The organism is Enterovibrio qingdaonensis, assembly GCF_028683135.1.
GTDB lineage: Bacteria > Pseudomonadota > Gammaproteobacteria > Enterobacterales > Vibrionaceae > Enterovibrio > Enterovibrio qingdaonensis.
The window spans coordinates 170,556-228,226 of sequence record NZ_JAJUBB010000007.1; the positions used below are offsets into that span (position 1 = coordinate 170,556).

Genomic DNA, 57,671 nt, shown 5'->3' on the forward strand with positions numbered 1-57,671 from the left:
CAGCAGTAGCGAATTTACGCACATCGCGCAGTCGTGCAGAAAGCGTGGCTCAAACACTGGAAGGTTTCGGCATAGAAAGAACGAAGCTGGAAGTTAGAGCGCACGGCGAAAGGTACCCGGTAGCCAGTAATAAAACCGAAGAGGGACGAGACCAAAATCGCCGCGTCACGTTAAGGCTGGTCATGGACACTGAACGCGTGACGACTCAACCAGAAAATTCGAATAAAAACAAAACAACCAACGAAACGACAAAGGTTCAAAAATGAAGAAAATGGACATTCTGTTGGTAGAACCAAATGAAAACGTAGCGTTATCAGTGATTGATGTGCTGAAAGATGCGGGTTATCGCGTAAAGCATGCTCGCACAGGGCGAAGTGCTTTACTTGGCGAGCCCGCTGCGATTTCGTTGGTCAGCTCCAACTTACCGGACATGAGTGTTCGTGATTGGGTTGCGTGCCATCAAAGGCAACAAACAAAAGGCGTCGCCATCGCGATTGTCGAACAAGATGAAGGCGTGCTGGCAGCAGACACCATGAAAGCGGGAGCCACAGATTACCTGCTTAAACCTTTTGAGCCATCACAGTTGCTGAACCTTTTGCAACGTGTCGAAGCACTTGGTCGCCCAATGGCAAACATTGTTGCGGAATCTTGGCGCAGCAAACAAGTCCTACAGCTTGCGCATCGCGCAGCATGCACCAGTGCAAGCGTATTAATCACTGGCGAGTCAGGCACCGGAAAAGAGGTACTGGCACGCTATGTTCATGAACACTCCTCTCGCAAGCAAGGTCCATTTGTTGCAGTCAACTGCGCAGCCATCCCAGAATCAATGCTTGAAGCGGTCCTATTTGGTCACGTAAAAGGTGCCTTCACCGGTGCATTGCAGTCTCAAACCGGCAAGTTTGAAGAAGCCAATGGTGGCACCATTTTGTTGGATGAAATTGGCGAGATGTCGCCCGCTGTTCAAGCGAAACTGCTGCGAGTACTGCAAGAGAGAGAAGTTGAAAGGGTCGGCAGTCATAAAGCGATTCAACTCGACATTCGCGTGATTGCAGCGACCAACAAAGATCTTCGCTTGGAAGTGCAAAGAGGTACGTTCCGAGAAGACCTTTACTACCGCCTGGATGTCCTTCCATTGCATTGGCCACCGTTAAGGGAACGCCAAGAAGATATTCTTCCGATCAGCCGATTCTTCATTGAAAAGTACCAAGATGGCAGCAAATGTCACCTTGCACCTGATGCGTTGGCAGCTCTTAGCCAATATGCGTGGCCGGGTAATATCCGCGAGTTGGAAAACGTTGTTCAGCGTGCGTTGGTCATGCGCCATGGCGACTACATCACAGCGCAAGATCTGATGTTGCCAGAAGGTGTTAACGCATGTGCGCCTGTCCTTCATCGCACTGATCACCTCGGACATGTCGAAGCGAAAAAACATGCAGAATTTCAGTTTATTTTGGACAAACTTCGCCAATTTGGTGGCAACCGAACCAAAACGGCAGACGCGCTTGGCGTCACGACGAGAGCACTTCGCTACAAACTTGCGGCGATGCGTGAACAAGGAATAGATCTACAGTCGGCACTCGGTTCGGCTGCCTAAACGAGGTAAAACATGGCTAATAATTCAATCACCAATGCGATGAATGCCGAACAACTCATGTTGTCAAAGATGGACATGATGAGGCAGCACATCCAACCCGAATTCGTGGTGTCTGCCAACCCTCTGGACAGAGTAGAAATGAGCAACAACACGCCGCTTTCTTTTTCGCAGGCAGTGACCAATGTGTTGGATGCGGTGAATGCCCATCAATCGGATGCCAGTGCAAAAATGACGGCGGTCGAGCTAGGACAAAGTGACGATTTGGTCGGTGCGATGGTCGCGAGCCAAAAGGCAAGCTTGTCGTTTAATGCATTAATGCAGGTGCGCAACAAAGTTGTGAGTTCCATTGACGAAATCATGAAGATGCCGGTGTAACACATGTCTGAAATTTCCACGCAATTAGCAACCTCCTCGACATCGGTTCCTTCGTCTTCACAGTTTGCGGGTGCCAAATCAGACAGCGAGTGGGTTAAGAAAGCAAAACGTCTATGGTCGAGCAGTCAGCGCAATCTGGTGCTTTCTGCGGTCATGGCTGCCATCGTTGCCGCGATCATTGTTGTCGCGCTTTGGAGTTCATCTCAAACCTTTCGTCCGCTCTATAGCCAACAAGAACGTTTTGATATTGGCGATATCGTTTCCGTGTTGGAAACGGAAGGGATTAGCTACCGCTTACAAGAACAAAATGGGCAAGTGTTAGTGCCTGAAGGGGAAGTGGCCCGCATTCGCATGCTACTTGCTTCAAAAGGCGTGAAAGCCCAATTGCCAACGGGGTTAGATTCACTGAAAGAAGACAGCTCTTTGGGGACGAGCCAGTTTATGGAAACGGCACGTTATCGACATGGGTTAGAAGGTGAGTTAGTCCGCACTATCATTTCGCTTAATGCCGTGGCGAATGCGCGCGTTCACTTGGCCATTCCTCGTCAGACCTTGTTTGTACGTCAAAATGCGGAAAGCCCGTCGGCTTCTGTCATGCTGGAAATCAAACCGGGCGAAGATCTGAAACCTGAGCAAGTTGAAGCCATCATCAACCTTGTGGTTGGCAGCGTCACAGGCATGAAAGCGGAATTTGTGTCAGTGATCGACCAGTTTGGCCGTCTGCTTAGTGCCGATGTGAACTCGGCGGAAGCGGGTAAGGTCAATGCGAAGTATCTCGAATACCAAAAGAGCGTGGAAAAGCAGGTCATTCAGCGTGCGTCTGATATGTTAACGCCGATTGTCGGCCCTGCGAATTTCCGTGTGCAGGTCGCCGCCGCCATGAACTTCAGTCAGGTTGAAGAGACGCAAGAGATCTTGGATACCACGCCTGTCGTTCGCAACGAACATACCATTCAAAACAACTCTATCGACCAAATTGCACTAGGTATGCCAGGGTCGTTGAGCAATCAACCCCCTGTAACGGGTGAAGATCCTGCTGAAGACAGTACTAACACCAACGCCCGTTCTGAAATTAATCGTCAGTACGCCGTGGGTAGCAGCATTCGTCGCACACAATACCAACAGGGACAAATCGATAAACTGAGCGTCTCTGTGTTGTTGAACTCTGCGGTTGCACCGAATGGGACTGCGTGGACTGACGAGGAACGTACTCAAATCTCAACCATGCTCTCTGACGCAGTTGGCATTTCAGCCACGCGAGGAGACAGCATTAGCCTGATGAGCTTTAACTTTACGCCAATTGAAATTGACGCACCGCCAGCCTTGCCTTGGTGGCAAGACACGGCAATTCAACAGCCAATGCGTTATGTGATTGGCGGCATGTTGGGTATGGCAATGATCTTCTTTGTGTTGCGACCGCTCATCATGCACTTGACGGGCTCTGACCGTCGCAGCAAAGAGCTGGAGTTTGCTGATGCACCCGAAGACATCACCTACGAAAACCTTCAGACACGCGAAGAGCGCGAACGCGAAGAATCAATCAATCGTCGCCTTTCAGAGAAGGGGATTGCGGTCAGTTCTGGGTTGGATGTGGGCAATGAAATGCTGCCACCTCCAGGCTCACCGCTTGAGATCCAGCTTAAACACCTTCAGTTGATTGCCAATGAAGAACCGGCGCGCGTCGCTGAAATACTGAAACAATGGGTAAATGTGAATGAACACAGCACAGTCAAAGCAGAAACAACAGCTTAATCACGTCGAGCGCACGGCGTTAGTCCTGCTTGGCATGGGTGAAGACGCGGCAGCCAAAGTGTTGCAGCATTTCAGTCGAGAGGAAACACAACGTGTTACCCGTGCGATGGCGCATTTGTCCGGCATTCAAAGTGACAGCGCGAAGGTAATTATTCAGCAGTTCTTTGAAGACTTTCGTCTGCACAGTGGTATTCGTGGTGCCTCGAAAGAATACTTATCGAACACATTGAGAAAAGCCCTCGGCAATGATTTGGCGAAAGGCTTGCTCAATAACCTGTACGGCGATGAAATTCGCAATAACATGCAGCGACTGCAATGGGTTGAATCAGAAGTGCTCGCGCGTTTCATTGCCAACGAACACCCTCAGATGCAGGCGATCTTCCTTGGTTATTTACCGGCAGACAGTTCGTCAGCGGTATTAAAACACCTGCCCGTTGATTATCACGATGAGCTGCTTTATCGCATTGCACGCTTACAAGATATCGATCATCAGGTTGTTCACGATCTGAATGACCTGATTGAACGCTGCATTGCACAGGTATCAATGACGCAAGCGGCACCATTGTCAGGCATTAAGCAGGTTGCAGACATTATCAATCGCTTTGAAGGTGATCGCGCAACCTTGATGGAAATGCTGAAACTGCATGATGAATCCGTGGCGAATGAAATTGAACAGAACATGTTCGACTTTATGGTGCTGGGGCGTCAAAGCGAAGAAACGCTGGACAAAATGGTGCAGCAAGTTCCTATCGAGCTTTGGAGTATTGCGCTTAAAGGTGCCGAAATTACGCTGCAACAGTCCATCAAACGCTCCATGCCACAACGTATGGCAAAAGCTCTGGAAGACGATATGCAGGCGAGAGGCCCAGTTCCTCTCAGCCGCGTAGAAACCGCACGCCAAGAAATCATGGACGTTGTTCGTGGTTTGAGCGAAGCCGGTGAAATTGAGCTGATGCTGTATCAAGAAGTCACCGTGGAGTAAGTCATGTCGGGAAAATTCATGAAAGTGCCACCGAGTGGCTATCGGCTGCATCGGTTTCCGCCGCTGGCAAAACCACTGGCTTCCGTGTCCTCTGATATCGGCTTGGACCACAATTGGCAAGACACACAAGCGGATATTCAACAGCAACTAGAAGCAGGCTTTCAACAAGGGCTTGAGCAAGGCCATCAAGAAGGCTTTCGCCAAGGTGTGGAGCAGGGGAAGCAGCACGGGTTCAGTGAAGGGCAGAACGAGGGTTTTCAAAAAGGACTTTCAGCGGGCGAACACGTGGGTAAACAGGCGTTTTTCGATGCGGTCACGCCCGTTAACGCGCTGTTTCAACGATTGACGGATTGGCAAACAGAGCGCGAGCAGCAGCAGCGTCATATGATTTGTGAATTAGTCCAGAAGGTTGCACAGCAAGTTATTCGCGCGGAACTGACGCTCATGCCACAGCAAATTCTGACGCTGGTGGATGAGACCTTGGAATCCATACCGGGCAAGTCAGAGAAAGTGATCGTACACCTGAACCCTCAAGATCTGGAGCGTATTACCAATATTAATCGCGAGTTGCCTGCCAACTGGAAACTCGTGCCGAACGCTGAATTGCCCGTGGGCGGCGTGCACCTTGTCACCGAAGATGCGGAAGCGGATGCAAGTTGTGATTCCCGCTTGCAAGCCTGCATGGACAATGTGAAACAACACCTGCTTGATGAAGTCAGCCCTGCGCCGACTGACGCCGAGATCCTTGAGGTGTTGAGTGAGTAACGTGTTTGCTCATGAGCTGCTTTCTGAGCGAATGAGCGAGGCAATTGCTTCGCTCGATTCCGTGCCTATTGCGCGCGTCACTGGGCGTCTTATCAAAGTGAATGGTTTGATGCTGCAAGCTGTCGGTTGCCGATTCAAACTGGAACAACGTTGTTTGGTCGAAACCGCAGAAGGGGACATGATTGAAGCGCAGGTTGTGGGCTTTGAACACAATGTGGCGTTCTTGATGCCAATTCGTCGATTGGGCGGATTATTCGCAGGTGCGAAGGTTGTGCCACTTGACGGTGACAGTACCGTTGAAATCAGTGCGCAATGGTTAGGGCGCGTGTTAAACGGCCAAGGCGATGCGATTGACGATGGGCCAGCCATTAAAGGCGGCGATCGTGTTTCGTTAGAACCTAAGCCCATTAACCCATTGAAGCGACGCTCGGTAGATACGCCATTGGATGTCGGTGTTCGTGCGATTAACGGCCTGCTAACCATTGGCAAAGGGCAGCGTATAGGCTTGATGGCAGGCAGTGGTGTCGGTAAAAGTGTGCTGATGGGGATGATCACCCAAAACACGGAAGCGGATGTGATTGTCGTTGGCCTTATTGGCGAGCGGGGACGTGAAGTCCGCGAATTTGTCGAACGCAACCTGACGCCGGAAGCGCGCAAAAAAGCCATTGTTATCGCAGCACCTGCCGATGAATCCCCATTAATGCGATTGCGTGCAACACTGTTGTGTCACCGTGTCGCGGAGTATTTTCGCGATCAGGGCAAAGACGTTCTGATGCTCATGGACTCGTTAACACGCTATGCCATGGCGCAACGAGAAATTGCCTTGTCATTGGGCGAGCCGCCAGCGTCTCGGGGTTATCCGCCTTCGGTATTTAGCTTGTTACCTCAGCTTCTGGAAAGGGCGGGTAACGGTGAAAACCCAGAAGGCAGTTTGACCGCAATTTACACCGTATTAGCCGAAGGCGACGATCAACAAGATCCGGTGGTGGATTCAGCCCGCGCGATATTGGACGGACACGTTGTCTTATCTCGTCAGTTAGCCGAGCAAGGGCATTATCCTGCCATTGATATCAACGCTTCAATCAGTCGCTGTATGGCTGCGTGCACACAAGGCTCGCATTCCACCATCGCGAATCAGTTTCGTGCGATGGTGTCTAACTATCTGCAAGTGAAAGAGCTTCTGCCCTTGGGCGGGTATCAACCGGGGCAAGACCCAGAATTGGACAGAGCGGTGTCTTTGTATCCGCAGTTGAAAAACTACCTAGTGCAAGGTGTCGATGAACGGTCGGACTACGTAAATAGCCTCACGGCACTGGCGCAGCTTTTTCAATCGCCAATGTAAGGATTGAGCATGGATGCAAAAATCAAAGCCTGTGGAAAGCTTCAGCGTGTGGAACAAAAACGCAGGGACTCGGTTGGCGTAAAGCTCGAAAGCATGCGTCAGCAGCATGCCTATATTCAATTGAAGCTGGGGCAATTGGGCGAACTGAAGAATCAAGCGTCCAGTGCGGCGACCAGCGCGCCAACGCTCAACAGTGCGTCGTTAATGAACCTGACCCACGTCGATTTGATGCTGCAAAAAATGCTTAACCATTGCGAACAAGAGCAAGCCGTTCTTCAGGCGCAATGTAATTCAGTTAAGAAAGAGCTAGAGCATCGTCACTCACGCGTTCTCGGGTTAGAAAAAGCCATGGAGCGTTGGACGCAACGCAAAAATTACGAAAAAGCAAAGCGAGAGCAGCGATTACTCGAAGAGTTAATCAATGCGAGAGTAAAGCGGCGGCGGTAGGCGAGTGTTGGTGCTTTTTATTCAACACCACAGAAACTAAAAAGGCGTTAGCAACGCGAATTTGCTAACGCCTTAAATAGAGCCGAGCGTGTCTACGTTTGGTAGTTCTAAGCGGTATGGTGCTTAATCAATATCGCAATCAGTACAGCTTTGCAGTGTTACTTCATGCTCAAAAACAGCAACGGCACTGCCATCAGCCAATAGCTCTGCAATTTCTTCTGCCACTTCTTTCTCATCTTCCGCTTTCACTTGAACCGCTAGGTCTTCTTCTGAGTAACCGTAGAAGTTCAGCAACAAGTAATCACGCGCTTCGTCTTTCGTGCACGTCACGTTCACCAAAATATCGGATTCAGCGTTGCCTTGCGCGATGATCGCCGCCATTTGCGCCGCGACATCATCTTTCATCGCAGCAGTTAACCAACCAAGATCCGTGCTTACTGTGGTGTTTTTGCAGCTAAAACAAGGAACTTGGTGAAAGTAATATTGAAAATCAGACATAGGTAAATCTTTCTTCAGGGATTTTGTAGCGAGATTATGCGCGTTTTCTAGAAAAATACTATCTCGATAGGTGCTGGAGGATGGGGTCTGTGGATGATTGTGCAGAGCGAGGAATGCTCTAAGGCACTATCTCAAATCGCATGCATTGTCATGGCCTCCTACTGAGAAAGCCATGCCATTTGCAACGTTGTTACCTTTCAGGTAGTGCATCGTGCGTGCTTTGGTATTGTAAGTAAGCGCTTTAAGCGTGCGTGTCACTTTCGAAAAACCTGAACCCAGTGTTTCCATCAAACACCGTTTAGAACTAATACTATCGCTCGAAAGCTGTCGCATCGCCGCTTTACTTTCCTCTTCACTCAGAGAATCCCAATCAACTTTCATTTCGTTTTGAAGTGATTTCGCGTGCTGTGTTAGTGCTTGTTTCACCGTTTCATCAACATCCGTACCAGAAATGATCAAGTCGATATCATCACGTACCCCATTCCCATCACCATCAGTGCCCTCTAAGCTTTCCGTTCTATCCAGTTGAGGCGCATGATTTGAATAAGAGACTTCCAACGATTGTTTGACGCTTTCTGCCAAGGTCACGGTTTCTGTCGGAGCTGAGGTACGTGGGTCGTTGGTGACGGGGTTGTCGCTGTCACATCCTGATAGGATCAAAAGCAGCAAGGGGTATAATGAAATCCGTTTCATTTGAAAATCTATTTAGCGAGCCAAAGAATTAACACCTGAACAGCGTCTATTTCTCGTTTCCTTCGTGTTCAGGTATATAGCTAATGTAAATTTTTTTATGGTGGCTTTGGCTTATTAGTGATATTCGGTTGTTAGGAAAACCAGACGCCATGTGCACTCAATAGGGCGAGGGTCAGCCTAGGTCTAGCTGACTCGATTATGGACATCTCTCAGATAGAGTATTCGAGGCACCGGAGCTGCGTAAGCTTCATGGTAAACCTGCTGACAGGCCTGATTAACTATTCATTCCAATTCAAAAAGCCGAATATCAATAATACTCGGCTTGAGAAGGGGGGCGGTTATTCAGATTCGAGTTTAGTTAAAAATATCTGCAGGATCTGGCAACTCTACCGCGCCGATATCTACCTCGATACCCACAATACGAGGATGTCCACGCTGGTCTGTTAACGGATTATTGGCAGCACCTCCAACACCATGATCAACTAACGGGCTACCTGGTATTGGCATATGAGTGGGAATGGGGCCACTTCCATTGTAATTCAGCGGGGCTAACTGAGAAGGGCCAACCAGCGTTGCATTGCACGTTCCATCGTCAATATGTACACCGCCGTTGAGCGTGACATTACTCGTGCCATCCAAATCGCAATGACCTCCTGCTAAGACCGTATTTCTCAATACACTACCCGTAGAATTAAACGAAAATAGCGAGCCGCCATCATTCTCCGCAAAGGTACTGTTGTCTATTTTTACCGCAGAGCTGTTATTGGCATAAAACGCTCCGCCACCAATGCCAGAATGATTTCCCGAGAGCGTGCTATTGCTCAATTCAACAATGCTCATGTCAGATTTGACTGCGCCACCATGAATATTTGCACTGTTGGCAGAGAGTGTTGTGTCAATGGCTACGATGTGAGCATTGTATTTGGCAACGATTGCACCACCGACATTGGCGCTATTTTCTGAAAAGAAACTTCTGGTTAGATTGACGATATTTGGGAATGCTGGATGGCCCCAGGCACTCATCACGCCCCCACTTGATGCGTGGTTGCCTGAGGCCATGATCGAGTTCAGATTCACCGTACCTGAATAAAAGAAAAAGGCGCCACCTTCAACACCAGCTTGGTTGTTTGAAAAGGCGCTGTTTATCGCATCGAAAGTGACATTACCTTCGGTGTAAACCGCCGCAGCATAAACCCAGGCATGGTTATTCGAAAATTCACTTCGAGCCACATTGAGTGATGAAAATTGAGATGAGCCCGCTTGAATGCGAATAGCACCTCCGGTGTGAGCAACATTACCTTCAAACACACTGTCGATCACTTTGGCTTCGACACCAGGGCCAGCAAAAATTGCACCGCCATAACCGACTGTGGTGTTGTTTGAAAAATGGCTGTTTCGAATGTTGATTGCGGTAGGTGATGACCAGCCAAAGGCGGCAATTGCACCACCAAAAGCAGTACTTACTGTGGATGCACTGTTGCCTGAAAAGGTACAGTCAGCAATCTCTATCTGAGCACCTTGATGGGCATAGATAGCGCCGCCATAGTTGGCTGCATTGTTTGAAATGAGGCAGCTTGACAGGTGGACGATGGAAGAGGATTCAGCATAAACGGCTCCTCCACTTCCCTGGGCAATATTGTTGAGGAGTTTACTATCAGTGGCGGTGACAACGGCCCCGGATAGGGCGGCAATGGCCCCTCCGCTTGCCCCGAAGATACTGGAAGTTGTGCCATACCCCTGTACCAACTCCAGATTTGACAGATTCAGTCTGACCCCATCTACAACAAAAATCGAATAGGCATCATCTCCACTGACAGTGAGCGTATTACCACCTGTGGGACCAGTGATGGTTAGGTCATCTGTTATCAGTGGTAAATCTGCGCTTAACAGTATTGTGCTGTTAGATAAATTACTGGCAAAGAGAATTTCGTCGCCTCCAATGGTCCCAGCGGTGCAGCCGCCAGAAGTGCCGCCAGTGTTCGCTGCGATAATAGCATCTGCCAAGCTGCATAAAGTACTGCCGCTGCCTCCATTCGTTGAATTAACAACAATGATGGCAGCCTGAACGTTTAAAGACATTATTGCCGTGAAAATTAAGATTACCTTCAAAAGTGTGTGCATAACTTCATCTCCAGTGGTTATGAAATAAGGAAGCTAACTTTCGGTTACCCAGTGATTAGAAGTCGTAATTAACCATGATGTTTGCGTTGTGGTTTTCAGGCTATTAATCAGTCTGGTGAATACTATTAAACCAAAGGAAGTCGCTCACAGGAGGGCAGACTGATGATCAATTGTGGCGATAAAAGGGCAATGATGTATGAAGGCATGGGTTTATAGCATCACGCTAAACCATTTTTGGGCGGTTTTGAGATGCTGGCGCAGATTTGGACATTTCCGTTTTACGATTTCTGGTAAATGTCGGGCTTTCGGATAATTATTTCTAGGGCAAAAGAGAAAAACATGACTCCAGAATTTTCCTTATCTCATACCAATAGTTAGACATATTACCAGTACAACTGATAACTTGGGCTATCAGACAATGGTGGATGCTCAGGTTTATGCACCTGAATTGTCAAAGGAATCGGGAAATCGACCCCAACAACAGCAAGTTCCCCTTGTTTTAGATTAGGCAAAAACTCGATCATCGACTTATCCACTTCTCCGCACGCTCGTTCTACAAGTTCACGGTCATTACTGTTAGTTAAGCGATGGACAAGTAAAGTACCCATTTGGCTTATCACACCTTCGGTAATATCCCTAGGTCGTTGAGTAGTAAGGCAAATATTCAGGCCATACTTACGCCCTTCTTTCGCAATGATTTCAAAAGCATCAAGACGAGTTGCATACTCTTCAAATCCTACCTTCTTACCAAGAAAGTTATGGGCTTCATCGACTACAGCAAGTAAAGGTCGTTTAATAAATCGTTCACTTCTCGCATAAGAAAGTAACTTACGTCCAATCACATTAGCTAGTATCTCCCTTGCATTAAACTCGTAACTAGTAGCACTTAAACACAAACGGAGGACACGACTTCGTGAAGTGAGAAATTCATCTAAAACTTCCCCAAGTGAGTCTCCTTGAGATTCTTCAAACACTACTTCGAACGATGGTGACTTGAGCACAGACTGAATTCTTGTAAAAAGAGAAGAACAATAGCCTAAATCGTTTGTTGGATTCCCCCAAGTGAATAGCCACCGACTTGATAGACACACTTGAGTTAGACAGAATAACTAACAGAGAGGTGTTTATGAGCGGTAAGAGATTTCCAGAAGAATTCAAAATTGAAGCGGTAAAGCAGGTCACCGAAAAAGGTCACAGTGTTGCTGATGTTGCCAGTCGTTTAGGAACAACAACACACAGCCTTTATGCGTGGATAAAACGCTATGGCCCTGATGCCCATCATCAAGCTAAGTCGGATGAAAGCGACGAGATCCGTCGCCTCAAAAAAGAGCTAAAACGCGTCACAGAAGAACGCGACATATTAAAAAAAGCCGCGGTGTACTTCGCAAGCCAGTCCGACTGAGGTACGCCTTTATCCGCGCTCACCAAGCGATTTGGCCTATCAGATTGATGTGTCACGTCCTCGGCATTCATCCCAGTGGTTATTACGCCTGGGTTCAAAACCCTGATTGCCAACAGGAGCAGCGGCGGAAATATCTCCTCGGACGTATTAAACAGTTCTGGCTTGAGTCTGGTGGTGTCTATGGCTACCGGAAAATTTACAGTGACTTGCGAGATGACGGAGAGTCCTGCGGAATTAATCTCGTTCATCGTTTGATGAAACGGGAGGGTTTGCAGTCTCAACGAGGATATAGAAAGCCTCGTCCTCGAGGAGGTACTGAAAATATTGTCGCTGCCAACAAGTTGGCACGGGAGTTTAATCCTACGGCACCGAATCAATCGTGGGTAACAGACATTACTTACATCAAAACACATGAAGGCTGGTTGTATCTGGCTGTGGTCATCGATTTGTTCTCAAGACGCGTGATTGGGTGGTCGATGAAGAGTCGGATAACCAAAGAGTTGGTGTTAGATGCGTTGCTGATGGCGATTTGGCGTCGTTCCCCGAAAGAGAAAGTACTTGTACATTCTGATCAGGGCAGTCAGTACACCAGTCATGATTGGGATAAATTCCTGACTCAGCATGGCTTGGAGTCAAGTATGAGCCGCAGAGGCAACTGTCATGACAATGCTGTTGCTGAAAGCTTCTTTCAGTTATTGAAACGAGAACGTATCAAGCGAAAAATCTACTCAACGAGAGAAGAAGCACGTATGGATATCTTTGAATATATTGAGATGTTCTACAACGTAATACGTCGGCACGGTTCCAACGATCAAATGTCACCTGTAGAGTATGAAAAGCAGTACGAAGAAGGGCTCAAAAGTGTCTACTGAGTCGGTGGCTATTCAGTATGCGCCCCCAATACAGTAGACATTAGTTAGGTAAGAGAAAGCAGGTCAAATCGCCCACTATGATTTGAGTATGATAAACGTACCATAGTCGTCGTTAGGTGCTTAACGACCACCCTTGCGTATATTCAATGCCATGTTGGGCTCTGGGCGATAGCGGCTCTCTAACAGGTATGACTCATACTCGGATATACCGTTATGTAGGATTTTCATTTCCAGCCGACTACCGTACTCGTTGAAAGCGTGTTGGAGTTTATCGTTATCATGAGACCCTTCACGCAGCGCTCTAAAATGTTGGTTACGTCTATTGAAATAACTTGTACTGACACCTACATACCCTTGAGTTAAATCCCATCCATCAAGAGCTATGTGATAAACACATGATGATCCCTTGCTAGTCGTCTTAAATGGGGTTTCTAGGGCTGACTTAATATCAAGGTAAGCCTGAAGAGAAAGATTTTGAAAACCCATTGGTCTAGCTTTTCTCTCTTCGAATAACTCTAAGCGCTTTTCCTCAAGAAAGCCTGATAAATCAGCCTTTCTGCTAAATAGTGATGGATTTAAGAGCACAAACAATTTGTCGAAGATATAAAAGGTTGATATCCAAAAAACAATACATAACACCCAAGAAAAACGAACATAAACTGGGTCAAATGAGTAACTACCTAGCGACATTAAAACTGATATCACCATCGAACCAACGATGAACTTAGGCAGCATTTTCTCAATGAATTTGGGGATAACAAACCCTCTGGCGATTCGCGCCTCTAACTCACTAAGCTCTTCTGATTCCACTCTAAATTGTTTATAAACATCAGACCCTAGACCAGCTTGGATCGTATTTCTCTTTGATTGTGTCGGTTTGTAGTAACGCTTTCGATATCTGGGCATGACTGGTGTGCTCAACTAGTTTTATTTGTGGTATGGCCTTAACTTACTAGACATTACAAAGATAAGAAAAAGTAGGTCAAATCATCACACTGTGATTTGTGAGTCTAAGCGCCGCTGGAACGGAAAGGGGCAAAAGTGAGTTAGCCCAACCCTCAAGCTCTAATAGCCACCAAATCCACGTCACACCGGAAAACACCCTTCAACTGGTCAAAAAAACACCCATTACGGTAGGGCATACAGCAGTTAGCTGTTCGCAAACTGAATAAACCGCATTTGTAGTGATTTATCTCTCAATAGTCATGTTCAATCGAGGCAAGCAGTGAAATAATACGCCCGCTTATCCACCCTCTACTCATTTTTCGCTGGTGCCACATGTTGTCCGAAAGACGCGCGTCTTTAATCTTGCTTGTTGTTACTGTTTTCGCTGCTTGGGGTTGGATTTTCTCCAAAGAGGCGATTCAGGGGTTGCCGCCATTCGGCTTTGTCGGACTTCGGTTTTTAGCGGCGTCTCTGTGCTTGTTGCCGTTTTGCTTTTCCAAGCTAAAGCAGGTTGATAGGGGCGATTTAGTGCGTGCATCTGGTGTGGGCAGTTTGCTGTCGTGTGCCTTGCTGTTCTGGATTTACGCCATGTCAGTCAGCACCTCACTAGGTGAAGGCGCATTCATCATGAGCTTGTCTATGCTCATAGTGCCGTTAATCGCCTGGGTGCTGTTTAAACAAAAACCGCAGCGTATTTTCTGGGTGTCCATGCCGGTGGCTGTGTCTGGCTTGGCCATGCTTTCTTTAGGGGGAGTGGGGTGGCAGTTATCAGCAAGCCAAATTTGGTTCCTTTTAGCCGCTTTGTTTCTTGCACTTCACTTTAATGTGAACAGCCGATACGCCAAGCGTATTCCCGCACTTGTTCTTACGTGTGTCCAGCTTTTCTCAACCGGTGTTATCGCCTCCATTGCGTCGTTACTCACAGAAACATGGCCAGAGAGCGTTCCAACGTCAATCTGGATTTGGTTTGGGTTAAGCGTGCTTGTTGCGACGAGCCTGCGTTACCTTATGCAAACGCTGGGACAAAAAGGTGCCAGCCCAGCGAATGCGGCCATCATTATGATCTTGGAACCGGTTTGGACCGTGGTGCTGAGTGTGGTGTGGTATCACGAAGCCATGCCTGCCCATAAAATCATGGGGTGTGGATTGATTCTCGCCTCGCTGCTGATTTATCGCGGGGCTCAACCCTTGCGCATTTGGTTGAGAAGAAAACCGAAACAGTTGTGAGAAAAAAGCAGAGCACATCGCTCTGCTTTTTTATTGGGCGAGGGTTTGTTTCTCACTGGCTTGTACCAGCAAGCAAAACGAAATCATCGCCATTCCTAACCAACCGAATGGCGATATCAGCTCGCCAACAATGACGACGGCCAATATTGCTGCCACAACGGGCTCAAACAAGGTAAGCAGAGTCGCTTTACTCGTGTTAACAAACGACAAACCAAAGCCAAAACAGACGTAACCGAGAAACATGGGAATAAGTGCCATGTAGGAAACGACAAGTGCGTTGGTCACGGTTGAAAAGAGGTGTTGTCCGGTAAAATACAGGCTGGGTAGCAGCAATAGTGCACCCAACAGAAAAATGCTTCCCATCGCCGATTTGGCGTTCACATCGTGCTGAATGAGTTGTTTCGCGACCCAGGCATAAAGGGTGTACGCCAACGCCGCAACGAGCCCAAGTGATATCCCCAACAATAACGACGCGTTTTGCACGGTATCCTTACCGTGTGATGTTTCGGACACTGCGAGCAAGGCTATTCCTATCGTGCCAACGATGGCACTCAATACCCAACGTGTTGTTAGCGCGGGAGCATTCCCAAATGTTTTTTCGATGATAACCGCAAAAAACGGGGCACTGGCGATGGAGATGACGGTTCCGACAGCAACACCGGCCAATCGCATTGAGGTATAGAACGCCAATGGGTAGATGGCGAGTGAAAAGGCACCAATGGCTAAAAGGACGGGGCGTTGCGTCAGTTTTCTCCAATCATTTCTGATATGGCGACGAAAAAACAGCCCTAACAACAGGCCTGCGACACCCATTGAAAATGCACCAATGGCGAGGGGGCTGATATTGGGGGCAAAACTTGCGACCGTGCCTGTTGTTCCCCAAAGCACTGAGGCAAATAAGATTGCGATACTGCCTTGACGCATAGCATCCAGAGAATGAAAAAAGGCTTTCATTGCGTGATGTCCGTTTAATAGTGATTAGGAACTATGTTAGATAAACGGTGCGATAGATTTGTGCTGAAAAGACGCAGTTTTAGCTTGAAAAGACTGAATGTGAATCAGCAGGGGTGAAGTACGGGTGCGCCTGTCTCTGGGAAACAGACGCACGACGTGAACATTATTTCAGGTATTTCACATGCGCTTCCATTTCTTCGCCGATTTGTTTGCGCATGTTCATTAAGCGGATGGCGGACTGCTCCAACGCGATATCTTCATCCGTATCGGGAATCCACTTCGGCACGGGCGCGGGGTGTCCTTCTTCATCAACCGCGACCATGATGACGATACAGTGCGTCGTGAGGCGGTTTTTCAAGACTTTTGGGTCACTGGCTTGCACGTCAATGGCGATGTGCATGGAGGTTTTACCTGTGTAAATCACCTTTGCGCTGACTTCGACAAGGTTACCAACATGGATAGGGGCAACAAAGCGAATGCCACCTGCATACGCGGTAATACAGTATTTACCACTCCACGCGGCTGCACAGGCATAGGCTGCAAGGTCAATCCATTTCATTGCAGCACCGCCGTGTACTTTTCCGCCAAAGTTCACGTCGCCGGGTTCGGCGAGAAAGCGAAGTGTAATGTCTCTTTTACCCTGACTCATGATGATGAAACCTCCTTATCATCCATTACTGCCAACAAACATTGGGCGTATAGGTATTTGATAACAACCGACGCCGATTAACGCAAACAAAAACAGACATTTCTTTATTGAAATCGTTGTTTTAAGACTTTGATTTCCATCGGCTAGGTGAAAGGCCAACGGTCATTGAAAAGCGACGACTGAACGCAGAAAGGTCGAGATACCCCACACGCTCCGCAACGATTTGGATAGGCAAATCTGTGTGCGTGAGCAGTGCTTTTGCTTTTTCTATTCGCTGTTGAACGATGTACTGATGCACGGTTTCTCCAACCGTTTCTTTAAAGCGTTTTTTAAATTGCGTGGGACTTAGACACGCGATATCTGCCAACTGTTTTATCGTGAGAGGCGACTCGATGTGCTCAAGGATGTGCGCCTGTGCGCGGCGGATGCGGCTGTCGATAATGACACTGATTTCTTGTTGTTCGAGCAGCAGATAGAAGAGGGAAAACAACGCCATTTCCAATTTACTGTCGACCTGAAACTCTAACTGTTTCTCTGCGAAATATACGAAGCTCAGCAAAGGTGGTGATATGGCGAACAACACAAATTCAGACTGGGAAATGTGAGGGGGAAGGGTGTCCAAGTCGACCACGATAAACCGAGCGGCATCGTCAGCACGGAAATGGTGCTCTGTACCTGCTTTTATAACGACACATTCGCCCACCGATACCGCGTCAGAAAAGCTATCCAGTGCGATGTGAATTGAACCTTGAATAGGAAGTACCAACTGATGAAAGCCATGAGTGTGGTTTTGAGTCTGCTTTGTGTACGCGCGAATGCTTAGCGTATTTGTCATGTCGGTACATCCAAATCCTTTTTTACAGTATTACCCGAACAATGGAATAGAGACAGTTCAACGGAACGGTTACTCCGGCAATCTCCCAGAATCTAAGGTTTGTGAAAGTATTGGCTCACAAAATAATCGGTATGGTGTACTGCTTTTGGAATAATCACTATAAGTTGTAGGGATACTGGCGAAGGTGGTGCTACCTCGAAACCAACCACCAAAGTGATGTCAGGGCATTGTCTACCTAAGTAGCTTTTAGATCGTTAAGGATAAAATCAGGAGTACTTCATGCAGAACACGTTTGAGCATGCGCTACCAGACGCAAAGGGATATTTTGGCGAGTACGGTGGAAGCTTCATTCCACCTGAGTTAGAGACCATTATGGGCGAAATCGCCGCGGCCTATGACGAATGTAAAAACGATCCCGGTTACTTGGAAGAGCTCGCGAGGCTGTACAAACATTTTGTGGGCCGCCCAAGCCCCATTTTTTATGCCGAAAACTTGTCGTCCAAGTACGGCGTAGATATTTATTTAAAGCGTGAAGACCTTAACCATACGGGTGCACACAAGATTAACCACTGCCTAGGTGAGGCCCTACTTGCGAAGAAAATGGGCAAGAAAAAGCTCATCGCTGAAACAGGGGCGGGTCAGCACGGTGTTGCTTTGGCTACTGCCGCTGCTTTGGTTGGTCTGGAGTGTGACATTTACATGGGTGAAGTGGACATTCGCAAAGAGCATCCAAACGTGGTGCGTATGCGCATTCTTGGCGCGAATGTTATCCCTGCTACGCACGGCCGAAAAACGTTGAAAGAAGCGGTCGATGCCGCCTTCGAAGCCTACATGAAAGATCCAATCACGCAAATCTACGCGATTGGTTCAGTCGTGGGGCCGCATCCGTTTCCAATGATGGTTCGTGACTTCCAATCCATCATTGGCAATGAAGCGAAAGTTCAATTCAGAGAAATGACGGGCGGATTACCGGATAACTTGGTTGCTTGCGTTGGCGGTGGCTCGAATGCAATGGGGCTCTTTACGGCATTTTTGGATGAAGATGACGTTAAAATCCATGGTGCTGAGCCAGCAGGTCGTTCACTCAACCTAGAAGGTGAGCACGCCGCAACACTGACGCTGGGTGAGCCGGGTATTATGCATGGGTTTAAGTCTTACATGTTGAAAGACAAAGAAGGCGAACCCCAAGAGGTCTACTCGGTGGCAAGTGGCTTGGATTACCCATCAGTTGGCCCTCAGCACAGCTACCTGAAAGATGAAGGGCGAGTGAATTACGGCACGATCGGTGATGATGAAGCGATTGATGCTTTCTTTGAATTATCGCGACTGGAAGGAATTATTCCTGCGATTGAATCAGCACACGCCGTAGCGTATGCATTGAAATTGGCAAAGCAGGGGGAGAAAGGTTCTATCTTGATCAACCTGTCTGGCCGTGGCGACAAAGACATTGATTTTGTCGTTGAACAGTACGGTGCCAAATACGGCATTGAATCCTTGGTTTAACGGAAAAATTGTCCCCCTCGTTAAGTGAGGGGGACAATCGCGAGTGTGCTGTCTCAACGGTCTGTTTATTGAGGGGCTTGATCGGACGACTCTTGACGAATGGTTATCTCTCTTTGTGGGAAAGGGATGCTGATGCCTTTTTCTTCAAACTGGATTTTCACTTCTTTTGTTACATCCCACATCACATCCCAGTAGTGCTCAGTTCTTACCCACGGACGTACGATGAAGTCCACGGAAGAATCGCTTAACTTTTCCAGCTTTATGATTGGCTCTGGAGAGCGAAGAATATCAGGATGCTTGGTAACAACATCTTTAAGCGTTTCTTCAACCAAGGAAATCGAATCACCGTAGCCGGCACTGAATATCATATCGATACGACGTATTTTTTCATGCGTCATGTTCTTAATGACATTACTCCATATTTTTTGGTTCGGAATAATGATGATTTGATTGTCGAAGGTTCGAATTGTCGCGTTAACTAGGCTCATGTGGCTCACTTTGCCTTCTACGCCACCTGCCATGACGTAGTCACTGACATCGAAAGGTCGATAAATTAATAGCATGATACCTGAGGCGAAATTGGCGAGCACATCTTGAAGCGCAAAACCAATAATGATACTGGCGATACCGAAGCCAGTGAGAATTGGCATGACATTAAAACCAAGTTGAGATATGGCAAAAATAACACCTAATATTATGACTACTCTTCCTGCTAATTGGGTTAGGAAGTCTTGCATTAACTTCGGCATATCAAGCGTATTCGACGTCACGATGCGGTTTGAGAAGTATCTTGCCGATTTGTAAAGTTGAAAGGTGACCAATGAAATAATCGTGAGCATGATGAGCTGAATGATAAGATAAGGCAGTTTCTTCGAAATTAAAGTCAGTGCTTTTTCCTTCCAAAGCGTCATTAATTTGAATATTGCTTCACGTTCAAGGATGCCGCTATCGATGACGCCTGTCGTTTCAAAATGTAAAACTTGATAGCCAGAGGTGTCTATATTGTATTCTTTTGCCAATGTGATCATGTTCAGTAGGCTAGCGGCATTAAACTCAAGGCGTTTTTCATTGGTAAGGCTGTCTATTTCTGCAACAGAACGATCTTTCCCTTGGGAAGCAGTTTCGAAATAGTGGTTTAGTGTCTGACTCTTTTTTAGGTAATCAATGGTCTCTTCTATCTGTATTAATCGGTCGGATATTTTTTCTTTAAACCATGATTTTTCTTCGTCTACATTAATGTCGATAGCCTCTAACCATAATATATTTTTAAGTTCCTCCTTATACAAAAGATCAAGTTGTTCAATGAAGTCACGATATTCTCCAAGTAGCTTCAGTTTTTCTCGACTATCAGAGTCGTAAATGGCTTGTGCAATCTCATTGAGGGTTAAAGGAATTTCTGAAAATCCAAACGCCGCATCTTCCCTTTGAATGGCAATGGTTTCAACGATAATCATGTCACTTAGAATGCGATGTTTTATGGCGTGAGATATAAGCTCTCGTAACTCCGTGTTTACTTCTCGCATTCGCACATAATTCTTTAAAAATGCCTCACCTTCAATGCTTTCAGACTTTTCGCTTAACGCTTCCATTACGTCGTACTTTTCTCTGATTGCCTCCAGCAATACTTCAGTTTCCCCAATACTTGGCTCTGTGTTTTCAGGGTTTGCCATGATAGTTGGTGCCACACTAAAGAGGAGGAAAAAAATAATCGACGGTATGATGTTTGAGCGTGACATATTTCCTTCCTTTTCTAGGCAGCGTGCAGTGAAATACAGTCACGTGAATTGATTCAATCAGCGTTATAATTCGAGTGACGTGTTACTTTTAATTTCACACTGATTGTTATTAATTTCTTTATTGAATGTGATTTTTCTCATAACTGATATTCATGTTGTTTTTTGCTTACGATCCGACTAACGCGAATTGAACGTTTTGCCCAGATCATATGTGCAAGGCTTTCAAGCTAAGCACTGATATAGGGTCTGGGCTCGTGTGAGGGCAATTAGTTTTTGGTTAGAACGATATTCCGAACACGATAAGAAACACCGGCCTGCGAAGCATCCCACTCAGCGAGTGTGGCAAACGGCTTATTCACTTTGGTGATATCCAGTTTACCTGTATTAAGTTCAGAGATGGGGACAGAAATACTGTGCCATTGACCTGTTTCAATAGGACCGAGAGGGTAATCGTTTCCTGAGCCTGTGGGAGATTCCATCTTAACGACGAGGGTTTCACACTGCGTTTCCCCATAGGTTGCAGGTTTTCCATAACACTCGATGAAGACCTCGAATGTGAGATGGCCTGCGGCAAACTCGGTTAAGTTCTGTGTGATACCTTGCATCAGAACGACACCTTTGTAGTCTTCGGGACTTGCTTTGTTATACGACACGCGGAATTCATGCGTTTTATCTTGGTCGGCTGGTGCTGTGAGTTCCAAATGATCGTGCAAAGGTTGCCAGTTGGAGGTTTGTGCCTGCCATGCCACAAGATTGGGTTGCATAAGCTCCCACAAGTTGATGTTGTCTCCTTCCAACGGAGGAAGAGGGGAAACGAGCAATGCATCATGAGGTATCGCGTCGACGGCATCATCCAAGCCGCGCGGAACAAAACGGATTTCACCAAGGTTAAACGTTACTGGTTCATCACAATGGATCAGAAATGCGGTATCCAACAGGGAGAAGTTCATCCCTTCATCCGCAAAGTATTGCAACGGGATTTTAATGGTCGTCCACTGAGTGTCGTCCTCGCCAGTCGGTGCGGGAAGAATCTTATGAATGGGGATTTGTCCCAAGCATGGCCAGCCACAGTGCATTGCTAGCATCATGCTTGTTGGTGCTGGCGACTTCAAATCGATGTCAAACTGCAATGTCGCATCGGCATTGAGAAAGTCATACCTGTCTGCAGCGGCTTCATCAGGGGTTTGCAGATAGACTTGAGCGGGAGCATCACCACTGAACTCGATACGAATCGCATCTTGCTGGTGGAGGTGATCAATGGGTGTGGTTTGAATACCTTCTATCAATGTAGGCGTGCCATTTGAGACGGCGACTCCCTCCCAATGGTTTGCTTCGCTGGAAATGCGAGGAACAAACTCCCCTGATGCCAAACGCCCATATATTTCTAAGTTGATTGCAGCAATGCCATTGTCTGGCGCGTTCATGCCGCATCCATATGGTCGTGGATCCAACGGCAAATTGTCTAAATCAAACACTGAGCTTGAGGCTTCCTCTCCATAAGAGAGTCCGTATCCATACGGAAAAAGAGGCGAGTGGTCGCCGTCAACATCTTGCTCGGTCTCCGGTGTTTGGTAATTGGGAATATTGGGTGCTTTCCGGTTGATTGCAGTCGCACATTTTGTTTTTGGCCACGAAAAGGAGAGTCGCCCTTTAAAATCCAGCGGATTGTGATTAAACAGGACATCGGTAATGCCCAATCCTTCAGTGCCGGGGAGCCAGCCAGCAACAAACGCATCGGATAGGTTTATCTCTTCGTTGACGTACAAGGGTCTGCCTGAAAAGAAAACGGTGATGATGGGGAAGCCACGTTGATTCAACGATTGAATCAGGTGCAGGTCATCGGCGTAAGATGGCTTTAACGTGGCATACTCCAAGGTTTTTGTTGGGCTGATGTCACCAAACATTTCCGCATACGGGTCTTCACCGATAACCACAATTGCGATGGCATCCTTTGGGGCGTCGTTGCTATCTGTATAGACGTTCTGCTCGCCAACAACCTCCTGAACGGCCATTAACATTGTGGTCGCACACGGGAAGTCCTGCTCTAGGGTATTCTCGGTGCCTTGCCATGTGAGCGACCAGCCTCCCGTTTGTTTTTGAATATCGTGTGCGGCACTGCCAACAACGAGGTATTTTTGGTTTGTTGATAGCGGGAGAATGTCATTGTTGTTCTTAAGAAGGACAAGGGACTCACTGACGGCTTGTCGCGCTAAGGAACGGTGAGCTTGAGAGCCTAATATCTCTTGTTTTCCGGCAAGTCGGCGTTGGGAGGGCATGGGTTTGTGCCACAAATTAGCGCGCATTTTTACGCGTAGGATGCGCGTTACCGCGTCGTCGATTCGAGACATCGGAATGAGACCATCGTTGACTTGATGGATGACATTTCGATAAAACGCCTGCCAATCTTTTCGCGCGGTGACCATAAATATGTCATTGCCTGCCAACACCGCTTGTGGGCTGTTGCCTGCGGTGCTGCCGTTGATTTCACTGTGGCCGTTCCAGTCAGTGACGACGAGTCCGTCAAACCCCATTTTGTCCTTTAGTACATCATTCACAATGTACTTGCTGCCGTGAAGTTTCTTGTTATAAACCTCGGTGTTCATGACGTCGTAGTTAGCATCATCATGCCAGGAGTTAAACGACGTCATGACGACTTGCGCCCCTGCATCTAACCCTGAAAAATAGCCAGTCGCATGAATATTACGAAGGTAGTCTTCCGTATAGTGGTTCTGTCCACGGTCGATGCCTTGTTTTGTGCCCCCGTCACCCAACCAATGCTTAACATTGGAAATGACATGGGTGTCGGACTTTAGTCCTTGTTCGTCACCTTGGAGGCCTTCGACCATTTGGGAAGCGTATTGGTAGATGATTTCAGGGTCTTCGGAATACCCTTCGTAGACGCGTCCCCAGCGATAATCACGAGGTGCCGCAACCGTGGGAGCAAATGTCCAATCCAAACCCGTTGCCGCGACTTCCTGCGCGGTCGCTTGACCGATTTTTTTGATCAATGCGGGATTGTTGGCCGCGCCAAGTCCGATATTGTGCGGGAATACGGTAGCGCCAAATACATTGTTGTGGCCGTGAACGGCATCTGTCGCCCACATGATGGGAACTCGAAAGCCACGCCCTTGATAGGCGTTTTCTAGTGCAAGAAAGTATTTGTCGGCTTCTTCTGCCCACTCTTGCGCCGAGGCATATTTATTGCCGTTTGGCCAAGCACCCCCGCCATTGAGAATAGAACCCAGTTTGTATTTCTCGGCTTCTTCCGGCGTAACACTGCGTAAGTCAGGTTGAACCATCTGGCCAACTTTCTCTTCCAGCGTCATCTTGCTCAAAATGCGTTGTACTTCCCTTTCAATGTTTATGTCTTTGGGAATGGCACTGTTGATCAGTGGCCAATCAGGAAAGTAAGGCACGCTGCATTCGCGAACGTCGCTGATGAGTGATGGTTGAGATGTCTTACCTGACACAATGCTATTCCTTAACGTATCCCCGTCCTATTTCGGGAGCAGGGTGATGCGGCACAAAATGAAAGCGCTTTCTTTTAGAGTAAAGCACAAGAAGCAACGCGCAATAATAACGCAGGTTGTGATGTGTAAAGATTCTCAGATGCGCGAATTTCTATCTTCACCATTGGATTCGAGCGTTGAGCTGGGGTAGGGAGTGCGGAAGTCGTTAGGAATAAAAAAGCCCAGCGACGCTGGGCTTTAGGGCTGATATCGATGCGTATCAGTTGTACGCGCGTGCGAATGCGCCGCTGCAGCTAACTGAGTAGTCACCGACATAAGCCGGGATAAAGACGGATTGGCCTTTCTCCAACGTGACATTTTCACCATTACTGTGCGCGACGGTTAGCGGTGCATCAATCGCAATCAAAATTTCAGCACTGTCTGTTGTCAGTGCTTGGTTTTCTGTGCCGGTATATACGCTGAACTTGAAATCAGGCACAGGGATAGGGTAGTGCTGAGCGGTACCCTCCGTGTTTGGTTGCAGACGGATTGTATCCTTCGCCATTGGTACGCAACGCGTGCACGCTGTGAGCTCAGGAACATCCATGTGCTTTGGCGTCAGACCTGCGCGCAACACGTTGTCTGAGTTTGCCATGATCTCTAGCCCCGTACCTTTGATATAGGCGTGCGGTGTACATGCATCCAAGAACATCGCTTCCCCTGGAACCAGAGTAATGGTGTTCAGAATGAGCGGAGAGAACAGGCCAATATCACCTGGGTATTGGGTAGAAAGGTCTAACAGCAATGCACAGAAAGCGTCTTCTTTATTCGCGTCAGCAAACGCAATAAGTTGTTCAAGGCACGTTGCTTTAGCTTCGCCATCTAATGACAGCATGGCTTCAAAAAACGCGCTTAGTCCCGCTTCGTTCTGGTTTGCTTCAAGTGCACTGATCAGATCGCTGAGTTCAGCAATGTTTAGCTGGCGGAAAAGATCCAAAATTTCGCTGTAGTCACGGAAACCATTCATGGCGGTGTATGACGTCAGTGCGTAGACAAGCTCAGGCTTGTGGTTCGGGTCTTTGTAATTACGAAAACCTGCAGAAAGCGGGATGCCTGCGGCTTCTTCTTTCGCGAAGCCTTCTTCAGCTTGTGCTTTGCTTGGGTGAACTTGCACAGACAGTGCTTTTTCAGCAGAAAGCACTTTGAACAGGTAAGGCAATTCACCGAACTGTTTCGCCGTATCTGCACCCAGCATCTTCGCCATGTCGGTGGCGATGAAATCTGATAGCAGGGTTTCTTTGCCGTCAACGGTCACTTTTGAGCAACCATTTGGGTGCGCACCCATCCAGATTTCAGCTTGCGGTTTATTCTCAGGGTTAGCGATATTGAAAAGGATGTTCAGAGCGTCATGGCTACCCCATGCATAGTCCTGAATAATATTGTTTAGTGGGTAAAAGTGAGTCGTCATTATTCTTCTTCGTTCTTTTTTTAGTGTTTCAAAACTGGCTGTGAGTGTATCAGAACCGTTTCATTAAATTTGGATCTAAAACAGGAAAACGCCCCCTTAAGAATAAGGGAGCGAATTCAGGGGGAATCGATTAAGCGGTTGCTACAGAAGCATTTTCTTTCTGAGCTTTTGCTTGACGCATTTTCTTCAGAGAAACGGCTACTAACGCGGTCACTACTGCACCTGCCGCCATACACGCCAGAGCCAGAACTGGTTTGTTCATCGCACCCAGCAGAGCAACAACCGGACCACCGTGTGCCACGCTGTTCGTGATGCCGAATGAGAAGGCCATGACCGCAGCAACCATTGAACCCAGTACGTTCGCAGGAATCACTGACATTGGGTCTTGCGCAGCGAATGGGATAGCACCTTCAGAGATACCTACCAAGCCCATTGCACCTGATGCTTTACCTGCTTCGATTTCAGATTCTTCGAAGATGTTGAACTTACGGCCGATAACGGTTGCCAGAGACATACCCAGCGGCGCGACAGGGATTGCACATGCCATGGCACCCATAAACTGTGTTTGACCGCTTGCAATCATGCCGACAGAGAACAGGAAGGCCACTTTGTTGAATGGACCGCCCATATCGAAGCCAGCCATACCACCCAGAACAATACCCAGAATGATAACGTTACCTGAGCTCATGTTGGTCAACATGGTGTTCAGGCCTTCCATCAGTCCTGCGATAGGCGCACCGATAACGAAGATGAACAGACCAGCGATGAACAACGAACCCGTGATTGGCGCAATCATGATTGGCACAAGCGGCTGAATAAACTTGTGATAGTTACGGGTAGCAACCCATTTCACAAAGTAACCAACCAGCAGACCTGCAACGATAGCACCGATGAAGCCAGTACCTGCGTCTGCACCGTAGAACGAACCGTTGTTGGCAATCCAGCCACCAATCAGACCCGGAGCTAGGCCCGGACGGTCAGCAATGGCGTAGGCGATGTAACCTGCCAGAATTGGAATCATCAGCGTAAAGGCAACCACACCGACATCCAGCACTTTGTTCCACAGGCTACCCGGAGGAATCGCCATGCCAGCTTCTGTTGGTTGACCACCAATTGCCAGTGCCAGTGCGATCAGAAGACCACCGGTAACAACAAACGGGATCATGTGAGATACGCCGTTCATCAGGTAACGATAGAGGTCAGAACGCGCTTGCGATACTTTGCTTTCGCCGCTGTCTGCGGTGCTTTCGTCAGCGTTTGCCACGTACTCAGGGGCTTGCAAAGCTTGATTGATCAGGCCTTTTGCATCTTTGATTGGGGCTTTAACGCCAGTTTTAATTAAACGCTTACCTGCAAAACGCGCCATATCTACTTGCTTGTCACAAGACACGATAATCGCTTCTGCGCGTGCAATCTCTTCAGCGGTTGGGCTGTTTTTCACGCCGATAGAACCGTTGGTTTCTACCTTCATTTCATAACCCAGTGCGGCAGCACCTTTTTCCAGTGCTTCTGCTGCCAAGTAGGTGTGAGCAACGCCCGCTGGGCAGCCCGTTACGCCAATCAGCAAGCCTTTGTTTGCTTCTGGTGTTTCGAGCTCGTCTTTTTTCTCTAGCAGAAGTGCCAATGCGTCTTGCGCGGTCGCTGCTTGCATGAACTGTTCGATAAAGCCATCTTCAATCAGTTTTGAAGACAGTTCAGCCAGCACTTCAATATGGTGGTTTGCACCGCCGTCCGGCGAAGCAATCATGAAAAAGAGTTTTGATGGTAGGCCGTCTTCTGCACCGTATTCGATACCTTCGCGACTGATACCAATCGCAACAGCAGGTTCGATAACCGCAGCACTTTTCGCGTGCGGTAGCGCAACGCCATCTTCAAAGCCGGTATTGCCTAGCTCTTCGCGAGCATGAATATCGGCAAGAAACTGTGCTTTATCGTTAATGCGACCTTGCGCATGCAGAAGTTCGATCATCTCTACAAAGATATCGTCTTTTGTCTTAGCGCTCAGGTTCAGGCAAATCAGATTTTCATTGATTAGCGACGTAATCATGATTGCTACCCCTAGTTATGTGTAGTTGTTACGGCATTTGTCTATGGGGTAATTTTCCGCTTTTCCCCTATGTTTCAGATAGAGGAGAGAAGAGGCTTTTACTGGATATTTGTAACACTAAAACTCTAATGTGATCTTATTCTCATTTCACAAAGGAGATTTCCCTTGTTGTTAAATACGCAAATTAACTTATATAACAATGAGATGTGTATGTTCTGTTCGAAGTCTGAATGACGGATAAATCTAGTGGGATTTTCTATCGCTGGAAATTAGTAACGCGAGTTGGCCTTTTCTATACTCGGATTAGGTGATTCGAATCACGCATTTTAGGCTACATGATGATTAGAGCTGGCTCGCATTGATATGCAACGGGATAATGCAAACGGATTTATCAACACGTTAGAGGAAAAATGGGCCAGGTTTTTCATCTCCTTTTAGATAACCTGCTTTCTGAGAGTGAGCAGGTTAGTCGTATCGTTTTTGCGCGGGATCAGGTCACGCCTCCGCAATTTAGCTATCAAGTGAACTTTCCCCGTGTTGAGCTGGTTTTAAGTGGAGAGTATCCCAACTTGCTGGAGAGCGAAGACAAATCGATAAACGAAGTGGTGCTCACTCAAGGCGACGTGCTGTATGTTCCACCAAACAGTTGGAATAAACCGAATTGGGATACAGATTGCTCCGTACTGAGCTTGTTGTTTGGTAAGCGTCAACTGGGATTCAGTCTAGTCGGCAAAGCGAAGAATCAGCCGGGCTTTTATGATGTGCAAAAACACAGCATTCAAACCCGAACAGGTCACTCCATCGATCATATGTTGAATGCGTTAAACATGTTGGCAAAAGAGCCAGTGCAAGCCCCGATGGACGGCTACTTGCTGAAAGCGTTGATGAGCTATTGTCAGACGATGCTCACCGCGCCTGTTGCCAGTACGCGTAATCGGGTTGAGGATCTTTATCAGGGGATCTGTATTTATATTCAGGAGAACTTTCACCGTCCTATTACCCGTGAGTCGATTGCTGCCAGATTTAATATTACGCCAAACCATCTATCTCGATTGTTCCGACAGCAAGGGCACATGCGCATGGCGGATTACATTACTTGGGTAAGGGTAGACCGTGCCAAGTTTATGCTAAAACGGTATGACTTCAGGTTAGGTGAAGTCGCGACGCGCTGCGGCTTTCAGGACGTGAACTATTTCTATCGCGTGTTTAAAGCGAAAACAGGGATGACGCCTTCAGAATACCGTGGTCTTGATTAACCAAACGGTACGTTGAGTGCATGGAGAATGATGGTTTCAATAATATCGATATCGTTGTTTTCTGTGAGATATTCGCAGAACGTGTCATCGAGCAATTGCTGAGAGAAGCATGAAAACGCGACGATTTGTTCGCGAATCGGCGGAGTAGGGAGCACTAAACCGACAATTCGTGTCACGTCCCCTCGGCTTGATGCCCAATCTAACGGTTCAGAAGATGTTGCGACAAGAATGTGCGCTTGGGTGATACCCGCAAGCATCACGTGAGGCAGCGCAATGCCATGGCCCATGCATGTTGAAGAGACACTTTCGCGTTTGTACATGGCATTGAATATATCTTCTTGCGACAGTGATTCAGTCTTAGACACTTGCAACGCAAATTCACCGAGCAATGCATGTTTGTCTAATTGGGTATTGGTGAGTCGATGACGTTGGACGGCGAAAGGGAGTGATACATACGTAGTCGGAGAAAATGAGACCGTACGCTTTCCCCCTGATATAAGGGTTGCATGCTCATCGATAAAATTGGTGAGTACCATGGATGCTAATTCTGCATCAGAACCTTCGATAAGAAGTTGGCATAAATCGCCGGGCAGAGCACTTAAACTCATGATCCGCATTGGATGCTCAACACTGGCTTGTTTGCGCTGAGACAGATTGCAGAGAATGGTGACAGAGCGAAAATAGCCTGCGAGGGTTTTGAGCTTTGCCAAACGCCATGCGGCTAACCCGTCTTCACCAATCAGGAAAGTGACCCGCCGGGTGATCATAACGTTTTACAACGCGCCAGCACGCTAACAGGGTCAGTGAGTACTTCTTCGATAGTGACGCAGTGAATTTTACTTCCCGTAAAACGGGCACGATCTTCAATTTCTATGTCTGACGCAATCAATACCACATCAGCACGCGCGATATCCATCACGCTCAGTGGGTTTTCAATGCCCATTGCACCTTGGGTTTCAACGTTAATTTGAATACCTGATTGTTGAGCCGCTTTTTTGAGTTCAGCAGCAGCCATGTAAGTGTGGGCAATACCTGTTGGGCAGGCGGTTACAGCAACAATTTTCATTTTTCTTTCTTCTAATAATTTAGCCAGTTGACGCGGCAGAAGGGCGCGCATTTTGCGTCAAGTTGGCATCAACGTCCGTGATTTAGCCCACGTTGTTGGCATTATTGGTCGACGCATTGCCGTAAGGGCAGTGTCTACAGCCATTTCCGCAGCATTTTCCGCGCTTTAGTAAGTACCATGCTGACAGCACCATGTAGCCATTTTCTTTGGTGTAATCGATATTCTCAATCAATTGCGTGTTGGCAGCGTAGGGCTTGGCGAGACGGACTAAGTCTTCTGTGGTGTATTCTTGGTAAATATCATCGAGCTTACTGTTTACACGCTTTGCAAGGCAGGTCGGGCAGAGACACGCCAAATTATCACTTGCGGGTACCGATAAAACGGGCGGGTAACTCATACACCAACAGGTGCCAGAATCAGCAGTGCAGGCGACGTCAGTATTGCACTCAGGGCATGTTTTCATTCTTAAGTCGAACTTCTCGTGACGGGTTTATCTCGTCATATATTACCGAACAACTCTTGTTGGTTTAACCGTTTTTGATGATGCGTTTTTTCCTGTAGAAACAATGTGAACATTGCGGGCATTAACATATCGGTAACAAAATGTTTCTGTAAGCTCACTTTCGAGACAATGCATATTAGGGATTCAGGATATATATAGATTCCCAAACACGCTGATGGCCTCTATATGCGTGCATCATCAGAGTGTGAAGGGATAAAAAACGTCGTGAAGATATTCTGGCACTAGCTTGCACGCTTCCCATGAACTCAGGTACTAAAATCAAATTTTCAGTCGTCAAATCAAGCGGATTTGACGGCTAAAAAACTTTTTCTTTTAGTCCGGCTTTAAGCCAAATGGTGGAACGGTACAACTCGTCGATAACTTCATGATGTACTAGAAAAATAGTCATGGAGGCGATATGCAAAATTCTGCATCAAATGATGGAAAATTAAGCCTGACGGCCAAAGTCATAATTGGCCTAGTTGCAGGTATTATTCTTGGACTGGCAATAAACATACTTGGACTCAACCCTGCTGGTGGGTTCATTGATACATACGTTACAAACGGCTTATTCCACGTGGTGGGTAAAATGTTTGTGAATGCGTTAAAAATGCTGGTGGTTCCACTGGTACTGTTTTCTCTGATTTGCGGTGTATGCGGAATTGGGGACATCAAAGCGTTGGGGCGTGTAGGCTCCAAATCTTTTGGCCTCTATTTGCTGACGACAGCCGTTGCGATTGCATTCGCGATCACCATTGCCTCTCTAAGCGGCATTGGTACGGGCATGCAAATGGCCGCCGATACGGCGTTTTCTGGTCGTGAAGCTCCGCCACTTTCGCAAGTGCTCATCGACATCATTCCAAACAACCCAATTAATGCGTTGTCAGAAGGTGAAATGCTTCAAATCATCTTCTTTGCGATTTTGATGGGTGTTTGTATTTTGATGGTAGGTAAACCTGCCAAGAAAGTGGTTGAGCTGATTGAAGTGCTCAACGAAATCATGATGAAAATGGTCACTGTTATCATGGAAATCGCACCTTACGCGGTGTTCTGTTTGATAGCGAAAGCCATGGCTAACTTGGGTTTGGCACTGTTTGCTCAGCTTATCGGCTACGTTGTCGTACTGATCGCGGTGCTGCTACTGCACCTGTTCATCGTTATTCCGACCGTGCTGAAAGTATTTTCGGGTCTGAATATTCGTTTGTTCCTGAAAAAAGTGCGCAACATGCAGGTGTTCGCCTTCAGTACAGCAAGTTCTAATGCGACGATTCCCGTTACCCTGCGTACTGTGACAGAGCGTTTGGGCGTAAGGAATTCTGTCGGCTCCTTTACCGTGCCTTTTGGTGCCACCATCAACATGGATGGTACGGCAATCATGCAGGGTGTCGCGACGGTATTTATCGCTAACATCTACGGTATTGATCTGGGCGTGGCGGGCTTCCTCACTGTGATCATGATGGCGGTACTTGCTTCCATTGGTACGGCTGGTGTGCCTGGCGTAGGCTTGATCATGCTGTCGATGGTATTCGCGCAAGTCGGTTTACCACTCGAAGGCATTGGTTTGATCTTGGGTGTTGACCGTTTGCTGGATATGGTCCGCACCGCGGTGAATGTAACCGGTGATGCCGCGGTGAGCTGTATCGTTGCGAAAAGCGAAGGCAAGCTGGACGAATCAATTTTCAACGATCCGAAAGCTGGCGTGATCAGCGGGGTTGAAATCGACCATGATGCAGAGAAAGAACTGGCGGATGCAGCGAAAAGCTAACGGCAGTTTCACGTTATGAAAAAGAGCACCCTCGGGTGCTCTTTTTTTTGCGTTCTATTTACTGACCAGTGCTGCGCCACGCGCAATCCAGACTGCAAGTAACGCGATAGCCGCGCAATTAATCGCAAGTATTTCGATGCTGGAGTGGGATAGCTGTGCGATGCCAAAGGCATTTGCAGCAACCATTACCACAACGGCCAGTGTCATAAAGCCACATTTTGTTCCCATCGGTTTGTCAGCATTTAATGCTCGGGTGTTTCTCTCTAACATCAGCGCAAAAACAAACGAGAAGACCATACAATACAGGAACAAGGGTTGGATTTGCGTAGCGGCAAATGGTACAACCAAAAGTCCCACAAATGACCATGTCAGCGGGTGTAGTAACAGTGGTTTCTCCTTGAAGTTGCGGCGACTTAGAGCGTTAACGATAAACACCGTCAGCACACCAATCACGGCACCTGCAATCACGTCTGTCACGTAGTGCACGCCAAGGTAAACACGGCTTAACGCGACAAGTAATGCTGGAACTAGCCAAATGCTTAATCGGTCATGGCCTGCCTGTTTTACCCAATGGTAAATCAAACCCCACACAGCAAAAGCTGTTGCGGTATGCCCACTTGGAAACGCAAACCCTGAAGCGTTAGCGAGCTGAAGATCAGGGAAAATATAGAAGGGGCGCGGCACCCCAAAATAGAGTTTCCCAAAGCTGACAATCACGGTGGCTAATATGGTTACCAGCAGCGTTTTGCTAGCCCGTTTAACACCACCTGTCGCGATGGCTATAGGGATCAATAGAAAGAACAGCGCGCCACTGCCCATACTTGAAGCCCAAGTGATCAGCGTGCCTATAAAGTCACTGAGTGGTGCAGGCAGAGAGTGGATTGCCGATTGTATCGTTCGGTTAATATCGGCATTCCAAACCGAGAAATCGTGAGCGAGATGAGAAAAGTCGGTACGCTCGTCAATTTCACTGCTATTAGCCTTTTTAAGCAGCTCAGGAAACATTTTGACTTGGTCAGGAAATCGCGCGTCTTCGAGATTAATGCTCTCGGGTTTCACAAGGAATACGTTTCGAACCTCCCGTCCAAAATGTTCAGCGTGCCATGCGGCAACTGTGCCGTTACCAGACTCAGCGGTATGCACAGGGATAGGGGACAAGGCGACACAATTGTACAAAACAGAATTCCGTAACCTTGCCAATTCGCCAACGGCTTTAACCTTTATGCCTGTCTCTTCGAGGGTTTCGCGAACCGCCGCATCGGCGGGATTATCGCTGTCTACATATCCGCCGGGAATAGCGATACGATTATTTAAAATATCGCGTGTGACCAGTACGCGTCCCGATGCATCAGACACCAAGCATGCCGCCCCTTTGATGGGAGATGATTGCTCATTAGCAAGTGTCGGATCTGAAAAAGCCAGTAGGATCCAAACGAACAAAAGTAGTTGTTTCATAGCCGAATTGAGAAAGCGGGTGTTGAAGTCATTGTATCTGAAGCTGTGCAGCAGAAAATAGGATTGTATGCGCAAAGGAATAAAAAGTGCGCAAACTGTAATAATTGTATTTAAAAGTTGGGGAAATACGTTTAAAAACAACGAATGCAAACATGGTTTGTATTGTTTTTAGGCGTTTGAGTGAATTTTCTTAGAAAAAGGGTTTACAGGTACGCATTCACTCAGTAATATTCGCCGCAACCACGGAGAGATGGCTGAGTGGTTGAAAGCACCGGTCTTGAAAACCGGCGTGCGTTTATAGCGCACCTAGGGTTCAAATCCCTATCTCTCCGCCAAATTAGATTAAGCCCGCTCAATGAGCGGGCTTTTTCGTATCTGGAGTAAACCTTTGAGATAGGGATGCAGAATCCTAGGCTCTAGGGTTTCAGCCGAGCGAAGCGAGACAACGTTGCTCGGCGAAGCCGAAAAAGCAACGGCCCGAAGGGAAGGGCGCGAAGCGGCCGCATAAATCCCTATCTCTCCGCCAAATTAGAAAAGGCCGCTGAATTATCAGCGGCCTTTTTGCATTTTTAACCCTCGATGAGATAGGGGTGCAGAGCCCTAGTCAGGGTTCAGCCGAGCGAACCTAACCCCCTATACCCTATACCCAATAGCCTTACAGATAGCGTGCCTTTCTTGAGATATCAAAATCAACGGAAGGTTGCTCCGTTCAAAGTGGAATACACTTGAAGCTCGGCTCAACAGAGTATGTAACGCTTCAATATGCGTGTACTGAAATCCGCAGGAAATACACCCAAACGAAATACGCCAAAATCGGCGGAAGCTAACGGTGTGCGCATTAGCCATTCGGTTTCATCTCAGAGAAGCTGGCCTGCGTATCGAACTTTACCTGTTCAAAACTCAGTCTTTACTTCGTCACTTCGCGTTCAACCTTCAAATCATCCGCTCGACCATGAGGCGGATGAATTTTCCGCCACAGTGGTCGGCCGCTCTCCTTTGTTATCAGGGCATATTCGACGGCCACTTGTTGCACCAACGTGTGTATCGCAAACAATTCGTGAAGCAGGTAAGCCCCTCGATGACACCTCTCGTCGCTTTTTCGAAGCGAGAATGCAGCGAGATTTAAGTGAAGTTCGTATACACACAGGACATTTGGCAGATCTTTCGACGCGCTCACTCAGTGCTGCGGCTTACACCATTGGCAACCATATTGTTTTTCGCGACGGGTTGTTGAGTCCGCTGACAGTGAAGGGCAGAGGATTGCTTGCGCACGAACTTGCGCATGTCGCTCAACAAGCGGACGGTCGAACGGCAAATATTCAATGCCAAGATTTACCTGAACAAGTTATTCCAGGCTCTACCCATCTCAGTCGTGTTGCTCAGGCATACAGAAGGGACAATACGCATGTTGGAGCTCAGATCAATTTGGTGGCCGTTGAATACTCAACGGGAGATGGTCCTCGTCAAACTCGGGTTTTTGAGAACAGGTCGGGTGTTGCCCATACTGAAGTTATGATGGACGAGTTCTTTAGGCGGCAAGGACGCAATGTTCAAATTCATGAAATCTATTCTGAGCGCCAGCCTTGCGGACCATCAGAACAAGATTGCGAAGCAAGAGTTCACCGGATTGTCAGACGAAGAGGTCGCAGAGGATCGAACGGTGAGCCAGAAACGCGCACCACCTATGGATACCAGTATCAAGAAGCGGTGAGACAAGGCGGTACGCGTGCTCGTCGCTCACGAGAGCGTATTTCAGAGTCTGCGGAACGAACGCGCACAACAGGGAATTTGGAGTGGGATTTCCCGCGCCGAGAACCGCCTGCACACCATGAGCGAAGCGAAGGTGGAGCAGTGACGCGACGATCAAGAAGATTCAGAGCTCGCTCCTCATCAAACAGAGGAACGCAACGTGGCTTCACTGAAAGTTCAAACACAACGGACTACCTAGACGGGGATGTTTCTCGTCAGGATCCATCCGCCCGCCGCACGCGCAGTAGAGGAGGGACTCCGACCCTGCGAACAAGAAGACTTAGGATTCCTATCTCTTCAATCAGGCACTCGCGACGGGGTTCTCCTCCTTCGGGAGCCGCTGGGGGGGTAATTTCACTGATAGCAGCATTTCTCGCCGGCTGGGTCGAGAGTGCCGTCGATGGGCATCGACTGTCGAGTACGATCGAAGCTCGGCTACCAGCGAGACTCAACCGTGCTATTGAGTCAAATGAAAGCTTATATGAACGCATTCGGATGGCGTCGGCAACAATGCAAGATGGGCACGCGTACGTTGAAATGCATGCTATCGTTGAGGCCGAATATTCGTCAGAAAGCTATGTTGTTTGGCAGGATATCGAAGAGACGCCACCAATGCTCGATGAGGTGCGTGTTACGGGTTTTTCCGAGACGCCTACCCCCTTTGTTGATTTGCCTTTGAGCCGCACTGAACCTCAGTTCAATGTCTTCGAAGAGCGAAGCATAATGCGTTTTTCGATGCCACTGGAATTCGAACAGTCTCAATCACAACCACAGGGGGATGGCGACAACGATACCCTCAGACAGCAGCTCTCCGCTCTGGGAATGCCCATACCTGATTTGCCGCAGACGCCTTTACCTAGAGGAATGGAACAAGGCTCTTTGGAGAGTGCCGCTGATCAAGTTCAACGCATCGTAAATCAGGCAATGTCGGATTTTCGACGACAGGGAGATATTCACCCAAACACCTATATTCGCATCCGTGATGCTTGGCCTGCGCCATACAATGCAAATGATGAGCGCACAATCCGGCAGTTCCAGCATTTGTTATTGGAACGCAATATTATTCTTCCTCTTACCTCAACGATCATCGGGATTATTCAGGCTCGATGATTTTGCTGGCTCAAACCTTTGCGTTTGCTTTCGATGATGAGAATTCGTTCAAATATGCCAAGTGAATATTGTAATTGCGATTAAAATGTTTTGAGTTGTCGGCGTGTGGATAGGCTGAAATGGATGAGATTAAAATAGACACCCTTGTACCCGCGTATGCGTTAGAAAAGGTCGCTCCTCTTGGTCGTGTTGGCGTGATTGCATTGGCGACAGACTTCAATATCGAACATGACCTAAAAGCGTTGTACCCTGATGATGTTCGCGCGTTCACCAGTCGGGTCAGAAATGTTAACCCGCTTACGGTTGAGAATTTGCGAAGTATGGCTCCTGGGATCAGTGCGGCGGCAGACTGCATTTTGCCGAACACCGATTTGGACGTGATTATTTATGCTTGCACGTCAGGCACTGTCGCAATTGGCAGTGAGCGGGTGACCGAGTTAGTTCACAAGACACGCCCAGGTGTAGCAGTGACTAACCCTGTAATTGCCGCGCAACGTGCCTTCGAAGAACTGGGGGCGAGAAAACTCTCTATATTGACGCCGTATACGAAAGCTGTGAACCGAGAAATAGGTGCGACGTTTTCCGCTTTGGGTTACGAGGTGTTGAACATCGCCGGATTTGGCTTTGAAGACGATACCGCCATGACGTACATATCACCGGAGGATATTGCACAAGCGGCGATATCTAACTGCGATCCCGATGCAGATTTACTCTTTATTTCATGCACTGCACTGCGGGCGACGAGTGTGTTGGCTCGGATAGAGTTAGCTCTGGATAAGCCTGTCGTAACAAGCAATCAGGCACTCGTGTGGCATTCACTGCGTCTACTGAAGTACCCCAAACCTATTCGCGGCTTTGGCGTGTTACTTGAGCAATTTCTTGTGAAGTAGCTTCATTTAATCCCGTCAGTGAACCTCATTTAGTGTGAGTTTTATCCCGCTCACGATTAATCATATTTAAAAAATGACACATGAAAACGCTAACAAGGTAACTCTTAAAGTCACCTTGTGAAGGAACTCGCATGCTCGGATTTTAATATTGTAAATCTACTGAATTGGTGAGTTTATTTTATTTTTCACAATGGGTTAGATATAAAATCGTCAGGGTGTGACATGAGGTAAAACCAATTAAAGAGGATTTTCCTTACTTGAGTTGTCACAAATAATAAATAAGAAGATATTGCTCCACTTTTTTGCTGTCGATCGTCACGAAAGAAAACTGCCGAGCATGCCATTACCGTTTCACGGTAAGGCTCGGGAGGTTTGTTAACAACAATGCTTTTATAGGGAATTAAGACGATGAAAAAAGTAGGACTATATGCTGCAATGCTAGCGTTGGGGATGAGCACTGCTGCACAAGCTAATGAGGGTATCTATGTCGGTGCAAATGTTCTGTTTGGTGCCGAGACTGAATTTGAGATATCAGGCTTTGCGGTTAGTGAAGGTGCCGATGTGGGGTTCGATTTCCTAGTCGGTTATCAAATGCCGCTTTCTGATTACGTGGATTTAGGGATGGAACTTGAGTTTCGTTCTTTTGGCGAGGCTAATTTCTCCAATGTGTTAACACTGGAAGGTTCGGCATTTTACTTCAACGCAAAACCCAAATTTTATGTGGACGATGCCAGAAGTTTCTATGTGGCAGGTTTAGTCGGTTTTGGTTCTATGGATATAGAATTGAAGACAGCGACCGATTCGGCGAGTGACTCTGACTCCAGTATTCAATTTGGTGTCGAAGCGGGGTACGAGATGGAGTCTGGTTTGGGTTTGAGTCTCGGTTATAAGTCTGCAACTGCCGAGATTCAAACCATCGATTTCACGACGGATGGGTTTTATGCGGGTGTAAGCTACCGTTTTTAAACCATTATAGTTAAAGAGAAAATGGGGAAAGCGCTTTCCCCATTTATAGTATTAGTGTTTTCTCATATAGGTGCCCCACCTATAAGACATATAATGAAAAAAAATATGTCCACACGACTTTATTATTAGTTTCATCTCATGCTTATTGATTAGTACTTAATTAATCATGTATCTCTAATACAAACGCCAAAAAATTAGACTACATTTACCTATGTTGTTAAAAATATAATAAAGCGGGAGGTTGGATGTATTCTCGCATTAATACAGTTTTATTGGTTGGCATATGTATCTTTCATTCGGGAACAGCATCAGCTGTTTCAGAATCATTATCGATGACGATATCTGGTGAGATAGCGTCGCGGTGTGATATCAAGTTAAATGCTGGAAATATCGTCAATATAACGGAGAATAAGCAACATTCTCTTCCGTTTGTTGTGGATTGTAACCAGCCATTTGCAATGTCAGTCTCTTCAAGATCCGGCGGTCTAAAGTTGACCAGCGACACGAGTGAAAAGCCCAGTTTCTACGACCTAAATATACTTGTGTCTAGTGTGGGCATTAATAGCACGTTTAATAGTAAAGATTTACTTTCCCCTCAATATGTTAATGGTTCTAATGTTATTCCTTTTATCTCAGAAGGTGAGTTAAGAATAACGTTGATAGATAAACTATTTTTTGCGGGAGAGTATTTGGATGTCATTACTATTGATGTATCGCCGTCAATTAACGACGCATATTAACGAAATACAAGTTTCTGCACTCAAGCAGATAATTCGGCTGAAGAAGGTTTTTTAGTCGATACACGTAAGTTAAAAAAACTCTTGGAGAAAATTATGAAAAGGCTAGTTCTCGTAACAATGTCCGCCTCTGCGCTGTTTGCTGCAGCGTCTTATGCTGCACCACAGTCTGTTCAGGTATCAGGTAATGTCGACCCAATTTGTGCGGTAACAGGTTTGCATGCCTCTACAAACCTTCATGTTGGTCAGTTGAATGCCGGGTCTCCGACCACGGGTACCGTTACTGATGTTACCGTACAGTGTAACTACGCCTCGGGTGCGACCGTGACATTGACAAGTACCAATCAAGGCTTGAAAAGCACTGACCCATCTTCAAGCATTTTGCTTGATTACACCGCGTCGCTTGATATGGGTGGTAGCCCAGTGGCCTTAGATACTTCGACGGCTACTAGTGCGTCTGCGAATTATGCGGGTTCCACCGCGCTGGCAGCTGGGGTTACGAGTGATTTGGACATCAGCGTACCTACTGGCACCGTGTTTGCCGGTGATTACACTGACACCTTAACGATCACCGTTGCTCAGCAATAGATAGATGTGCAGGGAGGCGTATGCCTCCCTGTGTCATTTTGCGAAGTAGGAGCCTCTAGATGATGAAGATTCTGCTGTTTAGGTTAACGCTATTTGTGGGACTGGTCTTTTCAAGCCAATCGAGTGCTTATCAAGTTAAACCCATGATTGCTGAGATGACGCCGCTCGGAAAAGGCGCGCAAATGTCGATGCGAATCGACAATACAAACGACTTTCCTCTGACTGTTGAATTGGTACCGCTTTCATTAAAAATGGACAGTGCAGGGGCAGAAACGCTACAGCCGGCAGATGACGATTTGCTCGTTATTCCTGTTACCGCCGTTATTGCACCCGGGAAATCCCAATCTGTCATGGTTCGATACATTGGTGACCCCGAGATAAAACAATCAAAAGCTTATCGAATTTCGGTGCGTCAGCAGAATGTGCTTCGGGGCGAGGATCAGGATTTGGATATCGGATTGCTGATGCGCTTTGATACCTTGATGAATGTGAAGCCCGAGAATACCGCGCCAAAATTGTCTGTAAAAAGCCTGAAAAAAGGCAAGCATGACTGGTTAGTTGAAGTCGCCAATCAGGGAGACAGCTATGGGCGGATTAATGACACCGTTTGGACACTAAAAGATGGTAGTAAAACGCACGTAATTCGTGGTGGAGAATTTCGTGAGTACATCGTTGGAACCTTAGTGCTGCCGCATTCGTCACGTGTTTTCCCTATGAAGCCAGTCAAAGGGTTCTCCCCGAACAGTACGTCGATCGAAATTTCCAATTTGGAGTGATTCATTCCCTTGATGCATATGAAGCCGTTTTGCATTCTTCTCGCACTGTTGTCCTTTGAACTTACAGCCTTGACGATCACTCCCACGGTGTTGGAGATCAGTACACAGCCAAAGATGTCGGCACAGATTCGGCTAGAAAACACGAGTTCCAAACAAACGCCTATCGAAGTCAGTGTTCGTCATTTGGTGTTTGATGATGGAGGGAGCTTCGTTGTCGAGGATGCTGAAAACACAGACTTGGTTGTGTTTCCGCCAGCCGCTGTTCTCGATGTTGGCGGCGTTCAAATCTTCAGGCTGCAATGGCTGGGGAATGCGAGCTTACCGCAGTCACAAAGCTTCTTTGTGCGCTTTACCCAACCTGCGCTTGAAATGCCAGAAATCATCGACGGGACGGGCAATGAGTCCGGCTCAGCATTGGCCATTGAAATTCATTATAACGCGCTAATACATCTTTCATCCCCTTCGCAGAAACCGGATTTGACGCTACGTGTTTCAAGCGAGGGTGTGGCGACACTGACAAACCGAGGTGACCGTTACACATTTCTCAGTCGGTTTCGTTTTTTACATCAGACTAAACACGTTCTAGAAATGCCAGAGACGTTGTTTGGTGAACGCTTTATTCCTCCCAATACTTCCGTGGTGTTGGATTCTGTGTCATCGGTAGTTCCGGGTATATATGTGGGCGAATCGCGATGAAAAAGACGATTCAAACGACGTGCATATTGCTCGTGTGTGTGGCGTACATCTCATTCGCTACTGGTAGCCAAAAACTGAATCCCACAGGGCGTGATATTTCACTGACATCTTTGTTGAGGGTAAGCGACAGCGTTATCGGTGAAACGGAGATTACCATAACGGCAGACGACGAAATTTTATTGCCCAAAGCGTCAACATTGATCCTTTTGGAGTCGATGTTGATGCCATCAACACTAGAAAAGTTGGGAAGACAAGGGAACGCGACGTTGCTTTCACAGAAGGATTTTCAGCAAGTTGGGCTGGATCTGTCATTCGATTTTTCCAGTTTAGAAAGCGTTATCGCGATCCCGAGTGAACAGATGAAAACTCAGCAGCTTTCAATGGCAGAAAAACCGCCCAGTACTGCATTCATCGCGCCCCACGCATTCAATGGCTATTTAAACGCTGCCGTGTCTAACTCTCTGGTTCAGAGAGTCGGAAATGATGAAAGTAAGCAGAGCAACTATCACCATCGATTCGATGCTGGGTTGAATTATAAGAGGCTGACGCTTGAGTATGAGTCTACATATGACGATCTAGACGGATTGGAAGGCGTTTACGCGCGACAAGGAACGCGCCTTAATGTTGATTTCCCGACGTACGGCACAAGGTTGGTTCTAGGAGATATGTTTAATACTGGCACCTTGTTTCAAGACAGTGTTGATGTGATGGGCATTGGCATTGCCAGAGATTTTTCTCTTATTCCTACGCGGAATGTTAGGCCTAAAGCGTCACAGTCTTTTACGTTGACGCGTACGTCTAATGTCGATGTGGTTGTTGACGGTGCTGTGGTGCAGAGGTTTACGTTAAACGCAGGCACTTACAATCTCAATGATATCCCGATCGCGCAGGGTATCAATGACATCGAATTGGTTATCACCGATGCGTCAGGACAGGAGGAAAGGGTCAGTTTTTCCGTGGCGACGGGGAATGATCTGTTGGCGGCTGGGGAATACGAATATGCATTTTTGGTCGGCGCACCGACTGAGTTTCGTGACGATGAGCTGCAGTACGATACGGAACAACGAATTCTATCCGGCTACGTTGATGTAGGTGTTGCACCATGGCTGACGTTGGGGATTAACGCTCAAAAGCGCGATTCACTTTATCAGTATGGCGGTTCGGCATTGGTGGCGTCATCGCTAGGGGTCACTGAAGTTATAGCCAGCCACAGTGAGCATCCCATTTTAGGAAGAGGAACGGCGTACCGTATTGCTCACGATATGGAGATTGCTGACGAACTCTCTTGGCTGACGCAAGTGAGCTTTCTTTACGATTTTACGAGTCCCAATTTCTCAGGTGTCGAATCACTGGATAACAATACCGCGCCATTAAACTCAGTCAGGCACTTTGGCTCCTTCTTTGCGTCGTTTGATGTGAACCCGGCACTGCGCTCTGCCGTGTCATTGACCTATTCCAAAGGTGATGGAGAAACAAACAACTATTGGTCAGTCAGTCCCAGCGTTACTGGCGCACTCTTCCAAACCAAGGCAACGTGGAGCACGCGTGTGGACTATCAAAAATACCGTTCGGGTGATGATGAGTTCTGCACGACATTTACGGTGAGTTGGCCAATTGGCGAAACAACGAGAGTAGTCAGTCGTATTCAGAATGAAAATAACTTCGCCGGGTTAGATATCAGTTATCGCGAGGGAGTGGGGAATACTGAGGGTATTTCGGCTTTTGCGTCAATTGAACGAGATGATGACCGCGACGCAAATATCAATGGTTCAGTGGATTACACAGGAAACCGCTTTCAGGCCAGAGCCGATCATTTTACGCGATTTGACAGTCTGAGCGAAGACACTCGTAGCCACAATACACGGCTCCAGCTTTCCAGTGCAGTTGCGTTTTCGGGGTCAAAAGTCGCGGTAGGTCGCGAAGTGGGCGAAGCGTTTGCGATAGTGACGAAGCATAAAAGCCTTTCTGATAACACGGTTGAAATTGACCCTTCGACCACTGACGGTTTTGCGCGGGTGGTGAGCGATTCTCCAGCTAACGTGTTGATCCCAGATTTGACAGCCTACAACCCGCAATATGTGAGTTTTAACGTGGAAAATCTGCCTCCTGGCTACGATCTTGGTGAAGGCGTTTTCTCGGTAAATCCGGGTTACAAACAAGGGTACCAGTTCACGATAGGATCGGATGCCGTTATCACTGCATTAGGCGTACTCAGGTTTGCAGGTAGCGAAGAACCGGTTCCGTTGACGGTGGGAGAGGCAGTGTATCTTGATGACAATCAGATCAAACCTTTGGAGTTTTTCACCAATCGAAAAGGACGTTTTGCCATATCGGGCATGCGCCCTGGAACGTATAGGCTTGTGTTAAAAACCAACCCAAGAAAAGACATAGACGTCACGATCGCTGACAACGGTGATACGTTAATGCGTCTGGGAGAGTTATATGTGGAATAGGCTACTTCTTCTCACTTGGGGGCTTCTCTTTTCGGCACAGGTTACCGCTGATATGTGCGAAGCGTCGGTACTGAGTTTGGAACCGACAACGAGTTCCAACATCTATGATGTGTTCGCGACGGGCAGCTACCCGCTCAGGCAGCAATTTAAAGTGAGAGCGTCAATATCTGAAGGGTGTAAGACGGTAGTGGTACTCGATCTGGAAGATGACCTATCAGCACTGTCTAACGCCCAAAGAGCGGAGATGCGGTTTGAATGGTATTCAGCTCAAGGACAATTGCAGGCAAATAAATGGCTGATTCATCTCGATAGTGAAAACAGCGAAGCAATGTTTGAGTTTCGCTTCGTGGGGGGCCAGTGGCTGGACGCCGGGACGTATATCAATGTATTGAGAGCGTCGTTGTTTAAAGAAAACTCAGCGATGGAAATGGACCAAATGACCTTAAACGTTGAGGCATCAGTCCTGCCTAGTGCACGCATCCAATTTTACGGATTATCGCAGCGACATTATAACCTAGATTTGGGGTCGCTTAACTCAAACAAAATCATCAATCATGCGCCCCGCCTTTGGGTAGAAAGCACCGCGCCTTATGCGCTCTCGGTTGACTCACAATATGACGGTAAGCTTCGTCACCAGTCTCAAAACTCAAAATGGGATTTAGATTATCAAATGCTTATTGCCAATGAGCCGATCCCACTGGATGGGACTGAGCGGCGATGGACACGAAACCATTCCACAGATGGAACGCCGCTGCCGATTCAAATTATTATTGGGGACACGGACAGGAAGGCAGGTGGTCAGTATAGTGATACGCTGCATATCTACATAGCCCCGAGTCTTTCCTTAGCCCCTCAATAAACGTGCAAGGCAGCGAGACTATCGATGTACCAAACCGCGATTCTTCTTCACTCAGGTCTTATTGAATAGTCAAATACGCGGTCAGTTAGCCACTATACTCCCTTCAAGAATACAGCGTGGAGTGGTGAGACATTGAAGTGGGATAAAGCCCGAGGGGATAAGTTTCTTTCCTTGCTATTGTACCTAAGACATATCTTTATCGCGGGTCTGGTTTTTATCAACGGAGTAGTTATTTTCCGCGCAGTGTGGGGCCAGAAGCTCGACCTAGTAGCATTATTCAATATTAAAAATTTCACCAATATTGATTGGGCACACGCCGCCAACGGACCTTGGTTATTGCTTGGTTTGTTCCTAATGCTGAATGCTTTGGGGCTGCTCTTTCGGGCGCGGGTCGCTTGGGCGGTAAGCCTTATCCTGCTCATTATTGCGTTTACCTTCAATTGGCACTTTTTCCCTAATCTCGGGAAGCATTTGTATTTAAGTGCCGGCACGGCGGTATTGCTACTGGTTTTAGGGAAAGACTTTCATCGCTCCAGCGCAACGGCTGGGGGTATTGCCGCGTTTATCAGCTTTGCGGTATTACTTTTCTATTCTACTTACGGTGCATTGTATTTCGGTGGCGGATTTCATCCAGGGATCCACGATCTGATGACCGCGTTTTACTTCTCCATGGTGACGATGACAACGGTAGGTTATGGCGACATCATTCCGCAAACTGAGGCAGCAAGGCTGTTTACCATCTCTGTCATTATTGCTGGCATCACTGTCTTTGCGACATCACTGACCACCGTCTTTGGGCCGATTATCCGTGGCGGTTTAAATAAACTGGTAAAAGGAGTTCAAAAGCCCATGAATCGAAAGAATCATTTTTTGGTCTGTGGTACATCAGTGCTTGCGACAAGCACGGTTTGGCAGTTATCTAAGCGAGATATGCCCGTCACCTTGCTTACTATTGAAGATGAAGACAAGTTTCCGAGTATTGAGCAGCGAATTGGACGGAAAATCGATATCTTATCGGGGGACAGCACAGACAGCGAGTTTCTAAAAGAAGCAGGTGCAGAGCAATGCAAAGCGGTATTGGCATTGACTGAAGACGATGCCACGAATGCGTTTATTGTCCTTTCAGTAAAATCCATTTCGCCGGACATAAAAGTGGTCGCTGCGGTGAATGATGCCAAAAACCTAAACAAGGTGAAGCAGGTGAATGCGGATGTCGTGATTTCTCCGCAACTGTTCGGCAGTAAAATTCTGGCAAGCGTGTTATCAGGTGAATCAATTAGTAACGAACAGTTACTCGATATGCTATTGGGGTCGGGCAAAGGGCTGATGAAAGAAGATATTTAGTCATAGCATGACGTTATCGATGCCGCTGTCCATATAAGGTGTAGGTAACGAGCGTCAGTAAAATGATACCAGCACCCAGTGCGACCGATGCCGTAGGTGCCTCTCCCAGAATTAACCACACCAGAAGCGGCCCGAAAAGTATCTCTAGTAATAGAATCAGGCTGGCTTCCGCGGCAGGAAGGTAACGTGGACCAAGGTTGATAAACAAAAACGAACAAGGAAGAACCACGCCGCAGAGTAAGAAAACGTACAACCCATGCAGTGGCGTAAGCGCAAAAGGGTCTGCACCAGCAAACAGCGCAATGCCTGCCGTAAACAAGCCGCCATAAATAAGAAAAACCGTCGCGTATTTTGCTTGCGTTTTTCGGAGCATGATCAGGTAAACGGACATCGAGAGGGCCGTGACCAAAGCAAGTGAATCGCCTTTCAATTCAGCTTGTGTGGGTTGGTAGCCGAAAACCAGCCAGATACCGCCGACAGAAACAAGAATCGCGATGATGGTTGAAAGCGAAAGTCGCTCTTTAAGGAAAAAGAAGGCTAATACTGCGGTGATAAGCGGGGCGGTATTGGCAATCACCAATGTACTGGTGACTTGCGTGTTATCGAGTGAGAAAACAAAGCAAATAGTCGAAGCTGCAATCAGGGTTGCCGTGAGCAATGTGCTTAATGCAGGCTTTACAAAATGGTCTTCAAGCACACGCTTGTCCGTGCGCCATTGAACCAACAAATAGACCAAAGAGGGTAGCAGCCCGCGCCAAAAAATGAGCGTCCATGGGTCACTGTCAATTAAGCGGACAAGCAGACTGTCGAAGCTTAATATCATCACACCAATTAGCGTGTATACGCGGCCCTTGGTTTCATCTTGCATGTGTGAAAGCTGTTGGTTGAAGGCTCCGAACATTGACCGCGTTTATTCCTGTTTATCAGTTATCGTTGGTGGTGTTTTCCAGCCAATGGCGAGACTCACGAAAATCGCTGCGGCAAGCGTGCCGCACTGGAGCCAAAGTCCAGCCATAATCATTTCAGCGATAAACGTTGTAAAAATACCGACCATAAAAACAAACCCTAGCACCAGTAAAATGGCGTTGGCATGGCATTCTTTTCGTCTTCGCCAGCACACGACAAAGACGGCGATATAGCAGGCCAGAAAGGTTGCACTCGCCACGTTGGCGATGAATGACAGGTTGAAAAAATTTGTCAGTAACATGACCAATGCAATCAAAAGGAAAAACCCCTGGCTGCCACCGGCAAGTAACGTTTTCCTAAATACAGGAGGAAGAATACCTGATCCTCCCATCTCTTTAGAGACATTCAGCATGGAAAATATGTTTGCCACGATGGAAGAGGCCGTCGCAAAGAGTGCCGCAAGTGATACAAGGAAAAAGCCGAAACTACCGAGAATAGGGGCCGCAGCTTGAGCGACTGCGGTGTCGGTATATTTGATCAGATCTTCGGGGCTGACGTTTCCTAGCACCACAAGCGCAAGAACCACGTACAGCACGATCACGAGCCCTATCGCGAGCATAAAAGCGCGAGGCATATCTTTTTCCGGATTGGTGACATCTGCAGATGCACTGGCCATCAATCCAAAACCAGAATAAGCAAAGAAAGCGAGGCCGACACTGGAGAACATCATTGATGTCTGCACGTCTTGGTGCACGTTTAGCATTGATGGCTTGAGTGTAATTGCACCGACGATGATAAACAGGAAAAGAATGACAAGTTTTACGGCAACCAGAATCAGTTCAACACGGCCTACCGTTTTTGCCCCCAACAAATTAAGGATTGTCAGCAATATCATAATGCCTGTGGCATAGATATTTGCCCAGTCACTGTGGTCGGGTTGATGAAGAATACGTGCGGTATATGCCCCAAATGCTTTGGCAATCAGGGCCAGCGTCAAAATGAGAGTGATGAGGTATAAGCACGCGAGAGCGCGCTCGATGATAGGAGAACCAATACCCAACGCGAAAAAATCAGTGACGCCGCCGCGAGATGGGAATACGGCACTTAACCGCGCATAGGAATATCCAGAGAACAACGCCGCGATACCAGCGAGAACAAAGGCAATCCATGTATCTCCACGTACATTAATAGCGATTTGGCCCAAGAGCGCAAAAACACCGGCTCCGACCATTGAGCCTATTCCGAGTGCGGCAACACCCCAAACGCTCATGTGCTTGTGATGGGGGAGCGGATTTGAATCAGACATCCATTTTCCTTGGGGCGACTGCAAACAATTACCTAGGAGGATAGTTCATCAGGTTACGGCCAGATGACGCGTATCAGTGACAAACGCAAGGAAGACGAAGGAACGAATTCTGCGAAGTTGTTCCCGACAAAAACTGGACGCTTCAGCCTGATCTAACTATCGACCATTTAATGTAAAGCGGGGACGTTATGCGCCCCCGCTCATGATTACATGCTCATTCCCATTCCGGCATTGGCTTTCTTACCGACGTTGTAAAACCAAACCGACAGAGGTATGAAGATCAAGTTCATAATCGTCGTAAAGTTCATGCCAAATCCGTCTTGAATCAAAGGTCTTAGTGACGCGTCGTTAACGGCAAAGCCCAGCGCATGGAATACCACGTCAACACATAGACCGGTTAAGAGAATCGCGATAAACAGCAGGCCAACCATCCATTTTGCAGGGCGATGACCGTAATATTTTTGGTAGACCCGCATCATCGGAATGGTCAAGACATCGGCGAGGATGAAGCCAATGACACCGCCAAAGGAAATCCCGCCGTGCCAAAGTGCGGCGGCAAGAAGCAAGTTACCGACAGAGCAAACATACGCAATCATGGCCACGAAAATGCCAATGATCACATCGAGGAATGAATGCAACCAAACAGGGAGGTTGGCATCACTACTAATGAACAGTGCGCGCCAGCCGTCCAATGGGACAATCGCGATCAGCAATGAAGAGACCACGACACCAATCAATATTTCTTTGCCTATCATCGCCAAGTCCATATGGAAAAAACCGGCGGCTTTGGTCACCTTACTCGGTGTGGTATGTGACATCTCATGTGTGCCGGAACCATGCATATGCTCGTGTGAAGCATGGTTCATTGCACCCATATCCATGCCACAATCGTCGGCTGCTTTCTCGTGATTCATGTGTTTATGGTCTTCATGGTGCATGCCGCCCATGTCCATGCCACAGTCGCTTTTGGGCTCGTCGTGATGCATTTCACTGTGAGTATGCATACTATGGTCATGATGCATATGCTCGTGGTTTTCGCTATGCATGCCCTCCATGCCACAATCGTCGGCTGCTTTCTCGTGGTTCATGTGTTTGTGGTCTTCATGGTGCATGTCGCCCATATCCATTCCGCAATCGTGTTTCGCAGAGGGGGCACCTTCTGAAGCCAATTTTTCACGCAGTTCATTCTCGACGTCTTTCGGGAAGAAGCGAGAGAAAAGCAATGCAACAAAGCAGATAAGCAGCAATCCACCAAGGATTTCCCCCCAGAGAAATGTCCAGCCAAGTAAAGCGACGAGAACAATAAACATTTCAACGATGAGGTTGGTGCTTGACACTAAAAAGGCCATCGCGTTAGCCAATGTGGCCTTTTTAAGAAGTAACGTGTGGGAAAGAGAAGCCGCTGCGTAAGAGCAAGAGGACGAGACTACACCCAATAATGTAGTAATGGATAAGCTTCTTACACTGGTATGTCCAAGGTGCGTTGAAACGGTATCAACCGGGAGCATATTGCGGATAAATGATGACAGCATCAGGCCGAAGGCTAAGGGCCAATATATCTGCCAAACCATGTTGAAAAAGACATCCAGAATGTGAAAAACGATATTGCTATCACCACTTCCCATGGTTGAATCCTCATTTGGTCAGTTTGGAAGTAAGGCTAGTCGTGAGTCATGCATGTTGGTGTATCACCTAAGATGCAAGCCTGTAACAACGAAGCCCGCGTGAGGCGGGCTTCATCTGCAACGAAGGATTTTTATCGGTTATTCTTCGTCATCGTCCGGACCCATGACGATGGTGACTGGGCCGTAGTAGTGATGGTGATGGTGAGTTGTTCGGTGGTGGTGATGTGTGCCTTTGTGGGTGTCTACGCCGCCGTGTAAGTGATGACCGTGGCTAGGCTCATGTGCACGATAGTCCATATGATCTTTATTGTGCTTATGCTCTACATCTTCACCGTAAGCATGTTCCATTGTTTCATGGGTGGACACTTTGGTTTTTTGCTGAGCCATAATGGCCTCCTTGTATGGATAGTTGTTTGTCTGTAAAGCGTTTTTGCTTAACTTGATTTCATTGTAACGCCGAAAAATCACGTTACAGCAGCAGGAAATCTGAAATATAAGTTCTCGCTGACTTTCGAAAATCTTCGCTTTCATCGAGACCAATTGCCCATAACAATGAACACGGGACGGTAGTGATGTCGATGAGTTGGCTTCCTCCTGCCCACAATGGTCCGCATGTGTTTAGTCAACACCTAGTCTGGCATTAAACCCTTTCGGTTGAGGTTCTATTGGCGTGTCATTCCTGAGATAAAGCGGGAAAAGCGATGAGGACTGAGAGGTGTAAAATATGGCTTTCTATTGCTACTTCTGTGAGCCTTGGCACCGAACATCACTGCCGTTCTTTTTCCTTAACGCATAGCCGTTACACTGATAGGAAATAAAAAGGAGGGATTCATTTGTCAGTACCCAGCAAAACCAAAACCAGCTTTTATCGCCGTCTATTAGTGGCTTATCTTATTGAACAAGGGGTCAATACTGTCCCTGCCATTATGAATGAAACAGGCATGCCAAGGCGTACGGCACAGGATACGATTGATGCGTTGGGCGAACTGGATATCGACGTGCAGTTTGTCGGAGCGAATAAAAATGGTGGGTATCAAATATCAGATTGGGGAGCCATCAATAAAACGTGGGTGAAGAAACACCTTGTTTTGATCAAGGACACTCTGAATTATCCGCTGTCTACGAGCTAGGTTTCATCTATAAAAAACGCCCAAGAGCTGGGCGTTAAAAATCACTGCGTTGGGTATCAATGATTATAGGCGTTCTGCTAGGTAGGCATCGTAGTCTGGTACTTCGATTTCAACTTCTTGCGCCATTTTTGGCGAAGTGATGAGATAGCCTGCAGATGCGCGGTTAATCGCAACGGGAATATTCCACACAGCAGCAATACGCAGCAGTGCTTTAACATCAGGGTCATGCGGTACTGCACTCAATGGGTCCCAAAAGAAAATTAACACATCGATTTTCTTTTCACAGATCATGGCACCCAGTTGCTGGTCGCCACCCATAGGGCCGCTCATTAAGGATGTGATTGAAAGTCCAGTCTCCTTGCTAAGTAAATTCCCCGTAGTGCCAGTGGCATAAAGCGAATGTTGAGAGAGGCTTTCTCTGTTTTCTTTTACCCAGCGAACCAGCTCGGACTTACAGTGGTCATGAGCAACAAGAGCGATTTGCTTGTGCGAGTTTACTTTTCGAGTGGTGGACTTCATTCTTAACTTCTTTATTTATAGATAAATCAGAAAGCACATTCTGAATGATGTTTGTTGCCAACTGCGACAACTAACGGCGATTTTCCCGAGAGGGATCAGTTATTCGTATGCTGTGATTGTGACATGTCTCATATCTGTATTCACCTGTCTATCACATTGACTCGTGATGGAAAGCACTAATTATTTGAGAAAGCGCGGTATTTTTGTTCTGCCTCACCATGATCAAGCCAGTGCAGGATGAAACGCGAAACCTGTGTCGCTTGGTTTAAATCCAACACCGTAAGGGCATCATCGACTTTCTTCTCAATTGACGCCGTGTCGTCCGTGGCAATCGCAATAATGTTTTTATCGTTCTGGGAAAGAAGTGGTTTCTCGTAACTCGGGCGGTACACCTCAATTTTGGTCAAAGTGGCATCACGAAAGCCTTCTACCAGAATTACATCCAAGCGCAAATGGTCGAGTTGTGCCAAGCATTCGGTCAATTCTGGCTCTCTTTCCTCACCGTCATCGTGGTATTCGAAAAAAAGCATATGTCGTTTAGCCGTTGCGAGAAGCAACTGGTCGCTACCCGCGTATCGCAAACGATAACTGTCTTTTCTCGGAGGGTCGGGTTCGATTGTGTGGTGACTGTGTTTTAGTACACCTACACGGAGTCCTTGAGCTTTTAAATGTGGAATAACTTGCTCAAGAAGCGTAGTTTTTCCAGAGCCACTGAAACCCGCAAAGCCGATAACGGGAGTTAACTTGTTGGAATCCATAATCTTCATTGCCCTAAATGAAAAGTGTCATTCTAAAAAGTGATAAGGTCCAAAATAAATCAGTACACGCACAAGATTAAGACGTGCACGATGTCAAAGAGGCACTACAGTTAGTCTTAGTTAATCGTTGTTCTCTAAAATACAAACCAACACGAGGCTTGGCTAGGCAAGTATTCTATGCATCACAAAGTTCTTATGGAAAAGCGATTGTGGACATTAGTTGGCTTGATCCTGACTCGATAACTGCGGATACACCTGATTATCACGGAGCGATAATATGTGGGTTACACTCGATTTTGAAGCTTCAGGCCTCACTGATGCTTCATATCCGATTGAAGTTGGCTACAGTCTACCTGATGGGTCAAGCGTTAGCTTGCTTATCAACCCCGAATCTTCCTCTGAAAACTGGCACTACTGGGATGATTACGCCGAGAAGGAAATACACGGCATAGACAGGCGAGAGCTTCTCACGAAAGGCGTGTCGGTGTTTGATGTATGTGCGCACCTTAACAGTTCTCTATGTTTTTATGATGACGTCATTTGCGATAGTCAGTGGGATTTGTTTTGGTTGGGTCGGCTCTACAAAGCGGCACACATGCGTCCGACATTTACCTTGACGGAAGTCGGCCACTGGTTGCAACGTATTGAAGGCATACAAAAGTCAGATTTTGTTGATGCAATGGACGCACTTGGTCCAGCACCTCATCGAGCAGAGGCGGATGCAAAATACATTCGCGATGCATTATCAAAGCTTCTAAACAAGCAAAGCTGTTCTTAGAAGGTCGCACTAGGTTACCATTTGGTTCTCTGACCCAATGGTGACCGCTAAATGACAGGCAAGACAGTTCGATTCGCAACGTTTAACGTATCAATGTCTGCTGACATGCCCACGCGAATGTTCGATGAGCTTCGGCAGAACAGCAAAAGAATTCAGAAGCTTGCCGCCATTATTCAGCACGTTAACCCTGATGTCTTGCTGCTTTGCGAATTTGATCACCCCGGTGAAGGTGGAGACGACGGCTCTTTGGCGTACTTTTGTAGCGAGTATCTCGACGTCAGCAATTTTGGTGGTTCAGCAGTGCAGTATCCTTATCGATACCTTGCGCCTTCTAACACGGGATTACCGATTCTGGCGAATGATGATGTTTCAAATTCGCCAGAACGTGCGCAAGGTTTTGGCTGTCATCACGGCCAATATGGGTTTGCTGTCCTGAGCCGTTACCCGCTGCGAGTCGACGACGTTCGTTCGTGGCAAACCTTGCTATGGAAAGATTTTCCCCAATCTCGACTGCCTGTCGATTATTACAGCCCAGATGTAGCAAGCAAGCTCAGATTGTCGTCTAAAAATCATGTCGCTATTCCGGTGGATCTTGACGGCACGTCAATCACCCTTGTTGCTTGCCATCCAACGCCACCAGTTTTCGATGGTCCAGAAAAACGAAACCTTAAAAGGAACGCAGACGAACTAAAATTGCTTGAAGCCATTATTTCTAATGACCAGAGGTTAGTTGATGATGATGGAAACAGTGGGGGGATTTGTGCCGATATGCCATTCGTTGTGATGGGGGATCTGAATGCTGATTGCCTAAATGGCGATGGTGATAAACTGGCCATTGGTTCCTTACTTGGCCACGCTAGGATGAACGACGACAAGCCGCCTAAAAGTCAGGGAGCGCTTGAATACCTGGCAAGAAATAAAGGTCAGAACAAGGCGATGGCGACACACAATCGCGGCTTAAGGCTTGACTATGTGCTGCCGTCTAATGACTTGAAGGTGATAGACAGTGGCGTTTTCTGGCCACTGAAGAATTCTGCGCTTCACGCGTTCATCACAGACAAACGAGGCCGATTGTCGTTTGATGCCCCTTCGGATCACCGCTTAGTTTGGGTGGACGTTGCGTTGATATAAGAGGAGCGTTTGGGTTAATTCTCTAACTTTCTTGCGACAAGTTTGCCAAGAAAATACCCTGCACAAAAGATAGCAAGAAACACCAACGCAGAGGCTGCATAGGCCGCGATATCTGGCAAACCTAGCCCAAAGCCGAAGCTAAAGCTGAGCCCTAAAAATGCCTCTTGAAGCCAGTGAGTAGCTGGCGCGTTAACGCTCATCCCGATGGCAGCGATAAACGCCAAGAGTGCTAAAAGCCCAATTTTTAGGCCAATGAGGGTCGAACGTTGCATAAAAGGCTCCTAAATGAAATCGGAGCCAGTATACCCAAACTACCTGTAAATGCGCTATTTCAGAAAGTATCAATACATGCAATTACAATACTCAAGTGATTGAGACATTGATTAATTACTTGATGGCATGCGTGATAAATCGACGTATTTCGTCGTTATCTTGAGGCGCGTTGAAAGACGGTGTGATCTTTTTCGGTGGGATGAAAATGCCTTTTTCAACCAAACGATTAATTTGCGGGAGGTGCTTCAAGGCTGTTTTTCCACAGAGTAGATTCATAAATCCCTCTTCTTGCTCATAAGCGTTGAGCACTTCATGGAAGCCTTTTAGATAAAGATAATCTTTGGTGAAACCACCACCTCGGAATACTCGCGCAGTGATGGTAAACGCCAGATTTCGCTCAACACCATACTGTTCTTTCAGCATCATAAAGGTGGTGCGGAAAGATTTATCTTTAATCATTGATTCGACAGCTAACACACGAAGAGCCAGTATTTTTAGGCGTTTGATTGACAAGTGGCCAGCTAAATACTCACTTAAAATAGCCATGCCTTCTTGGGTCATGGTGTTAACAGGGCATCCAAGCGACAGGATTTTTAACGGCTGCGCACGCGCATTGAGGGTCGTCACCAAGTGCACGCCTAATTCGTGATGCGCAAGGGCGTTTGCTTCTATCAACGGAACTTGAGCGCAAGAGTTGATTTTAACTGAAGTGCCGGACACCAGGGCGTTGGCAATCATGTTGTCGTCAATCAGCAGTTGGTAATCGTAACCTTCACCTTGTGCAAAGGCTTCCATAATATGCTGGATCCCTTGCGCGTCTACCAAGGCGCACTCATCGTCGTCTGAGTCAGGTAAATGCAAAATAAAGGTAGCGTTCCGAATGTCTTTTTCGGTCGGCTCTCCAAAATAGCGGAGTGAGTTATAAAGGAACTCATTGCTGCCAATGCTTTGCAACTGATCGACTTTATCCGCGTAAGACACGATGACATCTTCATAAATGGTTTGAAGATCGGGGTCTTCGACTTTTTCGACAGGTAGATTGAACAAATGGCGTTTTAGACGGAACGCATTTGTCACGTTTTCTTTGTAGGTAAATGTGGGCTCGAAAGAGTAATGGCGCTTGAAAAAGTCCGCTTTCTGCTCTTTGTAATTCTGAGGGCTAACGGCAGAAAGTATTTCTATACCATTCACCAAATTGAATAGCGCATCATCAAGCTTGGCAGCATGGAGCAGATCCGTGCATGGCTGATAGGTCAAACATCCAGTATCCAAAGTTACATCCCTCAATTGCCCCCGGACAAGGTTTCTTGTCACATCCTTGGGTACAACAAGATATTGAGTATGCTTCGGTTTTGTGATTCCCACAACAAAAAAGTGGAATGATAGCGAAGGGGAGTGGGTGGGAAAAAACGAGAGTAAACCGCCAAGTTACGATTGCCAAACAACCTGAAGATGTCGCTGCCAACGGGTCTCTATAAAACGCGGGTCTTCAGGTTGTTTTGATATACCGCTCAGTATTCAGCAACGCTATATGTCATCAGCATCAAGCTGTTATAGACATTGCGCGAGCTGACCTTTTTTAGACGATGCCAACACACATCCGCGCTCACTGTCTGAGGCTGCTTTACATTGGCTCATGAGTTCACTGCTAGACGGGGCTAATGCACCCAATACTTTCTGGGCGTGGCTAACCACTTTGTTGCATTGGCTAACAGGAATAGGATCGTAATCAGAGCATGCAGACAGAGTTAGAACGGTAACAGCGAGAAGAGTGAATCGCATAGTGGCTTCCTTTAGTTAACGATTGTCTTTCGCTAAGGGTAGGAGATGATTCTCAACTCTGCGACAAAATCAAAGGGATGCTTATGCATCCCTTTTTAATAACTGGCCGTCGTTAAGTGAAAAACGAATGTTAATCGCCGATAAATCCGCCAGTTTGATGTTGCCAAAGTTGCGCGTAGATGCCGCCTGTAGCAATCAATTCTTGGTGGGTACCTTCTTCGACAATCTCACCTTGATCCAAGACGATCAAGCGGTCCATGGCTGCGATGGTTGAAAGACGGTGAGCAATGGCGATAACGGTTTTTCCTTGCATCAATTGATAGAGGCTTTCTTGAATTGCCGCTTCAACTTCAGAGTCGAGGGCAGACGTGGCCTCATCAAGAATCAGGATAGGTGCGTCTTTAAGCAAAACACGAGAAATGGCGACACGTTGACGTTGCCCACCAGACAGTTTTACGCCTCGCTCACCCACCTGAGAGTCATAGCCGTGGTTACCATGAGGGTCACTAAGTGTTTCGATAAAGTCATGCGCTTGTGCTTTTCGACTGGCTTCTAACAAGTCTTCTTCTGTCGCGTCAGGTCGTCCATAAAGGATATTTTCTCGAATGGAGCGGTGAAGCAAAGACGTATCTTGCGTTACCATGCCGATATTCGCGCGTAGTGAATCTTGCGTGACTTCTGAGATGTTTTGACCATCAATACGGATTTCTCCGCCTTCAACATCATGAAAGCGCATCAGTAGATTGACCATCGTAGACTTGCCTGCACCGGAGCGTCCAACAAGGCCGACTTTTTCGCCAGGCTTGATACGAAGGTTTAGTTTTTCAATCACGCCTTTGCCTTCGCCATAGTGGAAGGAAACATCGCTAAATGCGATCTCACCTTTTGGTACATCAAGTGAAGGTGCATTGGGGCTATCTGTGACTTCTACGGGTTTTGATAAGGTTCTCATACCGTCTACAACGGTGCCGATATTCTCAAACAGAGAACCAATTTCCCACATGATCCATTTCGACATGCCATTAATGCGCAAGGCGAGGCTCACTGCAATAGCGATAGCACCGATGGAGATTTGGCTATCGAGCCACAGCCATATAGATATAGCTGAAATAGCGAAGACCAGAGCATAGTTGATGATCTCCACAGCGATATTAAAGCCAGTCGCTAGGCGCATTTGACGATAAACCGTATCCATAAAGGTCTCCATACCTTCTTCTGCATACGAAGTTTCTCTGTCAGTGTGTGAGAACAGTTTGACGGTGGCAATGTTGGTATAACTGTCGACAATACGTCCCGTCATGAGCGATCTAGCATCCGCTTGTTCGGTCGAAACAGCTTTCAGTTTTGGAACGAAATAGAGCTGAATACCGATATAAGCGAGTAACCAGACCAGCAAGGGAAGCATCAGTCGAATATCGGCTTGCCCAACGATAAAAAGCATACTGAAGAAGTAAACTGAAATGTATACCGCTACATCGAGCAATTTCATCACGGTTTCGCGTACAGATAAGGCGGTTTGCATCACCTTAGTGGCGATGCGCCCGGCAAAGTCATTTTGATAAAAACCAATGCTTTGCTTTAACAAGTATCGATGC

General features: G+C 47.3%; 52 protein-coding genes, 1 tRNA gene, 1 other RNA gene and 1 pseudogene (2 of these 55 cut by a window edge). 29 read left to right on the plus strand and 26 right to left on the minus strand.

The annotated features are described in order from the left end of the window. The 8 genes in view from LRP49_RS11955 to fliJ are tightly spaced (at most 31 nt apart) and all read left to right on the plus strand, a layout consistent with a single transcriptional unit that may run on beyond the window. Nucleotides 1-266, plus strand: the final stretch of a protein-coding gene (locus LRP49_RS11955) for a MotY family protein (RefSeq protein ID WP_274142420.1). 574 nt of this gene lie to the left of the window's left edge; 266 of the gene's 840 nt are visible here — the last part of the coding sequence; its start codon lies off the left edge, out of view; its stop codon occupies nucleotides 264-266. Continuing rightward, a complete protein-coding gene (locus LRP49_RS11960) occupies nucleotides 263-1,594 on the plus strand; it encodes a sigma-54-dependent transcriptional regulator (RefSeq protein WP_274142421.1) in 1,332 nt (443 codons plus the stop codon). Before LRP49_RS11955 ends, LRP49_RS11960 begins: the two co-directional genes overlap by 4 nt. 12 nt (nucleotides 1,595-1,606) lie before the next feature. Further along, nucleotides 1,607-1,969: a flagellar hook-basal body complex protein FliE gene (fliE, locus tag LRP49_RS11965; RefSeq protein ID WP_274142422.1), complete on the plus strand. Its 363-nt coding sequence runs from the start codon at nucleotides 1,607-1,609 to the stop codon at nucleotides 1,967-1,969. Between the two features lie 3 nt (nucleotides 1,970-1,972). Beyond that, nucleotides 1,973-3,721, plus strand: a complete 1,749-nt coding sequence (fliF, locus tag LRP49_RS11970; RefSeq protein ID WP_274142423.1) for a flagellar basal-body MS-ring/collar protein FliF — start codon at nucleotides 1,973-1,975, stop codon at nucleotides 3,719-3,721. Continuing rightward, nucleotides 3,684-4,703 carry a flagellar motor switch protein FliG gene (locus LRP49_RS11975; protein ID WP_274142424.1) on the plus strand — a complete coding sequence of 340 codons (1,020 nt, stop codon included), beginning with the start codon at nucleotides 3,684-3,686 and terminating at the stop codon, nucleotides 4,701-4,703. The genes fliF and LRP49_RS11975 overlap by 38 nt, the downstream gene beginning before the upstream one ends. Before the next feature lie 18 nt (nucleotides 4,704-4,721). Further along, nucleotides 4,722-5,468 carry a flagellar assembly protein FliH gene (gene fliH / locus LRP49_RS11980; protein ID WP_420791551.1) on the plus strand — a complete coding sequence of 249 codons (747 nt, stop codon included), beginning with the start codon at nucleotides 4,722-4,724 and terminating at the stop codon, nucleotides 5,466-5,468. 31 nt (nucleotides 5,469-5,499) lie between these two features. Continuing rightward, nucleotides 5,500-6,810 (plus strand): flagellar protein export ATPase FliI, encoded by a 1,311-nt coding sequence (fliI, locus tag LRP49_RS11985; protein WP_420791552.1) that lies wholly within the window; start codon nucleotides 5,500-5,502, stop codon nucleotides 6,808-6,810. 9 nt (nucleotides 6,811-6,819) lie between these two features. Continuing rightward, nucleotides 6,820-7,257: a flagellar export protein FliJ gene (gene fliJ, locus LRP49_RS11990; protein WP_274142427.1), complete on the plus strand. Its 438-nt coding sequence runs from the start codon at nucleotides 6,820-6,822 to the stop codon at nucleotides 7,255-7,257. Nucleotides 7,258-7,380: 123 nt separating this feature from the next. On the opposite strand, the gene LRP49_RS11995 is transcribed toward fliJ, so the two are convergent. Then, nucleotides 7,381-7,755, minus strand: coding sequence for a hypothetical protein (locus tag LRP49_RS11995; protein WP_274142428.1), 375 nt, complete (start codon nucleotides 7,753-7,755; stop codon nucleotides 7,381-7,383). A gap of 126 nt (nucleotides 7,756-7,881) precedes the next feature. Continuing rightward, nucleotides 7,882-8,448, minus strand: a complete 567-nt coding sequence (locus LRP49_RS12000) for a hypothetical protein (protein WP_274142429.1) — start codon at nucleotides 8,446-8,448, stop codon at nucleotides 7,882-7,884. 189 nt (nucleotides 8,449-8,637) lie between these two features. On the opposite strand from LRP49_RS12000, the pseudogene LRP49_RS25330 reads away from it, so the two are divergent. Then, nucleotides 8,638-8,778, plus strand: a pseudogene (locus tag LRP49_RS25330) (IS982 family transposase); the annotation flags it as partial. A gap of 24 nt (nucleotides 8,779-8,802) precedes the next feature. On the opposite strand, the gene LRP49_RS12005 reads toward LRP49_RS25330, so the two are convergent. Further along, entirely contained in the window at nucleotides 8,803-10,569 is a 1,767-nt protein-coding gene (locus LRP49_RS12005) for a choice-of-anchor Q domain-containing protein (protein WP_274142430.1), read from the minus strand. Nucleotides 10,570-10,952: 383 nt separating this feature from the next. Further along, the gene (locus LRP49_RS12010) at nucleotides 10,953-11,543 is read right to left on the minus strand and encodes an ATP-binding protein (protein ID WP_274142432.1); all 591 of its coding nucleotides are present in this window, start codon (nucleotides 11,541-11,543) and stop codon (nucleotides 10,953-10,955) included. 152 nt (nucleotides 11,544-11,695) lie between these two features. Between LRP49_RS12010 and LRP49_RS12015 the strand changes: the two genes are divergently transcribed. Continuing rightward, a protein-coding gene (locus tag LRP49_RS12015) for an IS3 family transposase (protein WP_274142433.1) occupies nucleotides 11,696-12,843 on the plus strand; the annotation gives its coding sequence in 2 pieces (ribosomal slippage) (nucleotides 11,696-11,930 and nucleotides 11,930-12,843; 1,149 coding nt in all). A 120-nt stretch (nucleotides 12,844-12,963) separates the two neighbouring features. On the opposite strand, the gene LRP49_RS12020 is transcribed toward LRP49_RS12015, so the two are convergent. After that, nucleotides 12,964-13,653 carry a GIY-YIG nuclease family protein gene (locus tag LRP49_RS12020; RefSeq protein ID WP_274142434.1) on the minus strand — a complete coding sequence of 230 codons (690 nt, stop codon included), beginning with the start codon at nucleotides 13,651-13,653 and terminating at the stop codon, nucleotides 12,964-12,966. Nucleotides 13,654-14,121: 468 nt separating this feature from the next. Between LRP49_RS12020 and LRP49_RS12025 the strand changes: the two genes are divergently transcribed. Next, the gene (locus tag LRP49_RS12025; protein WP_274142436.1) at nucleotides 14,122-15,015 is read left to right on the plus strand and encodes a DMT family transporter; all 894 of its coding nucleotides are present in this window, start codon (nucleotides 14,122-14,124) and stop codon (nucleotides 15,013-15,015) included. Between the two features lie 30 nt (nucleotides 15,016-15,045). On the opposite strand, the gene LRP49_RS12030 is transcribed toward LRP49_RS12025, so the two are convergent. The 3 genes from LRP49_RS12030 to LRP49_RS12040 all read right to left on the minus strand — a co-directional run bounded on the left by LRP49_RS12030 (nucleotide 15,046) and on the right by LRP49_RS12040 (nucleotide 17,453). After that, nucleotides 15,046-15,969 (minus strand): DMT family transporter, encoded by a 924-nt coding sequence (locus tag LRP49_RS12030; RefSeq protein WP_274142437.1) that lies wholly within the window; start codon nucleotides 15,967-15,969, stop codon nucleotides 15,046-15,048. A gap of 163 nt (nucleotides 15,970-16,132) precedes the next feature. After that, entirely contained in the window at nucleotides 16,133-16,618 is a 486-nt protein-coding gene (locus LRP49_RS12035; RefSeq protein WP_274142438.1) for an acyl-CoA thioesterase, read from the minus strand. 121 nt (nucleotides 16,619-16,739) lie between these two features. After that, nucleotides 16,740-17,453, minus strand: coding sequence for an AraC family transcriptional regulator (locus LRP49_RS12040; RefSeq protein WP_274142439.1), 714 nt, complete (start codon nucleotides 17,451-17,453; stop codon nucleotides 16,740-16,742). A gap of 279 nt (nucleotides 17,454-17,732) precedes the next feature. Between LRP49_RS12040 and trpB the strand changes: the two genes are divergently transcribed. After that, nucleotides 17,733-18,956: a tryptophan synthase subunit beta gene (gene trpB, locus LRP49_RS12045; RefSeq protein ID WP_274142440.1), complete on the plus strand. Its 1,224-nt coding sequence runs from the start codon at nucleotides 17,733-17,735 to the stop codon at nucleotides 18,954-18,956. A 65-nt stretch (nucleotides 18,957-19,021) separates the two neighbouring features. On the opposite strand, the gene LRP49_RS12050 is transcribed toward trpB, so the two are convergent. The 4 genes from LRP49_RS12050 to LRP49_RS12065 all read right to left on the minus strand — a co-directional run bounded on the left by LRP49_RS12050 (nucleotide 19,022) and on the right by LRP49_RS12065 (nucleotide 27,656). Continuing rightward, nucleotides 19,022-20,692 (minus strand): mechanosensitive ion channel family protein, encoded by a 1,671-nt coding sequence (locus tag LRP49_RS12050; protein ID WP_274142441.1) that lies wholly within the window; start codon nucleotides 20,690-20,692, stop codon nucleotides 19,022-19,024. A gap of 266 nt (nucleotides 20,693-20,958) precedes the next feature. Beyond that, entirely contained in the window at nucleotides 20,959-24,165 is a 3,207-nt protein-coding gene (locus tag LRP49_RS12055) for a glycoside hydrolase family 3 protein (protein ID WP_420791553.1), read from the minus strand. Between the two features lie 256 nt (nucleotides 24,166-24,421). After that, nucleotides 24,422-25,609, minus strand: coding sequence for a mannose-6-phosphate isomerase, class I (manA, locus tag LRP49_RS12060; RefSeq protein ID WP_274142443.1), 1,188 nt, complete (start codon nucleotides 25,607-25,609; stop codon nucleotides 24,422-24,424). A 130-nt stretch (nucleotides 25,610-25,739) separates the two neighbouring features. Next, a complete protein-coding gene (locus LRP49_RS12065; RefSeq protein ID WP_274142444.1) occupies nucleotides 25,740-27,656 on the minus strand; it encodes a PTS fructose transporter subunit IIABC in 1,917 nt (638 codons plus the stop codon). Between the two features lie 410 nt (nucleotides 27,657-28,066). Between LRP49_RS12065 and LRP49_RS12070 the strand changes: the two genes are divergently transcribed. Further along, entirely contained in the window at nucleotides 28,067-28,912 is an 846-nt protein-coding gene (locus LRP49_RS12070; RefSeq protein ID WP_274142445.1) for an AraC family transcriptional regulator, read from the plus strand. Here the strand turns inward: LRP49_RS12070 and LRP49_RS12075 are convergent. From LRP49_RS12075 to LRP49_RS12085, 3 genes are all read right to left on the minus strand, one after another. Continuing rightward, nucleotides 28,909-29,679 (minus strand): PTS sugar transporter subunit IIA, encoded by a 771-nt coding sequence (locus tag LRP49_RS12075; protein WP_274142447.1) that lies wholly within the window; start codon nucleotides 29,677-29,679, stop codon nucleotides 28,909-28,911. The genes LRP49_RS12070 and LRP49_RS12075 overlap by 4 nt on opposite strands. Continuing rightward, nucleotides 29,676-29,978 carry a PTS fructose transporter subunit IIB gene (locus LRP49_RS12080; protein ID WP_274142449.1) on the minus strand — a complete coding sequence of 101 codons (303 nt, stop codon included), beginning with the start codon at nucleotides 29,976-29,978 and terminating at the stop codon, nucleotides 29,676-29,678. Before LRP49_RS12080 ends, LRP49_RS12075 begins: the two co-directional genes overlap by 4 nt. Before the next feature lie 82 nt (nucleotides 29,979-30,060). Continuing rightward, nucleotides 30,061-30,441, minus strand: coding sequence for a cysteine-rich CWC family protein (locus LRP49_RS12085; RefSeq protein ID WP_337992947.1), 381 nt, complete (start codon nucleotides 30,439-30,441; stop codon nucleotides 30,061-30,063). A gap of 457 nt (nucleotides 30,442-30,898) precedes the next feature. Between LRP49_RS12085 and LRP49_RS12090 the strand changes: the two genes are divergently transcribed. Next, nucleotides 30,899-32,245, plus strand: coding sequence for a dicarboxylate/amino acid:cation symporter (locus LRP49_RS12090; protein ID WP_274142451.1), 1,347 nt, complete (start codon nucleotides 30,899-30,901; stop codon nucleotides 32,243-32,245). Between the two features lie 54 nt (nucleotides 32,246-32,299). Here LRP49_RS12090 and LRP49_RS12095 read toward each other — a convergent pair whose 3' ends face one another. Further along, nucleotides 32,300-33,700, minus strand: coding sequence for a bifunctional NUDIX hydrolase/phosphatase PAP2 family protein (locus LRP49_RS12095; protein WP_274142452.1), 1,401 nt, complete (start codon nucleotides 33,698-33,700; stop codon nucleotides 32,300-32,302). A 244-nt stretch (nucleotides 33,701-33,944) separates the two neighbouring features. Here LRP49_RS12095 and LRP49_RS12100 point away from each other — a divergent pair. The 12 genes from LRP49_RS12100 (at nucleotide 33,945) to kch (ending at nucleotide 45,868) form a co-directional block, all read left to right on the plus strand. Continuing rightward, nucleotides 33,945-34,035 (plus strand) — tRNA-Ser (locus LRP49_RS12100). 43 nt (nucleotides 34,036-34,078) lie between these two features. Continuing rightward, nucleotides 34,079-34,226: non-coding RNA, RtT sRNA (locus LRP49_RS12105), on the plus strand. 236 nt (nucleotides 34,227-34,462) lie between these two features. Beyond that, the gene (locus tag LRP49_RS12110; protein WP_274142453.1) at nucleotides 34,463-36,559 is read left to right on the plus strand and encodes an eCIS core domain-containing protein; all 2,097 of its coding nucleotides are present in this window, start codon (nucleotides 34,463-34,465) and stop codon (nucleotides 36,557-36,559) included. Nucleotides 36,560-36,678: 119 nt separating this feature from the next. Further along, a complete protein-coding gene (locus LRP49_RS12115) occupies nucleotides 36,679-37,449 on the plus strand; it encodes a maleate cis-trans isomerase family protein (RefSeq protein ID WP_274142454.1) in 771 nt (256 codons plus the stop codon). 408 nt (nucleotides 37,450-37,857) lie between these two features. Next, on the plus strand, nucleotides 37,858-38,415 hold the full coding sequence (locus tag LRP49_RS12120; RefSeq protein WP_274142455.1) for an outer membrane beta-barrel protein: 558 nt from the start codon (nucleotides 37,858-37,860) through the stop codon (nucleotides 38,413-38,415). Nucleotides 38,416-38,660: 245 nt separating this feature from the next. Beyond that, a complete protein-coding gene (locus LRP49_RS12125) occupies nucleotides 38,661-39,155 on the plus strand; it encodes a hypothetical protein (protein ID WP_274142456.1) in 495 nt (164 codons plus the stop codon). Between the two features lie 93 nt (nucleotides 39,156-39,248). Further along, entirely contained in the window at nucleotides 39,249-39,740 is a 492-nt protein-coding gene (locus LRP49_RS12130) for a hypothetical protein (RefSeq protein ID WP_274142457.1), read from the plus strand. Between the two features lie 59 nt (nucleotides 39,741-39,799). Beyond that, complete coding sequence (locus LRP49_RS12135; protein ID WP_420791549.1) at nucleotides 39,800-40,516, plus strand: fimbrial biogenesis chaperone; 717 nt, start codon at nucleotides 39,800-39,802, stop codon at nucleotides 40,514-40,516. 18 nt (nucleotides 40,517-40,534) lie between these two features. Then, nucleotides 40,535-41,212 carry a fimbrial biogenesis chaperone gene (locus tag LRP49_RS12140; RefSeq protein WP_274142458.1) on the plus strand — a complete coding sequence of 226 codons (678 nt, stop codon included), beginning with the start codon at nucleotides 40,535-40,537 and terminating at the stop codon, nucleotides 41,210-41,212. Continuing rightward, complete coding sequence (locus LRP49_RS12145) at nucleotides 41,209-43,665, plus strand: fimbria/pilus outer membrane usher protein (protein ID WP_274142459.1); 2,457 nt, start codon at nucleotides 41,209-41,211, stop codon at nucleotides 43,663-43,665. Before LRP49_RS12140 ends, LRP49_RS12145 begins: the two co-directional genes overlap by 4 nt. After that, complete coding sequence (locus tag LRP49_RS12150; RefSeq protein WP_274142460.1) at nucleotides 43,655-44,524, plus strand: hypothetical protein; 870 nt, start codon at nucleotides 43,655-43,657, stop codon at nucleotides 44,522-44,524. The genes LRP49_RS12145 and LRP49_RS12150 overlap by 11 nt, the downstream gene beginning before the upstream one ends. A 132-nt stretch (nucleotides 44,525-44,656) precedes the next feature. Continuing rightward, nucleotides 44,657-45,868: a voltage-gated potassium channel protein gene (gene kch / locus LRP49_RS12155; protein WP_274142461.1), complete on the plus strand. Its 1,212-nt coding sequence runs from the start codon at nucleotides 44,657-44,659 to the stop codon at nucleotides 45,866-45,868. A gap of 13 nt (nucleotides 45,869-45,881) precedes the next feature. Here kch and LRP49_RS12160 read toward each other — a convergent pair whose 3' ends face one another. The 4 genes from LRP49_RS12160 to LRP49_RS12175 form a co-directional block, all read right to left on the minus strand. Next, nucleotides 45,882-46,769 (minus strand): DMT family transporter, encoded by an 888-nt coding sequence (locus tag LRP49_RS12160; RefSeq protein WP_274142462.1) that lies wholly within the window; start codon nucleotides 46,767-46,769, stop codon nucleotides 45,882-45,884. 9 nt (nucleotides 46,770-46,778) lie between these two features. After that, entirely contained in the window at nucleotides 46,779-48,080 is a 1,302-nt protein-coding gene (locus tag LRP49_RS12165) for an APC family permease (RefSeq protein WP_274142463.1), read from the minus strand. Nucleotides 48,081-48,286: 206 nt separating this feature from the next. Then, complete coding sequence (locus LRP49_RS12170) at nucleotides 48,287-49,705, minus strand: permease (protein ID WP_274142465.1); 1,419 nt, start codon at nucleotides 49,703-49,705, stop codon at nucleotides 48,287-48,289. A 138-nt stretch (nucleotides 49,706-49,843) separates the two neighbouring features. Next, a complete protein-coding gene (locus tag LRP49_RS12175) occupies nucleotides 49,844-50,092 on the minus strand; it encodes a hypothetical protein (protein WP_274142466.1) in 249 nt (82 codons plus the stop codon). A gap of 446 nt (nucleotides 50,093-50,538) precedes the next feature. On the opposite strand from LRP49_RS12175, the gene LRP49_RS12180 reads away from it, so the two are divergent. After that, on the plus strand, nucleotides 50,539-50,835 hold the full coding sequence (locus LRP49_RS12180; RefSeq protein ID WP_274142467.1) for a winged helix-turn-helix domain-containing protein: 297 nt from the start codon (nucleotides 50,539-50,541) through the stop codon (nucleotides 50,833-50,835). Nucleotides 50,836-50,898: 63 nt separating this feature from the next. Here the strand turns inward: LRP49_RS12180 and LRP49_RS12185 are convergent, their stop codons facing one another. After that, a complete protein-coding gene (locus LRP49_RS12185; RefSeq protein WP_274142469.1) occupies nucleotides 50,899-51,354 on the minus strand; it encodes a methylglyoxal synthase in 456 nt (151 codons plus the stop codon). Between the two features lie 176 nt (nucleotides 51,355-51,530). Then, a complete protein-coding gene (gene mobB / locus LRP49_RS12190) occupies nucleotides 51,531-52,112 on the minus strand; it encodes a molybdopterin-guanine dinucleotide biosynthesis protein B (RefSeq protein ID WP_274142471.1) in 582 nt (193 codons plus the stop codon). A gap of 277 nt (nucleotides 52,113-52,389) precedes the next feature. On the opposite strand from mobB, the gene LRP49_RS12195 reads away from it, so the two are divergent. Both LRP49_RS12195 and LRP49_RS12200 read left to right on the plus strand, forming a co-directional pair. Next, nucleotides 52,390-52,890 carry a hypothetical protein gene (locus tag LRP49_RS12195; RefSeq protein ID WP_274142472.1) on the plus strand — a complete coding sequence of 167 codons (501 nt, stop codon included), beginning with the start codon at nucleotides 52,390-52,392 and terminating at the stop codon, nucleotides 52,888-52,890. Between the two features lie 51 nt (nucleotides 52,891-52,941). Next, nucleotides 52,942-54,021 carry an endonuclease/exonuclease/phosphatase family protein gene (locus tag LRP49_RS12200; protein WP_274142474.1) on the plus strand — a complete coding sequence of 360 codons (1,080 nt, stop codon included), beginning with the start codon at nucleotides 52,942-52,944 and terminating at the stop codon, nucleotides 54,019-54,021. A 14-nt stretch (nucleotides 54,022-54,035) separates the two neighbouring features. Here LRP49_RS12200 and LRP49_RS12205 read toward each other — a convergent pair whose 3' ends face one another. From LRP49_RS12205 to LRP49_RS12220, 4 genes are all read right to left on the minus strand, one after another. After that, nucleotides 54,036-54,293, minus strand: a complete 258-nt coding sequence (locus tag LRP49_RS12205; RefSeq protein WP_274142476.1) for a hypothetical protein — start codon at nucleotides 54,291-54,293, stop codon at nucleotides 54,036-54,038. Nucleotides 54,294-54,408: 115 nt separating this feature from the next. Next, nucleotides 54,409-55,566 carry a flavohemoglobin expression-modulating QEGLA motif protein gene (locus LRP49_RS12210; protein ID WP_274142478.1) on the minus strand — a complete coding sequence of 386 codons (1,158 nt, stop codon included), beginning with the start codon at nucleotides 55,564-55,566 and terminating at the stop codon, nucleotides 54,409-54,411. A 279-nt stretch (nucleotides 55,567-55,845) separates the two neighbouring features. Next, complete coding sequence (locus LRP49_RS12215; RefSeq protein WP_274142479.1) at nucleotides 55,846-56,076, minus strand: hypothetical protein; 231 nt, start codon at nucleotides 56,074-56,076, stop codon at nucleotides 55,846-55,848. Nucleotides 56,077-56,206: 130 nt separating this feature from the next. Beyond that, nucleotides 56,207-57,671 carry the 3' portion of an ABC transporter ATP-binding protein gene (locus LRP49_RS12220; RefSeq protein WP_274142480.1) on the minus strand. 362 nt of this gene lie beyond the right edge of the window, so only the last 1,465 of its 1,827 coding nucleotides appear in the window; its start codon lies off the right edge, out of view; the stop codon is at nucleotides 56,207-56,209.

Bases quoted from the DNA above. Each gene is read 5' to 3' on its own strand.
- LRP49_RS11960 (WP_274142421.1), top strand. From the start codon at position 263: ATGAAGAAAATGGACATTCTGTTGGTAGAACCAAATGAAAACGTAGCG.
- fliE (WP_274142422.1), top strand. From the start codon at position 1,607: ATGGCTAATAATTCAATCACCAATGCGATGAATGCCGAACAACTCATG.
- fliF (WP_274142423.1), top strand. From the start codon at position 1,973: ATGTCTGAAATTTCCACGCAATTAGCAACCTCCTCGACATCGGTTCCT.
- LRP49_RS11975 (WP_274142424.1), top strand. From the start codon at position 3,684: ATGAACACAGCACAGTCAAAGCAGAAACAACAGCTTAATCACGTCGAG.
- fliH (WP_420791551.1), top strand. From the start codon at position 4,722: ATGAAAGTGCCACCGAGTGGCTATCGGCTGCATCGGTTTCCGCCGCTG.
- fliI (WP_420791552.1), top strand. From the start codon at position 5,500: ATGAGCGAGGCAATTGCTTCGCTCGATTCCGTGCCTATTGCGCGCGTC.
- fliJ (WP_274142427.1), top strand. From the start codon at position 6,820: ATGGATGCAAAAATCAAAGCCTGTGGAAAGCTTCAGCGTGTGGAACAA.
- LRP49_RS11995 (WP_274142428.1), bottom strand. From the start codon at position 7,755: ATGTCTGATTTTCAATATTACTTTCACCAAGTTCCTTGTTTTAGCTGC.
- LRP49_RS12000 (WP_274142429.1), bottom strand. From the start codon at position 8,448: ATGAAACGGATTTCATTATACCCCTTGCTGCTTTTGATCCTATCAGGA.
- LRP49_RS12005 (WP_274142430.1), bottom strand. From the start codon at position 10,569: ATGCACACACTTTTGAAGGTAATCTTAATTTTCACGGCAATAATGTCT.
- LRP49_RS12025 (WP_274142436.1), top strand. From the start codon at position 14,122: ATGTTGTCCGAAAGACGCGCGTCTTTAATCTTGCTTGTTGTTACTGTT.
- LRP49_RS12030 (WP_274142437.1), bottom strand. From the start codon at position 15,969: ATGAAAGCCTTTTTTCATTCTCTGGATGCTATGCGTCAAGGCAGTATC.
- LRP49_RS12035 (WP_274142438.1), bottom strand. From the start codon at position 16,618: ATGAGTCAGGGTAAAAGAGACATTACACTTCGCTTTCTCGCCGAACCC.
- LRP49_RS12040 (WP_274142439.1), bottom strand. From the start codon at position 17,453: ATGACAAATACGCTAAGCATTCGCGCGTACACAAAGCAGACTCAAAAC.
- trpB (WP_274142440.1), top strand. From the start codon at position 17,733: ATGCAGAACACGTTTGAGCATGCGCTACCAGACGCAAAGGGATATTTT.
- LRP49_RS12050 (WP_274142441.1), bottom strand. From the start codon at position 20,692: ATGTCACGCTCAAACATCATACCGTCGATTATTTTTTTCCTCCTCTTT.
- manA (WP_274142443.1), bottom strand. From the start codon at position 25,609: ATGACGACTCACTTTTACCCACTAAACAATATTATTCAGGACTATGCA.
- LRP49_RS12065 (WP_274142444.1), bottom strand. From the start codon at position 27,656: ATGATTACGTCGCTAATCAATGAAAATCTGATTTGCCTGAACCTGAGC.
- LRP49_RS12070 (WP_274142445.1), top strand. From the start codon at position 28,067: ATGGGCCAGGTTTTTCATCTCCTTTTAGATAACCTGCTTTCTGAGAGT.
- LRP49_RS12075 (WP_274142447.1), bottom strand. From the start codon at position 29,679: ATGATCACCCGGCGGGTCACTTTCCTGATTGGTGAAGACGGGTTAGCC.
- LRP49_RS12080 (WP_274142449.1), bottom strand. From the start codon at position 29,978: ATGAAAATTGTTGCTGTAACCGCCTGCCCAACAGGTATTGCCCACACT.
- LRP49_RS12085 (WP_337992947.1), bottom strand. From the start codon at position 30,441: ATGAAAACATGCCCTGAGTGCAATACTGACGTCGCCTGCACTGCTGAT.
- LRP49_RS12090 (WP_274142451.1), top strand. From the start codon at position 30,899: ATGCAAAATTCTGCATCAAATGATGGAAAATTAAGCCTGACGGCCAAA.
- LRP49_RS12095 (WP_274142452.1), bottom strand. From the start codon at position 33,700: ATGAAACAACTACTTTTGTTCGTTTGGATCCTACTGGCTTTTTCAGAT.
- LRP49_RS12110 (WP_274142453.1), top strand. From the start codon at position 34,463: ATGCGTGTACTGAAATCCGCAGGAAATACACCCAAACGAAATACGCCA.
- LRP49_RS12115 (WP_274142454.1), top strand. From the start codon at position 36,679: ATGGATGAGATTAAAATAGACACCCTTGTACCCGCGTATGCGTTAGAA.
- LRP49_RS12120 (WP_274142455.1), top strand. From the start codon at position 37,858: ATGAAAAAAGTAGGACTATATGCTGCAATGCTAGCGTTGGGGATGAGC.
- LRP49_RS12125 (WP_274142456.1), top strand. From the start codon at position 38,661: ATGTATTCTCGCATTAATACAGTTTTATTGGTTGGCATATGTATCTTT.
- LRP49_RS12130 (WP_274142457.1), top strand. From the start codon at position 39,249: ATGAAAAGGCTAGTTCTCGTAACAATGTCCGCCTCTGCGCTGTTTGCT.
- LRP49_RS12135 (WP_420791549.1), top strand. From the start codon at position 39,800: ATGATGAAGATTCTGCTGTTTAGGTTAACGCTATTTGTGGGACTGGTC.
- LRP49_RS12140 (WP_274142458.1), top strand. From the start codon at position 40,535: ATGAAGCCGTTTTGCATTCTTCTCGCACTGTTGTCCTTTGAACTTACA.
- LRP49_RS12145 (WP_274142459.1), top strand. From the start codon at position 41,209: ATGAAAAAGACGATTCAAACGACGTGCATATTGCTCGTGTGTGTGGCG.
- LRP49_RS12150 (WP_274142460.1), top strand. From the start codon at position 43,655: ATGTGGAATAGGCTACTTCTTCTCACTTGGGGGCTTCTCTTTTCGGCA.
- LRP49_RS12160 (WP_274142462.1), bottom strand. From the start codon at position 46,769: ATGTTCGGAGCCTTCAACCAACAGCTTTCACACATGCAAGATGAAACC.
- LRP49_RS12165 (WP_274142463.1), bottom strand. From the start codon at position 48,080: ATGTCTGATTCAAATCCGCTCCCCCATCACAAGCACATGAGCGTTTGG.
- LRP49_RS12170 (WP_274142465.1), bottom strand. From the start codon at position 49,705: ATGGGAAGTGGTGATAGCAATATCGTTTTTCACATTCTGGATGTCTTT.
- LRP49_RS12175 (WP_274142466.1), bottom strand. From the start codon at position 50,092: ATGGCTCAGCAAAAAACCAAAGTGTCCACCCATGAAACAATGGAACAT.
- LRP49_RS12185 (WP_274142469.1), bottom strand. From the start codon at position 51,354: ATGAAGTCCACCACTCGAAAAGTAAACTCGCACAAGCAAATCGCTCTT.
- mobB (WP_274142471.1), bottom strand. From the start codon at position 52,112: ATGGATTCCAACAAGTTAACTCCCGTTATCGGCTTTGCGGGTTTCAGT.
- LRP49_RS12195 (WP_274142472.1), top strand. From the start codon at position 52,390: ATGTGGGTTACACTCGATTTTGAAGCTTCAGGCCTCACTGATGCTTCA.
- LRP49_RS12200 (WP_274142474.1), top strand. From the start codon at position 52,942: ATGACAGGCAAGACAGTTCGATTCGCAACGTTTAACGTATCAATGTCT.
- LRP49_RS12205 (WP_274142476.1), bottom strand. From the start codon at position 54,293: ATGCAACGTTCGACCCTCATTGGCCTAAAAATTGGGCTTTTAGCACTC.
- LRP49_RS12215 (WP_274142479.1), bottom strand. From the start codon at position 56,076: ATGCGATTCACTCTTCTCGCTGTTACCGTTCTAACTCTGTCTGCATGC.